The 56500-nt window shown below is 66.4% G+C and carries 49 protein-coding genes (1 of these 49 cut by a window edge); 23 read left to right on the forward strand and 26 right to left on the reverse strand.

Going from position 1 to position 56500, the window contains the following annotated elements:
* Positions 1–22 precede the first annotated feature (22 nt).
* Positions 23–1372 (forward strand): homogentisate 1,2-dioxygenase, encoded by a 1350-nt coding sequence (hmgA, locus tag C7402_RS19495; protein WP_116611739.1) that lies wholly within the window; start codon positions 23–25, stop codon positions 1370–1372.
* Positions 1369–2682 carry a fumarylacetoacetase gene (gene fahA, locus C7402_RS19500; protein ID WP_181565591.1) on the forward strand — a complete coding sequence of 438 codons (1314 nt, stop codon included), beginning with the start codon at positions 1369–1371 and terminating at the stop codon, positions 2680–2682. The genes hmgA and fahA overlap by 4 nt, the downstream gene beginning before the upstream one ends.
* A 76-nt stretch (positions 2683–2758) precedes the next feature.
* On the opposite strand, the gene C7402_RS19505 is transcribed toward fahA, so the two are convergent.
* The 3 genes from C7402_RS19505 to C7402_RS48015 form a co-directional block, all read right to left on the reverse strand.
* Positions 2759–3916, reverse strand: coding sequence for an MFS transporter (locus C7402_RS19505; RefSeq protein ID WP_116611740.1), 1158 nt, complete (start codon positions 3914–3916; stop codon positions 2759–2761).
* 145 nt (positions 3917–4061) lie between these two features.
* Positions 4062–5246, reverse strand: a complete 1185-nt coding sequence (locus C7402_RS19510) for an MFS transporter (RefSeq protein ID WP_116611741.1) — start codon at positions 5244–5246, stop codon at positions 4062–4064.
* Positions 5247–5435: 189 nt separating this feature from the next.
* Positions 5436–5561 (reverse strand): hypothetical protein, encoded by a 126-nt coding sequence (locus C7402_RS48015; protein WP_279635563.1) that lies wholly within the window; start codon positions 5559–5561, stop codon positions 5436–5438.
* Positions 5562–5617: 56 nt separating this feature from the next.
* Between C7402_RS48015 and C7402_RS19515 the strand changes: the two genes are divergently transcribed.
* On the forward strand, positions 5618–5884 hold the full coding sequence (locus C7402_RS19515) for a hypothetical protein (RefSeq protein ID WP_133254507.1): 267 nt from the start codon (positions 5618–5620) through the stop codon (positions 5882–5884).
* Positions 5885–5950: 66 nt separating this feature from the next.
* On the opposite strand, the gene C7402_RS19520 is transcribed toward C7402_RS19515, so the two are convergent.
* Positions 5951–7771, reverse strand: coding sequence for a winged helix-turn-helix domain-containing protein (locus C7402_RS19520; protein ID WP_244314882.1), 1821 nt, complete (start codon positions 7769–7771; stop codon positions 5951–5953).
* Between the two features lie 191 nt (positions 7772–7962).
* Positions 7963–8772 carry a crotonase/enoyl-CoA hydratase family protein gene (locus C7402_RS19525; protein WP_116611743.1) on the reverse strand — a complete coding sequence of 270 codons (810 nt, stop codon included), beginning with the start codon at positions 8770–8772 and terminating at the stop codon, positions 7963–7965.
* A 150-nt stretch (positions 8773–8922) separates the two neighbouring features.
* On the opposite strand from C7402_RS19525, the gene C7402_RS19530 reads away from it, so the two are divergent.
* On the forward strand, positions 8923–9447 hold the full coding sequence (locus C7402_RS19530) for a plasmid fertility inhibition factor family protein (protein WP_165841923.1): 525 nt from the start codon (positions 8923–8925) through the stop codon (positions 9445–9447).
* A gap of 177 nt (positions 9448–9624) precedes the next feature.
* On the opposite strand, the gene C7402_RS19535 is transcribed toward C7402_RS19530, so the two are convergent.
* Positions 9625–10671 carry a LysR family transcriptional regulator gene (locus C7402_RS19535; protein WP_116611744.1) on the reverse strand — a complete coding sequence of 349 codons (1047 nt, stop codon included), beginning with the start codon at positions 10669–10671 and terminating at the stop codon, positions 9625–9627.
* Positions 10672–11284: 613 nt separating this feature from the next.
* Here C7402_RS19535 and aspT (C7402_RS19540) point away from each other — a divergent pair.
* The 3 genes from aspT (C7402_RS19540) (at position 11285) to C7402_RS19550 (ending at position 16545) form a co-directional block, all read left to right on the forward strand.
* Positions 11285–12967, forward strand: a complete 1683-nt coding sequence (gene aspT, locus C7402_RS19540) for an aspartate-alanine antiporter (protein ID WP_116611745.1) — start codon at positions 11285–11287, stop codon at positions 12965–12967.
* 95 nt (positions 12968–13062) lie between these two features.
* On the forward strand, positions 13063–14748 hold the full coding sequence (aspT, locus tag C7402_RS19545) for an aspartate-alanine antiporter (RefSeq protein ID WP_112172473.1): 1686 nt from the start codon (positions 13063–13065) through the stop codon (positions 14746–14748).
* A 135-nt stretch (positions 14749–14883) separates the two neighbouring features.
* The gene (locus C7402_RS19550; protein ID WP_112172666.1) at positions 14884–16545 is read left to right on the forward strand and encodes a bifunctional aspartate transaminase/aspartate 4-decarboxylase; all 1662 of its coding nucleotides are present in this window, start codon (positions 14884–14886) and stop codon (positions 16543–16545) included.
* An 87-nt stretch (positions 16546–16632) separates the two neighbouring features.
* Here C7402_RS19550 and C7402_RS19555 read toward each other — a convergent pair whose 3' ends face one another.
* Positions 16633–17844: an MFS transporter gene (locus tag C7402_RS19555; protein ID WP_112172474.1), complete on the reverse strand. Its 1212-nt coding sequence runs from the start codon at positions 17842–17844 to the stop codon at positions 16633–16635.
* Positions 17845–18319: 475 nt separating this feature from the next.
* Here C7402_RS19555 and xdhA point away from each other — a divergent pair, with 475 nt between their 5' ends.
* The 3 genes from xdhA to xdhC are packed head-to-tail and all read left to right on the forward strand — an operon-like array spanning position 18320 to position 22843.
* Positions 18320–19849: a xanthine dehydrogenase small subunit gene (gene xdhA / locus C7402_RS19560; protein WP_116611746.1), complete on the forward strand. Its 1530-nt coding sequence runs from the start codon at positions 18320–18322 to the stop codon at positions 19847–19849.
* Positions 19850–19889: 40 nt separating this feature from the next.
* Entirely contained in the window at positions 19890–22256 is a 2367-nt protein-coding gene (gene xdhB / locus C7402_RS19565) for a xanthine dehydrogenase molybdopterin binding subunit (protein ID WP_112172476.1), read from the forward strand.
* Positions 22253–22843, forward strand: coding sequence for a xanthine dehydrogenase accessory protein XdhC (gene xdhC / locus C7402_RS19570; protein WP_116611747.1), 591 nt, complete (start codon positions 22253–22255; stop codon positions 22841–22843). The genes xdhB and xdhC overlap by 4 nt, the downstream gene beginning before the upstream one ends.
* A gap of 115 nt (positions 22844–22958) precedes the next feature.
* Here xdhC and C7402_RS19575 read toward each other — a convergent pair whose 3' ends face one another.
* The 3 genes from C7402_RS19575 to C7402_RS19585 form a co-directional block, all read right to left on the reverse strand.
* Positions 22959–23969 (reverse strand): LysR family transcriptional regulator, encoded by a 1011-nt coding sequence (locus C7402_RS19575; protein WP_116611748.1) that lies wholly within the window; start codon positions 23967–23969, stop codon positions 22959–22961.
* A 145-nt stretch (positions 23970–24114) separates the two neighbouring features.
* The gene (locus tag C7402_RS19580; protein WP_112172479.1) at positions 24115–24774 is read right to left on the reverse strand and encodes a 2-hydroxychromene-2-carboxylate isomerase; all 660 of its coding nucleotides are present in this window, start codon (positions 24772–24774) and stop codon (positions 24115–24117) included.
* 90 nt (positions 24775–24864) lie between these two features.
* Positions 24865–26355 (reverse strand): TAXI family TRAP transporter solute-binding subunit, encoded by a 1491-nt coding sequence (locus tag C7402_RS19585; RefSeq protein WP_116611749.1) that lies wholly within the window; start codon positions 26353–26355, stop codon positions 24865–24867.
* 586 nt (positions 26356–26941) lie between these two features.
* Here C7402_RS19585 and C7402_RS19590 point away from each other — a divergent pair.
* Both C7402_RS19590 and C7402_RS19595 read left to right on the forward strand, forming a co-directional pair.
* Positions 26942–27292, forward strand: a complete 351-nt coding sequence (locus C7402_RS19590; RefSeq protein WP_112172481.1) for a BON domain-containing protein — start codon at positions 26942–26944, stop codon at positions 27290–27292.
* Between the two features lie 324 nt (positions 27293–27616).
* On the forward strand, positions 27617–27877 hold the full coding sequence (locus C7402_RS19595) for a hypothetical protein (protein WP_112172667.1): 261 nt from the start codon (positions 27617–27619) through the stop codon (positions 27875–27877).
* Between the two features lie 13 nt (positions 27878–27890).
* Here the strand turns inward: C7402_RS19595 and C7402_RS19600 are convergent, their stop codons facing one another.
* Positions 27891–28679, reverse strand: a complete 789-nt coding sequence (locus C7402_RS19600; RefSeq protein ID WP_112172482.1) for a sulfite exporter TauE/SafE family protein — start codon at positions 28677–28679, stop codon at positions 27891–27893.
* Positions 28680–28961: 282 nt separating this feature from the next.
* Here C7402_RS19600 and rarD point away from each other — a divergent pair, with 282 nt between their 5' ends.
* On the forward strand, positions 28962–29849 hold the full coding sequence (gene rarD, locus C7402_RS19605; protein ID WP_112172483.1) for an EamA family transporter RarD: 888 nt from the start codon (positions 28962–28964) through the stop codon (positions 29847–29849).
* A gap of 236 nt (positions 29850–30085) precedes the next feature.
* Entirely contained in the window at positions 30086–30466 is a 381-nt protein-coding gene (locus C7402_RS19610) for a DUF5594 family protein (protein ID WP_112172484.1), read from the forward strand.
* An 18-nt stretch (positions 30467–30484) separates the two neighbouring features.
* Here C7402_RS19610 and C7402_RS19615 read toward each other — a convergent pair whose 3' ends face one another.
* The 3 genes from C7402_RS19615 to C7402_RS19625 are packed head-to-tail and all read right to left on the reverse strand — an operon-like array spanning position 30485 to position 31687.
* Positions 30485–30907 (reverse strand): DUF6691 family protein, encoded by a 423-nt coding sequence (locus C7402_RS19615; RefSeq protein WP_112172485.1) that lies wholly within the window; start codon positions 30905–30907, stop codon positions 30485–30487.
* Position 30908: 1 nt separating this feature from the next.
* The gene (locus tag C7402_RS19620; RefSeq protein WP_112172486.1) at positions 30909–31343 is read right to left on the reverse strand and encodes a YeeE/YedE family protein; all 435 of its coding nucleotides are present in this window, start codon (positions 31341–31343) and stop codon (positions 30909–30911) included.
* Positions 31340–31687, reverse strand: coding sequence for an ArsR/SmtB family transcription factor (locus C7402_RS19625; RefSeq protein ID WP_116611750.1), 348 nt, complete (start codon positions 31685–31687; stop codon positions 31340–31342). The genes C7402_RS19620 and C7402_RS19625 overlap by 4 nt, the downstream gene beginning before the upstream one ends.
* A gap of 416 nt (positions 31688–32103) precedes the next feature.
* Between C7402_RS19625 and C7402_RS19630 the strand changes: the two genes are divergently transcribed.
* The 3 genes from C7402_RS19630 (at position 32104) to C7402_RS19640 (ending at position 35067) form a co-directional block, all read left to right on the forward strand.
* Positions 32104–33672 carry a hypothetical protein gene (locus C7402_RS19630; RefSeq protein ID WP_133254508.1) on the forward strand — a complete coding sequence of 523 codons (1569 nt, stop codon included), beginning with the start codon at positions 32104–32106 and terminating at the stop codon, positions 33670–33672.
* Between the two features lie 221 nt (positions 33673–33893).
* Positions 33894–34862, forward strand: a complete 969-nt coding sequence (locus C7402_RS19635; RefSeq protein ID WP_116611751.1) for a quinone oxidoreductase family protein — start codon at positions 33894–33896, stop codon at positions 34860–34862.
* A gap of 28 nt (positions 34863–34890) precedes the next feature.
* Positions 34891–35067, forward strand: coding sequence for a DUF1427 family protein (locus C7402_RS19640; protein ID WP_091992918.1), 177 nt, complete (start codon positions 34891–34893; stop codon positions 35065–35067).
* 70 nt (positions 35068–35137) lie between these two features.
* On the opposite strand, the gene C7402_RS19645 is transcribed toward C7402_RS19640, so the two are convergent.
* Entirely contained in the window at positions 35138–35593 is a 456-nt protein-coding gene (locus C7402_RS19645; RefSeq protein ID WP_112172490.1) for a host attachment protein, read from the reverse strand.
* Between the two features lie 314 nt (positions 35594–35907).
* On the opposite strand from C7402_RS19645, the gene C7402_RS19650 reads away from it, so the two are divergent.
* Positions 35908–36558, forward strand: coding sequence for a pyridoxamine 5'-phosphate oxidase family protein (locus C7402_RS19650; protein WP_116611752.1), 651 nt, complete (start codon positions 35908–35910; stop codon positions 36556–36558).
* Between the two features lie 98 nt (positions 36559–36656).
* Here the strand turns inward: C7402_RS19650 and C7402_RS19655 are convergent, their stop codons facing one another.
* Positions 36657–36791, reverse strand: coding sequence for an entericidin A/B family lipoprotein (locus C7402_RS19655; protein WP_112172492.1), 135 nt, complete (start codon positions 36789–36791; stop codon positions 36657–36659).
* 154 nt (positions 36792–36945) lie between these two features.
* Positions 36946–38052: an MraY family glycosyltransferase gene (locus tag C7402_RS19660; RefSeq protein WP_112172493.1), complete on the reverse strand. Its 1107-nt coding sequence runs from the start codon at positions 38050–38052 to the stop codon at positions 36946–36948.
* Between the two features lie 261 nt (positions 38053–38313).
* Here C7402_RS19660 and C7402_RS19665 point away from each other — a divergent pair, with 261 nt between their 5' ends.
* Together C7402_RS19665 and C7402_RS19670 are read left to right on the forward strand one after the other, a co-directional pair.
* Positions 38314–39459, forward strand: coding sequence for an acyltransferase family protein (locus C7402_RS19665; protein ID WP_116611753.1), 1146 nt, complete (start codon positions 38314–38316; stop codon positions 39457–39459).
* A gap of 185 nt (positions 39460–39644) precedes the next feature.
* Positions 39645–40385 (forward strand): class I SAM-dependent methyltransferase, encoded by a 741-nt coding sequence (locus tag C7402_RS19670; protein WP_112172495.1) that lies wholly within the window; start codon positions 39645–39647, stop codon positions 40383–40385.
* Positions 40386–40652: 267 nt separating this feature from the next.
* On the opposite strand, the gene C7402_RS19675 is transcribed toward C7402_RS19670, so the two are convergent.
* The 6 genes from C7402_RS19675 to C7402_RS19700 form a co-directional block, all read right to left on the reverse strand.
* A complete protein-coding gene (locus C7402_RS19675; protein ID WP_116611754.1) occupies positions 40653–42080 on the reverse strand; it encodes a UbiA family prenyltransferase in 1428 nt (475 codons plus the stop codon).
* A gap of 183 nt (positions 42081–42263) precedes the next feature.
* A complete protein-coding gene (locus tag C7402_RS19680; protein WP_181565592.1) occupies positions 42264–42689 on the reverse strand; it encodes a GtrA family protein in 426 nt (141 codons plus the stop codon).
* Positions 42686–43429 carry an SDR family oxidoreductase gene (locus C7402_RS19685; protein WP_112172497.1) on the reverse strand — a complete coding sequence of 248 codons (744 nt, stop codon included), beginning with the start codon at positions 43427–43429 and terminating at the stop codon, positions 42686–42688. Before C7402_RS19685 ends, C7402_RS19680 begins: the two co-directional genes overlap by 4 nt.
* A complete protein-coding gene (locus C7402_RS19690) occupies positions 43429–44748 on the reverse strand; it encodes an FAD-binding oxidoreductase (protein ID WP_116611755.1) in 1320 nt (439 codons plus the stop codon). The genes C7402_RS19685 and C7402_RS19690 overlap by 1 nt, the downstream gene beginning before the upstream one ends.
* Before the next feature lie 114 nt (positions 44749–44862).
* On the reverse strand, positions 44863–46005 hold the full coding sequence (locus C7402_RS19695) for a glycosyltransferase family 4 protein (RefSeq protein ID WP_244314883.1): 1143 nt from the start codon (positions 46003–46005) through the stop codon (positions 44863–44865).
* A gap of 471 nt (positions 46006–46476) precedes the next feature.
* The gene (locus C7402_RS19700) at positions 46477–47643 is read right to left on the reverse strand and encodes a glycosyltransferase family 4 protein (RefSeq protein WP_116611756.1); all 1167 of its coding nucleotides are present in this window, start codon (positions 47641–47643) and stop codon (positions 46477–46479) included.
* A 182-nt stretch (positions 47644–47825) separates the two neighbouring features.
* Here C7402_RS19700 and C7402_RS19705 point away from each other — a divergent pair, with 182 nt between their 5' ends.
* Positions 47826–49073, forward strand: a complete 1248-nt coding sequence (locus tag C7402_RS19705; RefSeq protein ID WP_244314884.1) for a glycosyltransferase family 4 protein — start codon at positions 47826–47828, stop codon at positions 49071–49073.
* Positions 49074–49268: 195 nt separating this feature from the next.
* Entirely contained in the window at positions 49269–50246 is a 978-nt protein-coding gene (locus tag C7402_RS19710) for a glycosyltransferase family 2 protein (protein WP_165841924.1), read from the forward strand.
* Positions 50247–50374: 128 nt separating this feature from the next.
* Here C7402_RS19710 and C7402_RS19715 read toward each other — a convergent pair whose 3' ends face one another.
* The gene (locus C7402_RS19715; protein WP_116611758.1) at positions 50375–51937 is read right to left on the reverse strand and encodes a hypothetical protein; all 1563 of its coding nucleotides are present in this window, start codon (positions 51935–51937) and stop codon (positions 50375–50377) included.
* Positions 51938–52100: 163 nt separating this feature from the next.
* Between C7402_RS19715 and C7402_RS19720 the strand changes: the two genes are divergently transcribed.
* Entirely contained in the window at positions 52101–53351 is a 1251-nt protein-coding gene (locus C7402_RS19720) for a hypothetical protein (RefSeq protein WP_116611759.1), read from the forward strand.
* 51 nt (positions 53352–53402) lie between these two features.
* On the opposite strand, the gene C7402_RS19725 is transcribed toward C7402_RS19720, so the two are convergent.
* Positions 53403–55115: a glycosyltransferase family 39 protein gene (locus C7402_RS19725; protein ID WP_116611760.1), complete on the reverse strand. Its 1713-nt coding sequence runs from the start codon at positions 55113–55115 to the stop codon at positions 53403–53405.
* A 290-nt stretch (positions 55116–55405) separates the two neighbouring features.
* Positions 55406–56500, reverse strand: partial view of an acyltransferase family protein gene (locus tag C7402_RS19730; RefSeq protein WP_165841925.1) — the 3' portion only. 27 nt of this gene lie beyond the right edge of the window; 1095 of the gene's 1122 nt are visible here — the last part of the coding sequence; its start codon lies off the right edge, out of view; its stop codon occupies positions 55406–55408.

Genomic DNA, 56500 nt, shown 5'->3' on the forward strand with positions numbered 1-56500 from the left:
TCGAGAACGTGGAGAGACAGCAATGAATGCACCCCTGCGGCACCCAACCGAAGTCCAGCACGGCTACATGAGCGGCTTCGCCAATGAATTCGCGACCGAGGCGCTGCCGGGCGCGTTGCCCGAGGGCCAGAACTCGCCGCAGCGCTGCGCGTACGGCCTGTACGCCGAGCAGCTTTCGGGCACCGCGTTCACCGCGCCGCGCTCGCACAACCGCCGCACGTGGTTCTACCGGATCCGTCCGGGCGCGGTGCATCAGCCGTTCACGCCGGTCGCCTCGCGCCTGAACGTCAATGGCGCGCCGCGCCTCGTCGCCGATTTCGGCGACGTGCCGCCCACGCCGCCCAACCAGTTGCGCTGGGACGCGCTGCCCATGCCCACGGAGCCGACGGATTTCATCGACGGCTGGGTGACGATGTCGGGCAACGGCTCGGCGGCCTCGATGAGCGGCTGCGCGATCCACCTGTACGCGGCGAACCGCTCGATGGTGGACCGCTTCTTCTACAACACCGACGGCGAGCTGCTGATCGTCCCGCAGCAGGGGCGTCTTGCCATCCGCACGGAAATGGGCCGCCTCGACGTCGAGCCGTTCGAGATCGTCGTGATTCCGCGCGGCGTGCGCTTCACGGTGGACCTGTCCGATGGCGAAGCGCGCGGCTACATTTGCGAGAACTTCGGCGCGCTGCTGCGTCTGCCGGACCTCGGCGTGATCGGCTCGAACGGTCTCGCGAACCCGCGCGACTTCCTCACGCCCGTCGCCGCGTATGAAGACCGCGAAGGCGACTTCGAACTCGTCACCAAGCTCAACGGCCAGCTCTGGCGCGCCGACATCGGCCACTCGCCGCTCGACGTGGTGGCGTGGCACGGCAACTTCGCGCCCTACAAGTACGATCTGCGCCGCTTCAACACGATCGGCTCGATCAGCTACGACCACCCGGACCCCTCGATCTTCCTCGTGCTGCACTCGCCCACGGACACGCCGGGCGTCGACGCGATCGACTTCGTGATCTTCCCGCCGCGCTGGCTCGCGGCCGAGAACACGTTCCGCCCGCCCTGGTATCACCGCAACGTGGCGAGCGAGTTCATGGGCCTCGTGCACGGCGTGTACGACGCCAAGGCCGAAGGCTTCGTGCCGGGCGGCGCGAGCCTGCACAACTGCATGTCGGGCCACGGCCCCGACGCGGAGACCTTCGAGAAGGCCTCGCATTCCGACACGACGAAACCGCATAAGGTCGGCGACACGATGGCCTTCATGTTCGAGACCAAATCGCTGATTCGCCCCACGCGCTACGCGCTCGAAACGAGCCAGTTGCAGGCGCATTACTACGAGTGCTGGCAAGGCCTCACGAAACATTTCAATCCGGAGAAGCAATGAGCAGCACCATGACGGACGAACTCAAGGCGACGCTCGATCCCGCACGCAAGAGCTGGGTCGAGAGCGCGAACGACGCGCAGAGCGATTTCCCGATCCAGAACCTGCCGTTCGGCGTGTTCAGCGACGCAAACAATGCGAAGCCGCGCGTGGGCGTGGCGATCGGCGACCTCGTGGCCGATCTCGCGGCGCTGCACGAAGCCGGGCTGCTGCGCTTGCCCGCGAGCGCGCAACAAAACGTATTTGCGCGCCCCGCGCTGAACGACTTCGTCGCGCTTGGCCGCGACACGTGGCGCAGCGTGCGCGTGCAGCTTTCGTCGCTGCTCGCACGCGAAACCGCGACGCTGCGCGACGACGCGGCGCTGCGTGCGCGCGCCTTCGTGAAGCTTGCCGATGCGACGCTGCATCTGCCCGTGGAGATTCCCGGCTACACCGACTTCTACTCGTCGAAGGAACACGCCACGAACGTGGGCTCAATGTTTCGCGATCCGAAGAATGCGCTGCTGCCGAACTGGTCCGAGATGCCGATCGGCTATAACGGGCGCGCTTCGTCGGTGGTGGTGAGCGGCACGCCGGTGCGCCGCCCGAACGGCCAGTTGAAGCTGCCCGATCAGGAGCGCCCGGTGTTCGGCGCATGCCGCAAGCTCGATATCGAACTGGAAACGGGCTTTATTGTCGGGCGCGGCAATGCGCTCGGCGAGCCGATTGCGTGCGAAAGCGCCGAGGAGCACATCTTCGGCATGGTGCTGCTCAACGACTGGAGCGCCCGCGACATCCAGCAATGGGAATACGTGCCGCTCGGGCCGTTCAACGCCAAGACCTTCGCGTCCACGATCTCGCCGTGGGTCGTCACGCTCGATGCGCTGGAGCCGTTCCGCGTCGCGCAGCCCGCGCAGGAGCCGCAGCCGCTCGACTACCTGCGTCACAAGGGCGACCACGCCTTCGACATTTCGCTCGAAGTGCTGCTGCGTCCCGAAGGCGTTCAAGAGGCGACGACCATCGCGCGCACGAATTTCCGCCACATGTACTGGACGATGGCGCAGCAGCTCGCGCATCACACCGTGGCGGGCTGCAACACGCGCGTGGGCGACCTGATGGGCTCGGGCACGATCTCGGGCCCGACGCCCGACTCGTTCGGCAGCCTGCTCGAACTCACGTGGAACGCGAAGAATCCGCTCGAACTCAAAAGTGGCGGCACGCGCGGCTTCATCGAGGACGGCGACGAACTCACGCTCGCGGGCTGGTGCCAGGGCGAGGGGTATCGCGTGGGCTTCGGCGCGTGCGTGGGCAAGATCCTGCCTGCGCTGAAGTAAAGACGCTGTAATCTGAAAAGCAAAACGGCCGATGCGCTTCGATAGCGCATCGGCTGTTTTTTCATTGGCTCACGCGTTATGCGCGCGCTTGCGCGATTCCCCGCAAGCGCTCCCAGCGCAGCGCGCCGAGAAACACCAGCGCGCCCGCGAACAGCACCCACAGCATCGCATCGCGCCCCGCGTGCTCCATCAGCGCGCCCGTGACGATCGGGCCGCCGAAGCTCGCCGCGCTCCACGCGGCGCTCACGAGCGCGCTCGCGGAAACGAGTGCGACGCCCGTGAAGCGCTCGCCGCACGCGACGATCGCCAGCGTATAGATTGAACCCGCCGCCGCGCCCAGCACGAAGAGGAGCGGCCAGCGCAGCCAGGGCGTATCGACCACGAAGGGTAGCAGCGGCAGCAGCACCGCGACGATCACGCCCATGAGCGCATGCACGCGCTCGCGTCCCAGCCGGTCGGCGAGCCAGCCGATGGGGAACTGCATGATCGTGTCGCCGAGCAGCACGACCGAGGCGAACAGCACGGCCACTTCGCTGTCGATGCCGTGACCCATCGCGAAGAGCGGCAGGAGCGACAGCGCGAGCGTGTCGAACAGCGCGAAAAATCCGGTGGCGATGATGAGCGCGGGCATTTTCGGCATGACGTGACGCCAACTGCCGTGCGGCTCGTGCATGTCGGTTTGCTGCGCATTCGTGCGGATCGCGGCGAGCATCGGCAGCGCGATGAGGAAGATCGCGCCGCACACCGCGAAGCGCCACGCCGTGTAGCCCGCGATCTGGCTCACGAGCACGGGCCCCGACATCTGGAACAGCGTGAAGGTGGTCGCGTAGATGCCGACCACGCGGCCGCGGTTCGAGTCGTCGGCGAGCTCGTTGACCCAGGCCTCGCCAATCGTGAAGAGCAGCATGAGCGCCGCGCCGCAGAGCATGCGCAGGATCGCCCACAGCCACAGGTTGGCGCTCGTCTGCATCAGCGCGGTGGCGATGGCCACGGTCAGCACCGAACCGACGATCACCTGGCGCGAGCCGAAGCGCGTGGAAATCCACGCAGTGAGCGGCACGACGGCCAGGCCGCCCAACGCCTGCGCGGCGGTGAGCAGGCCGACGATGGCGGTGCCGTAGCCGGCGTCGGTGAGGGCGAGGGCGGTGAGCGGGAGGGTCGCGCCGGAGCCGAGGCCGACCACGGCCACGCTCAGGATCAGCGCGAGAAAGTCGCGGGTGAGGACGGTTTTCATCGGGCGCAATGCTACTACGCCCGCGTGAATAACGCGGCGTGGCCGGGCCTCGGATTGCGCAGACGCGATGCGGCTCAGTGTGCTTTAGTGCACTTCAATGCGCCTCAGCGCGACGCCTGCCCGCCCACGCGCGCATCGCGAAGTCTCACGCGCAGGAAGTCGGTCCCGAGACCGCCACGCGGCGGCGCGCGCGCCGGTCGATCTGCGCCGAGACCAGCGTGAGCGCGAGCGCCGCGAACGCGGTGACCACGCCCACCCACGGCAGCGCCGTGAGCGGCGCGCCCGCGCTGATCGCCACGCCCCCGATCCACGCGCCGCCCGCGTTGCCGAGATTGAACGCGCCCTGGTTGAGCGTGGAGGCGAGATTGGGCGCGTCGCTCGCGCGGTTGACGATCAGCATTTGCAGCGGCGGCACGATCGCGAACGCGAGAATGCCCCACACGAAGATCGTCGCCATCGCCGCGATCGGGTCGTGCATGGTCAGCGAGAACACGGCGAGCACCACGGCGATCATGGCGAGGAACGTGAGCAGCGAGCGCATGAGCTTCCAGTCGGCGAGCTTGCCGCCCAGCGTGCTGCCCACCGTCAGGCCGAGGCCGAACAGCAGCAGCACGAAGGTGACTTCGTGCGGCGAGAAGCCGGTCACGTCTTCGAGAATCGGCGTGATGTAGGTGAACACCGCGAAGAGGCTGGCCGAGGCGAGCACGCTCATGCCGAGCACCATCAGCACCTGCGGATTCTTCAGCACGCCGAACTCATGCACGAGGCTCGCCTTCTGCATTTCGATCTTCGCGGGCAGGCACACCTGCAACGCCGCCGCCGCGAGAATGCCGATGACGGTCACGGCCCAGAAGGTCGTGCGCCAGCCCGCGAGCTGGCCGAGCGCGGTGCCGAGCGGCACGCCCAGCACGTTGGCGAGCGTGAGGCCCGTGAACATGAGCGCGATGGCCTGGGCGCGCCGGTTCGGCGCGACGAGCCCCGCCGCGACCACCGAGCCGATGCCGAAGAACGCGCCGTGGCAGAACGCGGTGACGATGCGCGCGGCCATCAGGATCGAGTAGTTCGGCGCGAGCGCGCACAACAGGTTGCCGACGATGAAGATGCCGATCAGCCGCATGAGCGCCTGCTTGCGCGGCACGTTCGCAACGGCGATGGCGACGATGGGCGCGCCGATCGTCACGCCGAGCGCGTAGGCCGAAACGAGCATGCCCGCCGCCGGGATCGAGACGCTCAGGTCGCGCGCGACGTCGGGCAGCAGGCCCATGATGACGAATTCGGTGGTACCGATACCAAAAGCGGCGACGGCAAGGGCGAGAAGGGGCAGGGGCATGGCGTGGAGTCGGCGCGGGTTGGCGGCCGGTGCAAGCCCGAAGCCGTCGTAATTTAAGTCAACGCGGAATTGTACTGAAACCTGACACAACGCATACGGCACGCTTTTCATCGCTGCCGGAAAGCAACAGTTTTGCTCGCGCGGGGCGCGTCTCCACGGTCATTGCGTGTTCACATTTCTTGACGATTTCTACAGATTGCGTGCATGGCGCAACGTGCGGGCGGGCAGCACGATAGCGACACGATCCAGCCCGCGCCACCCCGCACCGTCCGGCCCGCCCGCCGGCACGGCGTCCTCGCCGTCACCCTCTGGCATCGTCCGTCCCGCGCATGGCGGACCCCGAGCATGCGCAACTTTCCTGGAGCGATGACATGAACACGATGAACACAGTCCGCATCGCGGTGGCCGCAGCGGCCGCCTTCTTCGCAGGTAGCGCGCTAGCCCAGGCGCAAAGTGACGACCAGGCCCAGGCCAGCACGCCGCCGGCCGCGCAGGACGTGGGTGGCACACCGATGTCGACGGGCGCCTCGGGCGCGCCGACGGCGCTCTCGCACGCGCAGGTCTATCAGGATCTGGTGCGCGCCGAGCAGTCGGGCCAGATGAAGGCGTTGAACCAGGGGCTTTACCACGGCAACTGAGATACCCGGGCAGACCCAGGTATCAGGACGGCGACGCGACGGGCGCTTGCGATCTGCGCCAATCGTTCAGCGCGTCGCGTCGCCGCCAATGTGTTTTTCGATCAGGCGCATGCGTCCCGTCGGACGCCAGGGCGCGAACCACGGGTTCGTGCGCAACTCGCACAGCCGTGAGCTGCGCTCGGCGAGCGCCGTTTCGAGCCAGTGGAACATCTCGTCGGGCTGCGCGAGGCGCGCATAGGCCTCGGCGATGAGCAACGGCGACGTGTAGCGGCTGTGCCGCCGCGCGAGCAGGTCTTCGAGATACCAGCGCAGCACCGCGTCATATCCCCCCGCCTCCCATTGCACCCGTATGGTCGTCGCGCGCGCGTGCTGGTTGCAGCGCTCGAGCGCCTCCACGGTGGCTTCCACGGCTTGCGCATAGAGCTTCTTCACTTCGAACGCGGTGGCGAGCAGTTGATAGACGAGCGGCGGATGGTCCATATGACCGGGCGCCAGGTACTCGTTCACGACGTCCGCGTGTCTGCCCGACATCACCAGACCGAACGCGCGCGATCCCTGGAACGCCAGCGGGTCGATGCGTTCCGCGCGCTCCATCGCGGCGTCGCCCTCCGCGCGGCGGCCCGCGGCGACCAGCAGGCGCGCGTAGAGGCGGTGCGCCTCCGGGTAGCTCGGATTGCGCCGCAGCGCCTCTTGGAAGCCCGCTTCGGCGTGGCCCCAGTCCCAGTCGTAGAAGTAGCGCACGGCCGCGAGCGCGTGGTGCGCCTCGGGCAGGTCCGGGTCGAGTTCGAGCGCGCTTTCGGCGAGCGCGCGCGCGACCGGCCAGCCGTCGTCGGGCGCGATGAAGCCATGCACGACCGTCGATCCGTAGTAGTTCGAAAGGCCTGTGTAGCCGAGCGCGTAGCTCGGGTCGCGTTCGAGCGCCGCCTCGAAGTAGGTGCGGCTGCGCACGAAGTCCTCGCCGTCGATACCGTGGTGCGCGGAAAAGCCCGCCTCGAAATGCACGCGGCGATACCAGAAAAAGCGTCCGCGCACGTACGCGTCGTGCGCCGCCGGATCAACGGGAAGACGCCGCGCGAGGCGCGTGCGCTGCTGCTCGGAGAGCGTGGAGGCGAGATCTTCGGCGAGCGCCGCGACGGCTTCCTTGAGCATGTCGAGCGCGCCTTGCGTGGCGCTTTCGTGCGCGCGGCTCCAGATCTGCACTTCGTCGGCGCAGCGGATGAGGCGCGTGAGGATGCGCGTTTGCGCGCCGGCGCGCGCGAGCGACCCTTCGAGCACATAGTCGAGCTTCAGTTCGCGCGCGATCTCGCCGATGCTCTTTTGTGTCGCGCGGTAACGCCCCGCCGTGGTGCGCGCAATCGTCAGGAGCCGCTCGGGGTTGAGCGCGCCGAGCGTCACCGAGATTTCATCGGCGAGCGCGCTGCACAGGCTCTCCTGGCTTGCGTCGCCGGTGAGGTTCGCGAACGGCAGCACCAGCATGCGCACGGCGCGCTGCGCTTGCCCGGCCTCGCTTGCGGCGGGCGCGTCGTGCGCGGCGAAAGTGGCGGCGTCGTGCGCCTCCAGCGGCGCGGGCAGGATGCCGTCGAAGCGGTAGCCCTTGCCCTTCACCGTGATGAGGTGGCGCGGCGCGGCCGGGTCGTCCGCGAGTGCGATGCGGATCTTGCGGATTGCGGTGTTCAGCCCGTTGTCGGTGTCGCGAAAGGGGCTGCCGGCCCACAGTCTGTCGACGATATCGGCGCGCGTGAGCAACTCGCCGCGGCGCGAGGCAAGCAGGATCAGCAGATCCATCGGCAACCGCTCCAGCCGCACGTCTACGCCACTGCGACGCAGCTGGTACCGCTCGACGTCGAGCTCGAAATCCGCGAAGCGGATGATTCGATCCGTCGGCATGAGGTCGCTCCCGTGATGCGGCATCAGGGAAGGGGCGCCGGGGCGGTTCGTCTGAGGATTGCCGCGAGACGCGAGTGGGCTCGACGTCATGGCGAATGGCGGCAGGAGCGGCGGGGGCAGCGGCGCGAATCAATTTCAATGTAGTGGGTCGAGCGCGCGCCTTCAAGCGTCAAGCGTGGTGCATCTCTCGTTCAACCGTCGAGCGGCCCGCCGTGACGGCCCGCGCCCGCTGCGAAGCGCGCCGCTAGCGCCAGTCCTTCGTCGAGCACCGCGCGATAGCCGAGCGCACCCTCGCGGCGCAGCGCTTCTTGCAGGTCGGGCAATGCACTGTTTTCGAGCGCCGAGCGGCGGTCCGCGAGCAGCGCCGCTTGAGGCAACGCGGCCAGTTGCGCGGCGAGCCGCTCGGCCGCGGCGCGCGCCTCGCCCTTGCCGACCACGCGATTGGCGAGGCCGAACGCGAGCGCTTCCTGCGCGTCGACCGCGCGCCCCGTGAGGATCAGGTCGAGCGCGCGCGAGAGACCGATGAGGCGCGGCAGGCGCACGGTGCCGCCGTCGATGAGCGGCACGCCCACGCGGCGGCAGAACACGCCGAGCACGGCGTCTTCCTCGATCACGCGCAGGTCGCACATCAACGCCAGTTCCAGCCCGCCCGCCACGGCATGACCCGCCACCGCCGCGATCACGGGCTTGCCGAGCGCCATGCGCGTGGGACCGAGCGGGCCTGGGCCGCTGCCGTCGACGTGGATCTCGTTGCGGCGCGCGTCGTCGCCGAGCGCCGTGAGGTCCGCGCCCGCGCAAAACGTGCCGCCCGCGCCGTACAGGACGCCTGCCAGCCATTGCGCGTTGGACTCGAAGCGCGCGAAGGCGGCGGCGAGCGCGTTCGCCACGGGCCGGTCGATGGCGTTGCGGCGCGCGGGCCGATCGAGCACGAGAGTTGCTACAGGATTCTGAGGGTCTTGCACTTCGATGCGAACGTGCTCGCCGAACGTTTCGATGTTCATGTGCGCCTCCGCGATGCGGGCCGCCGCCGGGGTTCGTCAAGGTTCTTTGCGGCGGTTCACATTCGTCATAAAAATTTCATGGTCCGTCCGTAGCTTAGGTCGGTTTTAATTTCGTGAGCCACGTTTTCACTTCGCATGCAATCGACGTCCATGTCCAGCTTCACATCCGTTTCGGATTCCTCGCCGTCCCCAGCCTGTGGACCCTTGTGGACCGTTCCGTTGCCCGACCACCCCTCGTACGATCACGTGCGCCTCAAGCGCGTTTTCACCACCGACGGCACGCGTCATGAAGTCGTGATTGTCGATCTGCACAAGCTGCTCCTGTGCGCCGACCGCGACGACACCGACTATGTGCTCAAGCCCGTCGACGACTGGCATAGCGGCAAGGTGCGCGGCATTCGCGAGTTTCTCGATCCGCACGGCGAACGCGTGCCGCAAATGCCCTACGTGACGATCTCCCGGCGTCGATCCTCGGGACTCGCGGGCTGGCTCGGCCTCGCGCACGAGGGCGTGGTGGCGTTTCGCAATGGCCAGCATCGCGCGCGCTATCTCGCGTGGGCGGGTGCGCTGTGGCTGCCCGTCGAAGTGCACGAGCGCGAAGTGGCGATACTGCGCGAGCTGTGCGGCGCGTGCGATGCGGAGTTCCCCGGCTTTGGCGACGCCAGCGCGCCTTGAAGCGCACGTGCGCCGGCGCGCCGGCTTCGAGGCGTGAATGAGCCGTGAACCGAGCCGTGAACCGGGCGGTAAAGCGCTGCGCGCGCAGCGAATGTTCGCTAACGCGCTAGACAATCGGGGCCAAACGCCACGCTTGGTAGCGACTTGGTAGCGACTCGATAGCCGCCTGACCGTCGCTCAGCCGCGGCTCATCGCATGCAACGCCGCGCTGCCCGCCGCCACATTGAGCGCCCGCGCGGGCGCGACCGCAGCACCCGCTGCCGCCACACCTGCCCCACCCGCCGCCGCACTCGTTGCGCCCACCGCCGCCGCGCCGCCGCCGTCGCACGCATGCTCGAAGTGCTCGACCGTGTAGTCGACGAAGCGGCGCGTTTTCGCGGGCAGATACTGGCGGCTCGGATAGACGATCGACATGCGGGCGTCCGGGTCGTCGATCTCGTAGTCGGGCAGCAAGCGCCGCAGCGTGCCGGCGGCGATGTCCTCGGCGACCAGCGTTGCGGGCACGATCGCCACGCCCATTCCCGCCAGCGCCGCGAGGCGCACCATCAGCATGTTGTTGACCGCGTAGCCGGGCTTCAACGTGACTTGCTGCGCGCGCTCGCCCGCTCGCGCGAACTGCCAGGTCGCGCTGCGCTCCTCGGGCGGCAGCGCGACCGCCGCGACCTGCGCGAGTTGCCCCGGCGTGTGCGGCTCGCCATGCTCGGCGAGCCACGCGGGGGAGGCGCAGGGCACGAAGGTGGTGGTGCCGAGCGCGCGCTCCACGAACTCGCCGTTGCGCGCGGGTGAGGCGCCGACGATGCCCACGTCGAAGCCGTCCTCCACGAGATCGACGGGACGCTCCGCGAGCGTGAGGCGCACGTTCACGCGCGGGTAGAGGCGCCGGTAGCCGTCGATGAGCGGCGTGAGCGTGGCGAGCGAGAGCGCGCCCGCGGCAACGACGCGCAGCGTGCCGCTAGGCTCGCTTTCGGTATGCGCGACGGTGCTCTCCAGATGATCGAGTTCTTCGAGCACGCAGCGGCAGCCCTCCAGATAACGCAGGCCAGCTTCGGTCAGCGAGAGATTGCGCGTGGTGCGATTGATGAGGCGTGTGTTCAGATGCGCTTCGAGCATCGCGACTGACCGGGTGACGAGCGCATTCGACACGTCGAGTTGCTGGGCCGCGCGACGGAAGCTTTGCGATTCGGCGACCCTGACAAAGACGCGCATGGCGTGTATCTGGTTCATGGTTTAGCCTCATATGCTCAATGCATGGACCGGCCGGAAGAAACTCCAGGGAAACTGCGCAAAAACGGTGACTGCCTTTCTTTATCCACGAGCGGCGGCATTGCGTGGCGCGACGCCTGTTCCAATACCCCTCGTATGAACGATAGCGGTGGTTGAACAAAAATCATATTGACAGTCCGTGGGAATTACAATATCTATCTCAACAAGCAGCAGCGTTTCGCGGTTGTAAAAGATTCAGTACTCATCTGGCATGGGAATTGAATGACGAATGCGTTACGTGCTGTCGCACCTTTCAAATGTGCGTGTGTTACGGATAGCGGTTTTCCCGATTCAATGCAAGCTCGCGAGGGATCGATGTCTGACACGCCTGCCAAGATTTGTAACCGTTTTGTCCATGTTTTCAGTGAGTTGCAAGCGGTCCGTGACCGGAAATTCACTGCAATGGCGAATGCCGGAAATTAGCACGCGTCCTGATTTTATTGCTATGCGAAAGAACTGTTGCGCATAGAAGCAATAAACACGTGCCGGGCGTGCGCATGTTCTTTTATGCGCATTCAGCGCCAATTTCGAAGCTGCTTTCGGGCTAACTAAAACGTAAATTCGCAGACCAGACATGATCGTCGAATTGCTGAAGTCCCAACCCGAGATTGCCCTGTTCATCAGCCTTGCGCTTGGTTATTTGATTGGCTCGATCCGCTTTGGGCCAATATCGCTCGGGGGCGTGTGCGGCACGCTGATCGTCGCGCTCGTGCTCGGGCAAACCGGCGCGCGCATCGCGCCGGACCTGAAGAATATCGCCTTCGCGCTCTTCATCTTCGCGCTCGGCTTCACGGGCGGCCCGCAGTTCTTCGCGAACGTCGGGCGCGGCTGGCGCTATGGAATCCTGTCTATTATCGAAATCGTCTCGGTCATGACGCTCATCATGATCGCCGTCGTCACGATGAAGCTCGACGCGGGCACCGCGGCGGGCCTGCTCGCGGGCGCGGCCACGGAGTCGGCCGTAATCGGCACGGCTTCCGAGGCGATCGCCAAGCTCGGCCTGAGCGAGGCCCAGGTGAGCACGTTGCAGGCGCACGTCGTGACCGCCTATAGCGTGAGTTACCTCTTTGGCCTCATCACCATCGTGCTGTTCACAAGCCAGGTCGCGCCGCTCATCCTGCGCGTGAATCTGCGCGAGGAGGCCGCGCGCCTGTATCGCAAGCTCGGCGGCGACGGCGCGCTCGACGAAGGGCAGCGGCTCGCGCTGCCCCCGCTCGTGGGGCGCGCGTTCCTGGCGGGGCCTGCGGCGGGCACGGCCGTCGCCGCGTTCGAAGCGCGCTTCGGCAACAACATCACGATCGAGCGGGTGCTGCGCGCGGGCCGCCAGATCGAGGCCGACGCGCAGTTCGTGCTGCAACCGGGCGACACCGTGTTCATCGCCGGGCGCCGCGAGCCGATGGTCGAGGCCGCGGGCGCGCTGGGCGAAGAGGTGTCGGGCGAGGGCTTCACCAATCTGCTTGCGCAGCGCGTGGACGTGATGGTTACGCGGCGCGACGTCAACGGCCTCACGCTCGCGCAGATGCGCGAGCGCGCGTCGCCCGAAGCCGGGCGCGGCATTTACGTGGGCGCGATCACGCGGCTCGACACCACGGTTCCGGCGCTCCCCGGCACGGTCGTGCATCGCGGCGACGTGCTCACGCTGCTCGGCGCGCCTTCGGATGTGGCGCGCGGGGCGAAGCGCCTCGGCTACGTGATCCAGCAGACCCAGAAAACCGACTTCGTCTATCTCGGCCTCGGCGTGCTGCTCGGCATGCTGATCGGCCGCTTCAGCCTGAACGTGGGCGGCGTCTCGCTCGTGCTCGGCACGGGCGGCGGGTGCCTGCTCACCGGGCTCCTGTTCGGCTGGGCGCGCTCGCATTTTCCGGTGGTCGGCTCGCTGCCTTCGGCGGCCGCGCAGGTGCTCAAGGACTTCGGCCTCGCGACCTTCATCGCGGCCGTGGGGCTTTCGGCCGGTCCCGACGCCATCAAGCTCGTGCGCGAGTACGGCCTCGCGCTGCCCGCCGCCGGCATTCTGATGGTGCTGATTCCCGGGCTCCTTTCACTCTGGATCGGGCACATGTTTCTCAAGCTCGAAGCGCCGATGCTGCTCGGCGCGATTGCAGGCCAGCAGTGCAGCACGCCGGCGATCAGTGCGCTCGTCGGCGTTACGGGCAACTCGACTCCGGTGATCGGCTACACGATCACCTATGCGTTGTCGAACATCCTCTTGCCGCTCATGGGGCCCGTCGTGGTCGGGCTCGCGGCGAAGTTTGGCTGAGATCGGCCGGCGGTTCGGGCATTGCGCCGCAAGGCGTCGCGCGAGCCGGTCATCCTCATCTGCAACGGGCGGTTCTTTCCCAAAGCGAGGGCATGATGGAATGGCTACATGACATCTTTCACAAATCTCCGGAAATCGCGCTATTTTTATCACTGGCGATCGGCTACTGGATCGGCCAGATCAACTTCGGCAAGTTCCAGTTAGGCGGGGTGGGCGGCTCGCTGCTCGCCGCCGTCGTCGTGAGCCAGGTCGGCGTCACGGTCGACAACGGCGTGAAGGCGGTGATGTTCGCCGTGTTCATCTACGCGGTGGGCTACGACTCGGGCCCGGGCTTCTTCAACTCGCTCAACCGCAAGACGCTGCGCGAGATCGCCATGGCCGTGTTCATGGCGCTCGCGGGCCTCGCCACCGTGCTCGTCTGCGCGAAGCTGTTTCACCTCAACAAGGGCCTCGCCGCCGGTCTCGCCGCGGGCGGCATGACGCAGTCGGCCATCATCGGCACGGCCGGCGACGCGATTGCGCGCCTCGGCCTGCCGCCCGACCAGGTGAAGGCCATGCAGGCCGACGTCGCGATCGGCTACGCCGTGACCTACGTGTTCGGCTCGCTCGGCGCCATCATCGTCTGCGTGAACATCCTGCCGAAGTTCATGGGCCGCAGCCTCAAGGACGCCTCCGCCGACGCCGAGCGCGAAATGTCGGGTGGCAGCGCCGCCTCGGGGCCGGGGCAGATCACCGCGCTGCCCGAACTGTTCGGCCGCGTGTTCCGCGTCGAAGCGGCGGCAGGCAAAACCGTCAAGCAGATCGAACTGGCCGAGCAGGACTTCGTTGCGGTCGAGAAGATCCGCCGCGCGGGCAAGCTGCTCGACGCCACGCCTGACTTCGTGCTGAGCCGAGACGACCTCGTGCTAGTCGTGGGCCGCCGCGAGCAGATGGTCGAAGTGGGCGCGCTGATCGGGCCGGAAGTGCCGGACTCCGGTGGCATGAGCCTCGTCATGCAGACGCGTCAGCTCGTCTTCACGAAGAAGGGCATGAACCACACCACGATTGCCGAAGTGCGCAAGAACGTGGACCGCGATCTGCGCCACGGCGTGTACATCGAGAAGATCGAGCGTGTGGGCCAGCCTGTGCCGCTGCTGGCGGAAACGAAGCTCGAACACGGCGACGTCGTGACGATCTACGGTACCGCCACCGACACCAAGCGCGCGGTGCAGGCGGCCGGCTACGAGCTGGCCTATAGCAACAAGACCGACTTCATCTACATGGGCGTCGGCCTCGTGCTCGGGCTCTTGATCGGTCTCCTGGTCGTGAACGTGGCGGGCATTCCGCTCACGCTCGGCTCGGGCGGCGGCTGCCTGCTCGCGGGTCTCGTGTTCGGCTGGATGCGCGGCAAGCACCCGATGTACGGCGTGATGCCCCCGGCGGCTTCGCAGTTGCTCAAGGACTTCGGGCTCGCGGCGTTCGTCGCGGTGGTGGGCCTGAACTCGGGTCTCCAGGCGGTCGTTACGATCAAGCAGAGCGGGGTCACGATCTTCCTGCTCGGCGTGGTCGTGACGATCGTGCCGCTCATCCTCACGATGCTGTTCGGCCGTTACGTGCTCAAGTACAACAACGCGGCCATTCTGGCGGGCGCGCTGTCCGGCTCGCGCAGTGCGAACCCCGCCTTCGGCGGCATTCTCGACAAGGCGGAAAGCGCGGTGCCCACCGTGCCGTTCGCCATTACCTACGCGATCGCCAACGTGCTGCTTACGCTGCTCGGGCCGCTCGTGGTCGGTCTTGCATGACATGAAGTCGATGCGGGCCGCGCGTGTGCGGGCGGTCCGCTTTCCTGATCTGTCGAAACCGCGGGCCGGTGCGCGCGAGCGCAAACGCGCAGGAAGGGTGCACGGCACGCGTCACGTCTACCAATGGAGAGCACCATGGCAACGAAAGCTAAAGACAGCGGCGCAAAGCAGAAGTCCGGCCTCGACGCACTGAGCCCGTTCGAACTCAAGGACGAGCTGATCAAGGCGGCCGGCGGCGGCGCGGCCGCGCGCCCCGCCAATCTCGCGATGCTCAACGCGGGCCGCGGCAACCCCAACTTCCTTGCCACCATTCCGCGCCACGGCTTCTGGCAACTGGGCCTGTTCGCCATGCGCGAATCGGAGCGCTCGTTCGCCTACATGCCCGAAGGCGTGGGCGGCTTTCCGCAGCGCGAAGGTATCGTCGAGCGCTTCGACCTGTTCGTGCGCGAGAACAAGGGCCAGCCCGGCATCAAGTTCCTTGCGGGCGCGGTGTCGTACGTGCGCGACCAGCTCGGCCTCTCGGCGGGCGACTTCCTCTATGAGATGTGCGAAGGCATCCTCGCCTGCAACTACCCGGTGCCGGACCGCATGCTCAAGCTTTCTGAGATCATCGTCGGCCAGTACCTGCGCCGCGAGATGATCGGCAAGCATCCGTTCGTGGGCGAGTTCGACGTGTTCGCGGTGGAAGGCGGCACGGCGGCCATGACGTACATCTTCAACACGATGCGCGAGAACTTCCTCATCAAGCCGGGCGACACCATCGCGCTCGGCATGCCGATCTTCACGCCCTACATCGAGATTCCCGAGCTCAACGACTATCAGCTCAACGTGGTGCATCTCGACGCCACCGTGGAGAACAACTGGCAGTATTCGAAGAAGGAGCTCGACAAGCTGCGCGACCCGAAGGTCAAGGCCTTCTTCCTCGTGAACCCGAGCAACCCGCCTTCGGTGAAGATCGACGACGCGAGCCTCGAATACATCGCCGATATCGTGAAGGAGCGTCCGGATCTCATCATCCTGACCGACGACGTGTACGGCACCTTCGCCGACAACTTCGTCTCGCTCTTCGCGCTCGCGCCGAAGAACACGATTCTCGTGTACTCCTACTCAAAGTACTTCGGCGCGACGGGCTGGCGTCTGGGCGCGATCGCAACGCACCGCGACAACGTGCTCGACCATACGCTCGCCAAGCTCCCGAAAGACGAGAAGAAGGAACTGCACAAGCGCTACGAGTCGATCACCACCGAGCCGGACAAGCTCAAGTTCATCGACCGTCTCGTGGCCGACAGCCGCACCGTGGCGCTCAATCACACGGCGGGCCTCTCCACGCCGCAGCAGGTGCAGATGGTGCTGTTCTCGCTGTTCTCGCTCATGGACACGCCGGACGCGTACAAGAACGCGCTGAAGCGCCTGATCCGCAACCGCAAGCGCGCGCTCTTCGAGGAAATGGGCGTGCCGTACGCCGAGGGCGATCCGAATCAGGTGGACTACTACACGATTCTCGACATGGAATACATGGGCGAGAAGCGCTTCGGGCGCGACTTCGTCGACTGGCTGCTCAAGCAGGTGAAGCCCAACGAACTGCTGTTCCGCCTTGCGGCCGAGGCGCGCGTGGTGCTGCTGCCGGGCAAGGGCTTCGGCACGCCGCATCCGTCGGGGCGTGTGTCGCTCGCCAACCTCAACGAGTCCGACTACCGCAAGATCGGCCGCGCGGTGCGCAAGCTCACCGAGGAATATGTGGAGCGCTACAACGAGGCAACCGGCAAGAAGCTCGATCCGACTGCCGTGAAGAAGTAGGGAAGGGAAGCGGTGGCGGCTCGTCGGGCCGCCGCCGTGGGTGAGGCTTCGGACCGCATCGGGCGCTGTGCGCCGGATGCGGTTTTTTTATTCGGCCTTCGTTTCCTGGGCGCTGCGCACGCTTTTGCGATGGAGCGAAACCGAAAGTGCCACGGCGGCAGCCGCCGCGATCGCGGCGAACAGAAACACCGAGCCATAGCCGAACAGGTTCGCGACATAGCCCGCGAGCGGGCCGGTGATGCCGAGCGAGAGATCGAGGAACACCGAGTACGCCGAGAGCGCCGCACCGCGGCTCGCGGGCGGCACGAGCCCGACCGCCTCGACGCCGAGCGCCGGGAACACGAGCGCGAAGCCGAAGCCCGTGAGCGCCGCGCCCGCGAGCGCGATCTGCGGCGTGGGCGCGAGCCACAGCAGCAAGAGGCCCGCGCATTCGAACGAGAACGAGGCGATGGCGACGCGAAAGCCGCCGAAGCGCTTGATGGTGTTGGCGAACAACAGGCGCGCGCCGATGAACATCAGGCCGAACACGGTGAGCGTGAAGGCCGCGTTGGGCCAGTGGCGCGCCGCGTAGAACAGCGTGATGAAGGTGGCGATCGAGCCGAAGCCCGCCGAGCCGAGCGCGAGGCCGATGCCGTGCGGCAGCACGCGCGTAAACACGCTGCGGTACGACATGCGCTCGCCGTGCACGATGGGCACCGGCGCGATCGGGCGTGCGAGCCAGAAACCGAGCGCGGCCATGGCGATGACCGAAATGCCGAGCATCCAGAAGCCGAGGTAATGCGCCATCTCCACGCCGAGCGGCGCGCCGATCGCGAGCGCGCCATAGGTGGCGATGCCGTTCCACGAGATCACCTTGGCGTTGTGGGCCGTGCCCACGCGGCCGATGCCCCAGAGAATCGCGCCCGTGCCGCACAGGCTTTCGCCGCAGCCGAGCAGCAGGCGGCTCACCACGATCAGCGTGAGCGAGAGGCCAGGCCAGTGATCGACGAGTGTGCCGAGCAGCAGGAGCACGCCGCTCGCGCCGCAGATCGTCAGGCCGATCGTCACCGTTTTTTTGGGGCCGAGCGTGTCCGCCGAGCGGCCCGCGAGCGCGCGCGAGCAGAGCGTGGCGATGTACTGCACGCTGATCGCCGCACCCGCCACCACGGTGCTGAAACCGAGGTCGTTATGCACGTAGCCCGGCAGCACGGCGAGCGGAATGCCGATCGTCAGATAACAGAGGAAGGTGAAAAAGACGACCGGAATGATCTGCAAGGTCGTCGATGCGGCGTTGCGCCTGGGCGCCAAATCTGCGGACATGGGGAAAACGCGGATGGATAACGGCGGGAAAGGCGTGATTGTCACATGGAACCGGTTTTTATGCAGAAATTGAAAAGCTGTTCCGACCGGCGGAACACGCGTTTTTCGCGGATTTGACGGGCTTTGCTACCCATCCGAGGCGTCCCGGAGTTGCGGCGCTATTGCGCGATGTTGGCGCCATTTCGCGCGAATGGCGCCTTTCGATCCGACCGTTCGTGCGGCGCCTGGCCATTTACGGCAGGTAAATCGTCAGATGGTAATGTCTGTTTTACGATAATCGAGAAGAAATTAACGCAATCCAGTCGCTTCAACATAAGCGTGCGGCCGCCGCAACACGTCGATTTATCGATTCAACGATATATCCCCCATGCTCCTGTAGCTATGGGTTGCCAATATTGGCAGTGATAATTTTCGAACCGTCCACTCGAGCGGCATACGCCTTTTGCGAGCCGCAGCCAACGACGAGCCTGAAATCATGAGCCAGCCGATCCGCTTTTATCACCGCAACGCGATCCGCGAAGTCAGCGACGCGGGCGTCACCCGCACCGTCCTTCAATACCTGCGCGAAGACGCGCGCTGCACCGGCACCAAGGAAGGCTGCGCCGAAGGCGACTGCGGCGCCTGCACCGTCGTGGTGGGCGAGCGCAACGAGGCGGGTGGCGTGAGTTTCAAGGCGGTGAACGCCTGCATCCAGTTCCTGCCGACCCTCGACGGCCGTGCGCTGTTCACCGTCGAAGACCTGCGCCAGCCCGACGGCTCGCTGCACCCCGTGCAGCAGGCCATGGTCGACTGCCACGGCTCGCAGTGCGGCTTTTGCACGCCGGGTTTCGTGATGTCGATGTGGGCGCTCTACGAGAAGCATGGCCATGAGCAGGGTGGCCACGCTTGCGGCGCAAAGGGCGCTTGCAGCGTGCCTTCGCGCGACGAGATCGCCAACGCGCTCACGGGCAATCTGTGCCGCTGCACCGGCTACCGGCCGATTCTCGACGCCGCCGAGCAGATGTTCCAGGCCGACGCGCCGAAGCAGCCCGTCGACGTGAAGGCGCTCGCGCAAACGCTCGCCACGCTCGAACGCCAGGACACCTTCCACTACGCGCACCGCGGCCAGCGCTACGATGCGCCGCGCACCGTCGAGGCGCTGGCCGCCATCAAGGCCGAGCGCCCGAATACGCGCATCCTCGCGGGCAGCACCGACATCGGGCTGTGGGTCACGAAGCAGATGCGCGAGCTTGGCGACATCGTCTACGTGGGCCAGGTCGACGCGATGCGCAACATCGACGTGAGCGACACGTGGATCGAGATCGGCGCGGGCGTTACCGTCGAGCGTGGCTATGCGGAACTCGCGAAGCACTACCCGGAACTCGAAGAGATGTGGCAGCGCTTCGCTTCGCTGCCGATTCGCAACGCGGGCACCATCGGCGGCAACGTCGCGAACGGCTCGCCCATCGGCGACTCGATGCCGGGGTTGATCGCCCTGGGTGCACGCGTGGTGCTGCGCGGCGGCGAGATAGAGCGCGAAATGCCGCTCGAAGACCTTTATCTTGCGTACCAGAAGAAGGACATGGCCGAGCACGAGTTCGTGCTCGCGCTCAAGGTGCCCACGCGCACCGGCGCGCGCGCGAACCTGCGCTTTCGCACGTACAAGGTGTCGAAGCGCTTCGACTCGGACATTTCGGCCGTGTGCGCCGCGTTCGCCTATATCGCCGACGGCGATGTGATCCGCGAGCCGCGCATCGCCTTTGGCGGCATGGCGGCCACGCCGAAGCGCGCGGCTCACGCGGAAGGCGTGCTCGCCGACGCGCAATGGCACGAGGCCACGGCGCAGGCCGCGATGATCGCGCTCGGCAACGACTACGCGCCGCTTTCCGACATGCGCGCGACGAGCGACTACCGCCTCGAAGCCGCGAAAAACACGCTGTACCGCTTCTGGCTCGAAACGCGTGCGCATAACCCGCTCGCGCCGCAGTCGGTCAACGTGCGCAACGTCGCCGCGGAAACGGCTTGAGAGATTCAGGAACCGGAAGAGACATACGGAGAACGAAACAATGAACCAGCAAGCCGAACCGTTCCTGGACGAACTCAAGGCGCGGGAGCCCTTCGCGCAAGTGCACGTCTCGCGTCCGCACGAATCCGCGCATCTGCACGTGAGCGGGCGCGCCACTTACACCGACGACATTCCGGTCGTGGCCGGCACGCTGCACGCCGCGCTCGGCCTTTCGCAGAAGCCGCACGCGCGCATCGTTTCGATGGATCTCGCGAAGGTGCGCGCCACGCCCGGCGTCGTAGCTGTGCTCACGGCCGAGGACATCCCCGGCGTGAACGACTGCGGTCCGATCATCCACGACGATCCGGTGCTTGCCGACGGCGTCGTGCAGTATGTGGGCCAGCCCATGTTCATCGTGGTGGCGACGTCGCACGACACGGCGCGCCAGGCCGCGCGCCGCGCCGAGGTGCAGTACGAAGAACTGCCCGCCGTGCTCACGGCGCAGCAGGCGCGTGCCGCCAACCAGTCCGTGCTGCCGCCGATGAAGCTCGCGCGCGGCGAGGCGTCCACGCGCGCCGCACGCGCCGCGCACCGCCACGAAGGCGAGATGCTGCTGGGCGGGCAGGAGCAGTTCTACCTCGAAGGCCAGATCGCCTACGCGGTGCCGAAAGACGACGACGGCATGCACGTGTGGTGCTCCACGCAGCACCCGAGCGAAATGCAGCACCTCGTCGCGCATGTGCTGGGCGTCGCCTCGCACAACGTGCTCGTGGAATGCCGCCGCATGGGCGGGGGCTTCGGCGGCAAGGAATCGCAATCTGGCCTCTTTGCGTGCTGCGCGGCGCTCGCCGCGTGGAAGCTGCTGTGCCCCGTGAAGCTGCGCCCCGACCGCGACGACGACATGATGGTCACGGGCAAGCGCCACGATTTCCACTACACGTATGAAGTGGGCTACGACGATCAAGGCACGATCGAAGGCGTTTCGGTCGACATGACTTCGCGCTGCGGCTTTTCCGCCGACCTTTCGGGCCCGGTGATGACGCGCGCGGTTTGCCACTTCGACAACGCGTACTGGCTGCCCGATGTATCGATCGCCGGTTTCTGCGGCAAGACCAATACGCAGTCGAACACGGCGTTTCGCGGCTTCGGCGGCCCGCAGGGCGCGTTCGCGATCGAGTACATCATGGACGACGTGGCGCGCTCGCTCGGCCTCGATTCGCTCGACGTGCGCCGCCGCAACCTTTATGGCAAGACGCAGAACAACGAGACGCCCTACGGCCAGGTGATCGAGGACAACGTCATTCACGAGCTGATCGACGAGCTGGCCGAGACGAGCGGCTATCGCGCACGGCGCGCGGCGATCCGCGAATTCAACGCGAACAACGAGGTGCTCAAGAAGGGCATCGCGCTCACGCCGGTGAAGTTCGGCATCGCGTTCAACGTCACGCACTTCAACCAGGCGGGCGCGCTCGTTCACATTTACACCGACGGTTCGGTGCTCGTGAACCATGGTGGCACCGAAATGGGCCAGGGGCTGAACACGAAGGTCGCGCAGGTCGTGGCGCATGAGTTGGGCATCGAGTTTGGCCGCGTGCGTGTGACCGCGACGGACACGAGCAAGGTGGCGAACACCTCCGCCACGGCGGCATCGACCGGTACCGACCTGAACGGCAAGGCGGCGCAGGACGCGGCGCGCCAGTTGCGCGAGCGCCTCGCCGCGCTCGCCGCGACGACCTACGGCAAGGGCGAAGTCAACGCCGCCGACGTGATCTTTGCCAACGAGTCCGTGATCGTGGGCGAGACGATCGTGCCGTTCGAGACGCTGGTTTCGAAGGCCTATCTCGCGCGCGTGCAGCTCTGGTCCGATGGTTTCTACACCACGCCCAAGCTGTACTGGGACCAGGCCACGTTGCGCGGGCGGCCGTTCTACTACTATTCGTATGGCGCGGCGGTTTCGGAAGTCGTGATCGACACGCTCACGGGCGAAATGCGCGTGCTGCGCGCCGATGCGCTGCACGACGTGGGCGCGTCGCTGAACCCCGCGCTCGACGTGGGCCAGGTGGAAGGCGGCTTCATCCAGGGCATGGGCTGGCTCACCACGGAAGAACTGTGGTGGAAGCCGGACGGCAAGCTCATGACGCACGCGCCGTCCACATACAAGATCCCGACCGTGAACGACACGCCCGCCGAATTCAACGTGAAGCTCTTCAAGAACCGCAACGCGGAAGACAGCATCCATCGCTCGAAGGCCGTGGGCGAGCCGCCGTTGCTGTTGCCGTTCTCGGTGTTCTTCGCGATTCGCGACGCCGTGGCGAGCGTGGCCGACTACCGTTTCAATCCGCCGATGAATGCGCCCGCCACCGCCGAGGAAATCCTGAAGGGCGTGCGCGCGGTTCGGACGATGGCGCGCGAGGGGGCAGCAAAATGAATCGGCATCCTGACCATTGCGTGCGCGTGGACGAAACCGGGCGCGTGATCATCGGCCGCCGCAGCACGCCGGTGCCGCACTACGGGCCCATGCATATCGTGCTGTTCGGCGCGGGCCACGTGGGTCACGCGCTGGTGACGCTGCTCGGCATGCTGCCGTGCGTGGTGCAATGGGTGGACGAGCGCGACGAACTGTTCCCCGACGAGGTGCCCGCCAACGTGCAGATCGAAGCCACCGACACGCCGGCCGCGATCGTCGACGAAGCGCCTGCCGGCGCGTACTTCCTCGTGATGACGCACAATCACGCGCTCGATTTCGAGCTGACCGAGCGCATCATGCGGCGGCGCGATTTCGCGTGGTTCGGGCTGATCGGCTCGAAAACGAAGCGCGTGAAGTTCGAGCGGCGGCTCATGGAGCGCGGCGTGGTCGAGGATCGCCTCGACGAGATGACATGCCCGATCGGCGTGACGGGGATCGTCGACAAGGCCCCTTCGTCGATTGCGGTGGCCGTGGCCGCGCAACTCATGCAGATGCGGGTGGCGCAGCGCCCGGCTGCGGTGAGAACGGTCGAGCTGGCGCGCGCCTGATCGTAGCGAGCGCACGAGCAACGCAAAAGCAACGCACCAGCGAAACGGGCGCCGCGAGGCGCCCGTTTTCATGCGTGCCCGCCGGGCGCAAGCTTGCGGCCCGCGCCGCCTGCGTTTATGCCGCTTCGAGAGGCGGCGTGGGCGCTTCGTCGTCAGCCGTGTGCGCCGGCTTCTTCGCGCGCGAGCGCTTCGCTGTGCGCTCGGCCGTCAACGTGCCGGAGACGTCCTCGATCAATCCTCGCAGCCACCCCACGTCGCTGGGTCTATCCGGCTGCGGATGCCACATCTGATAGCAGTGAATGCGCGGAAAGGCGATTGGCGTGTCGATCACGGCAAGCGGCAGCAGCTTCGCGTAGTGCAGGGCGAAGCGGCGCGTCGTCGTGAAGATCAAGTCCGATTGCAGCAGCACCTGCGGCACGAGTCCGAAGTACGGGAGCGTCGCGACGATGCGGCGCTCGGCCTTCGCTCTCGCGAATCCCAGGTCGATCGCGCTCGCGTGCGCGCCCGTGTAGGGCGTGGGCGCGAGATGGGGCGCGGCCAGATAAGCCTCGCGCGTGAGTTCGCGGCGCGTGAGTGGATGGTCCGCGCGCATCATGCAGACCACCTTGTCGGAGAACAGGTCGCTGCGCGCGAAACGCGCATCGGGCTTCGGCCAGTTGCCGATCACGAGGTCGAGCTCGCCCGCGTCCAGCGCGCCATGGTGGTCCAGCGTGGGCGAGAGCGAGAGGATCTCGAGGCGGGCCGCCGGCGCCGTTTCGCGAAAGCGCGCGATGAGCGTCGGCATGAAGAAGTCGTTCAGGTAGTCGGGCGCGGCCAGACGAAAGGTGCGCTTCGAGCGCACCGGGTCGAAGTCGCCGTGCGGCGTGGCCACGAAATCGACGTCGCGCAGCACCCGCTGCGCGTATTGCAGCAGCGATTCGCCGTACTCGGTCGGCACCATGCCGGCCTTGCCGCGCACGAGGATCGGATCGCCCAGGATCTCGCGCAGCCGCCGCAGCGCCGTGCTGATGGCGGGCTGGGTCTGGTTCAGGCGCAGCGCGGCCTGCGTGACGCTGCGCTCGACCAGCAGCGTGCGCAGCACGCGCACCAGCCAGATGTCGAGGGAGAGGGCGGTATCGTCGTCCATGAGGGGCGTGGCGGGGAAAGGCGCGCGCGCAAGGCGCGCACGGACTCAGCCATAACCATAAGCCGCCTCGCGCGCCGCCGCCATAGGGGGCGTGGTATGACGGGGATCAGACGGCGGCGGTCGGGGCCGCCACCGCCGCCCCCCGTTATTCCGTCGCCGTCGTGGCCCTGGCGATGCCCGAAGGCAGCGAGGTGATGCGCTTGACCTCGCGCGAGTCGAGCCAGTTCGGCGAGCGTGCGCAGTACAGCACCATCGGCAGCGCGTCCTCGCCCCAGAACAACTGCTTGTTCATCCAGAACGTCGGCACGCCGAACACGCCCATCGCGAGCGCGTCGTTGGTGTTGCGGCGCAACTGCGCACGCACCGATTCCTCTTCGATCAGCGACTCGCCGTGCGGAATGCCCACGCGCTCGCAAAGCTGCTCGAAGCCTTCCTCGCTCGACGGGTCGCGCCCCTCGCGCCAGATGAAGCGGAAGATCTCGCGCACGCACGCGAAGTCGCCGCCGGCCGCGATGGCGAGCAGCATCGGCTTGATCGAATCGAACGGGTGCGCGGGCGGCATCTTGAACGGAATGCCGAGTTGCTCCGCGCGAAAGAGCGCGTGCCGGTAGGTGAAGATGCGCTTGGCCGGGATCGCGGCGCCGAGCGGCTGGCCCCAGTGGCGGTACAGCTCCGTGAGCAGCACGGGCGTCGGCACGAAGTCGAAGCCGGGCCACTTCTCGTGCTGTTCCAGCAACAGATACGAGAACGGCGACACGAAGTCGTAGAACCAGGCCGGCTGGTTGGCGTCGATGCCGTCGATCATGTTGTTTCTCCGCTTGTGCGCTGCTTGTGCGCTTTGTGCGGGCCGTTCTTCGAGTGGCCCGTTTTCAGGTTCAATGTACTTATCGCAGCACTAGTGCGTGCGCTCGCCTGCTGTGTCGTTGCCGCTTCCATCGCCGCCGCCGCTTTCGTTTGCGTGGCGCGGTTCCCCGTCCGGCTTGCCCGCGCCCTCGGCTGCGTCGTCCTGCGCGGCGGCATCGGCCTCGGCGTCCTCGCGCGCGCGCGCCTCACGCGTCGCCGCAAGCCGCTCGCGCACGAAGCCGATATGTTCGCGCAAGACGTAGAACTGTTCCGCGTAGGCGAGCGGCATTTTCATGCCGTTGACCGACTCTTCGATCGAATCGAGCTGGCGGATCAGCGCCCGCCGCTCGGTGGGCGAATTGTCGGCCATCGCCGCGCGCTCCAGGGCGATCAACGAGCCGTACCAGCGATAGATGCGCGATTTTACCCGCCAGGCGTAGAGCGAAGGCACGATCCGCAAGCCCGGAATCAGCACGACGATGATCGGCACGAGCAGTACGACGAGCCGGTCGGCGAGGCTTGCCACCCAGAAGGGCAGCGCGCGATAGAGGAAGCTCTTGCCCGACTTGTAGTAACGCGCGGCGTCGGCGCTGATCGGGAAGTCCTGGGCGCGCGGCGCGGGGAATTCGCCCGCGCGTTGCAGGAGCGTCGAGCGGCCGTGCACTTCCTTGGCCGCTTCGATCAGCAGATCGGAGAGCGCCGGATGCAGCGAGTCGCGCGCGACCAGCTCGGCCGTGGGCGCGATGAAGTGCAGCGGCGCGGCGGGCAGGTTGCGGCCGAAGTCGAACGCCCCCATCGGGATCGTGATGGCCGTGAGGTACGGGAAACGCCGCGCATAGGCATCGGCCTGCACGAAGTCGAAAAAGCGCACGCCCGGCATGCGCATGAGGCGGCCCATCACGGGCGGCTGCGCGGAGTCGCCCGCGAGGATGGCCACATCGATCTTGCCCGCCACGAGCGCGCGCGCGGCGTCATCGCCGGAGAGCGGCAAGAGCTTCGTCGGGCCGCCCGGCTCGATGCCGTTGGCCTTGAGCAGCGTGAGCGCGAGTTCGCGCGTGCCGCTGCCCTCGGCGCCGATGGCGAGGCGCTGGCCTTCGAACTGCGAGAGCTTCGTGGCGACGGGGCCGTGATAGAACACGACGAGCGGCACATAGGCCACACTGCCGAGCGAGACGACGCCGTCGGGCACCTTGGTCGCGATGCCGTCCTGCACGAACGCGACGTCCACGTTCGACTTCGGGTCGGACACGCGCTGGAGGTTCTGCGCCGAGCCCTCCGATTCGAGCACGTTGAGCGTGATCTTGTTGCGCGCGAGGATCGCCTTGTACTTCTGGGCGTCGTTCCAGTAGGTGCTGCCCTTGGGCCCGGCGCTCATGGTGAGCGTGTTGGGCGGGGCGGGCTGGATGAGGCGCACCGCGAGCCAGATGGCGGCCACGCTGATGAGCAGGATGGGACCGAACGAGACGGCCAGATCGCGCCACGATATCGCCACGAAGCGCGCGACGAGACGGGGGGGAGGTTTGCGGCCGGTGCGGGACTTCATCGGGGTGGGGCGGGCCTCTGGAGGTTCCTGGGGGGTCACGGGTTGGCGCTGACGCATGACCGCCGGGCTGTTGCCAGGAAATCGGCGCGTCGCGCGGGCTCTGAGCGCCGATGGTACATGAGATTCGGCGTCCCAGCGGCACGCGCTGTGCCTCGCCAGCCTTGCTTGTGCGCATGCAACAGGCCACTGCGCTAAACTCTTTGCGCTTGCGGCGCAGCCAGGCTAAATTGTGGTTCGCCAGCCGTGCCTGGCAAGCGGCGTCGACGCTCGCAGCGCGTTCCCAGCGCAAGGCGCGCGGGCATCGGGCCATCGAGTATCAAGCCATAACAATCAGCACAATCAGCAAGCGGGCGCAGACCCGCGCGGGCGGGCCTTGCACGTCCTCCATCCTTGCCTCTCGCTTGGCGTCCAGACCCTGGTGGCGCCCGGCTACGCGCGCATTGCGCGTGGCGCGCCACCAACGGTAGTGGTAACGAAGCCGTCAGACCGTGGCTGACGGGCGGCCTGCGAGCCGTCCGTCGGCAGGACCGACGGTCCTATTCCAGGCAATAACGCAGGCAACAACGTGAAGACACAAGGAGAAAACATGAAATCGGTCGCTATTCTGAAGACGCTGGGCGCGGCACTGTGCCTGACGGTGGCTTGCAGCGTGTCCTATGCACAGGACACGGCGAGCGCTCCCGCCGCCACCACCTCGGCCGCTCCGGCCACCACGGCCAAGAAGGCCGACCGCAAGCTGGGCTACACGGTGCGCAAGGCGCTCTCGAAGACCCAGGGCGTGGACGTTTCGAACATCAGCGTGCGTTCGCACGGCGGTGCGATCACGCTGACCGGCTCGGTGCCGGATCAGGGCCAGATCGACAAGGCCGGCGAAGTCGCGCAAGGCGTGGCGGGCGTGAAGTCGGTGTCGAACAAGCTGACGGTCATGCAGCAATAAGTGCCGTCACGAGTGCGCCAACAAGCGCACTAACAGGCGCTGGCGGCGAGCCGCCAGCGGCAACAGCAGGCAACGAGCCCCGGCATGATCCGGGGCTTTTTCATGCGCGCGTGGGCGGTAATGTGCGGGTATGTCCGGGGTTGGGGCGCGCCGCCCGCCGTTTTGGCGCGCAAGCCGCGCCCGTCATGCGATTTTGTGATGTTGCAGTGCGTTGTACAGGTGCGGAGTGACACACAGTTTTCCCACCATTCGGGGTATACCGTGGTTATCGCGCGTCTTTCCGGGGTCGAGCGCGGCCTCATCGCTGGAAAGCAGGAAATCGCCATGACCATCCATACCTATACCGACTTGCCGCTCGTCGACCGGGCGGCCTTCGAGCTGGCCTGTGCGCGGCACGGCTTCGCGCCGATTCACTTCGACATTCGCGGCGAGACCGATCCGAACGATCCCGAGCACGGTGAGCTGGTGATCGTGCGGCGCGGCGCGTGGGCGCAGGCCTATCGCGTCGATGCGCGCGGCCAGTGGCTGCGCCAGTTCGAGGTCGATCTCAACGGCAACTTCTTCCGCCAGGCGCCGCACGCCTGAGCACTCGCGGCGCTCAGGCGAAGACGAGCCGCGCGCCCACCAGCGTGAGCGTGGCGGCGAGCAGCACGCGCAGCAGCTTTTCGGGCGCTTTCGAAGAAAGCAGGCTGCCGATCGCGATGCCGGGCAGCGACCCGCACAGCAGCGAGAGCAGCATGTGCCAGTCGATCGAGCCGAGCAGCCAGTGGCCCGCGCCTGCGAGCAGCGTGAGCGGCACCGCGTGCGCGACGTCGGAGCCGACGATGCGCACCGTGGGCAGCGCCGGGTAGAGCAGCAGCAGCACGGTCACGCCGATCGCGCCCGCGCCCACCGATGTGAGCGAGACGAGCGCGCCGAGCACCGCGCCGGTGAGGATCGTGAAGAGGAGCGTGCGCGCCTCGCCCGGCCCATGACGGTGGCGCGAGGCGAACGCGGCGAGCTGCGGGCGGAAGATCAGCGCCACGGCCGTGATGAGGAGCGCCGCGCCCAGCACGCCCTGGATCAGATGCCCCGCGCGCGGCGTGTCCATGCCATAGCGGTGCAGCAGGATCAGTGTGATCGTCGCCGCGGGCACGCTGCCGGCCGCGAGGCGCAGCGTCACGCGCCAGTCCACCGAACCCTTCAGACCGTGCACCAGCGTGCCCGCCGACTTCGTCGCGGCCGCGTAGAGCAGGTCCGTGCCCACGGCCGTGGCCGGGTGCACGCCGAACACCAGCACGAGGATCGGCGTCATCAGCGAGCCGCCGCCCACGCCGGTCAGGCCGACCAGAAAGCCGACGAAGAGGCCGGACAGCGAATACAGCAGATCGATATGGGGTAAGGACATCGCGCGCGAGGAGGCCGGTCAGGGGGTTAGGTGTGGCTGGGGCTGGCTTCGGGGGCTTCGCCGCCGCTCAGGGTGTTCGACAGCGCGCGCCGTAAGCGGCGCGTCAGGCTGGACAACGGCCAAGGCTGGCGGTGAAAATCCGCTATTGTCGCAAAACCGGCGGCTTGGCGCAGGGTTGCGCGAAATCCCGTGCGCGCCGCCCGCCTTGCCATTGCCTTCGGCGGCCGTGCGCGGCGCTGTACGGGCTCGGCACCAAGCGCCGCAAAAAACCACACATTCCGTATGAATCCCGGCATCCTCTACGCCTTCGCGGCGTTCGTCCTCTGGGGGCTTTTCCCCGTCTACTTCAAGACGCTGCATCAGATTCCCGCGCCCGAGATGCTCGCGCACCGCATGGCGTGGTCGCTCGTTTTCGTGGTGGCCGTGCTCGTCGTGCGCCGCCACTGGCGCTGGCTCGGCCCCACGCTGCGCGAGCGTCGCCTGCTCATGCGTTTCGTGGCGAGCGCCGTGCTGCTCTCGGCCAACTGGGGCATCTATATCTGGGCCGTCAATGCCGGACATATCGTCGAGGCGAGCCTCGGCTACTTCATCAATCCGCTCATCAACGTGCTGTTCGGCTACGCGTTCCTGCGCGAGCGGCTGCGCCCGCTGCAATGGGCGGCGGTGGCGGTGGCGACCGGTGGTGTCGTGTGGCTCACCTGGCAAAACGGCGCGCCGCCCTGGATCAGCCTCGCGCTCGCCGTGACCTTCGGCGGCTATGGTCTGCTGCGCAAGACCGCCCAACTCGGCGCGCTCGAAGGCCTGACGCTCGAAACCGTGCTGCTGTTCCCGGTGGCGATCGTCTACCTGACGATCGTGGGCCTCGCGGGCGACAGCCACTTCGCGCACGCATCGCGCGCGCTGCAACTGCTGCTCGCGGCGTCCGGCCCGATCACGGCGATTCCGCTGCTGCTGTTCGGCGCGGCGGCGCGGCGCATTCCGCTTTCCATGCTCGGGCTCATTCAGTACGTCACGCCCACGCTGCAACTGCTCACCGGCGTGCTGATCTACGGCGAGCCGTTCGGCGCGGTGCGCGCGGTGGGCTACGCTGCGATCTGGATGGCGCTCGTGCTTTACTCGCTCGAAGGCGTGCGCAGCCTCGTGGCCGCGCGCGAGCGCAGCCGGGCCTGACGAGGCGGGGCGTAACGCGACCGGTTTGACACGACCCGGTCTGGCGCGACCCGGTCTGACGCGACCCGGTCTGGAAAGCGTGGCGGCGATGCGCAGGAAGGGCTGCCACGCATTGGCTCAAGCGCGGGCGGCGCGGTAGGATGCCAGGACGCTTCGCGATGTTTGATTCTGGTCAAACTGCGGACCGCAGCACCGTTCCGTTACCCGCAGCCAATCCTCCGTGGAGTGCCCCGCGCATGAGCATCGAAGCCGTTCAACGGTTCGAGGAAGAATTCGCACCGCGTATCGCGGCAAAGCTGGCGAGCCAGTTCGGCCCGACCGTGCAGGTGGATGTCGTGCCGTACGCCGGCCACGGCCACCCCACGCGCGTGCGCCTGCGCGGCCTCGCGAACGAGCACCGGCATCCTTATTCCTGGCCGCTCAACGTTTCGCTCACCTGGGACACCGATGAAATCGAGCGCCTGATGGAGCCCGGCGGCGCGGCGCGCTTCGAGCACTACCTCGAAGCCACCGTGCGCAAGATGGCCTCGTGGGAGTCGGCGCGTCCCGTCGATTTCACCACGCGCAGCCAGGGCGAGCCGGAGGTGCTGATCGGCGGGCTCGATTTCGAGGGCTGAGCCAGCGGATTCCACTTTCTACGGCGAACGGCGGCGGCGCTCCAGCGCGGCATAGATCGCCATGCCCGTGAGCATCGCGGCGACGAATAGCCATGCGCGCGGCTCGCCGGCGCCCGCGGCGACGATCGCGGGGCCGGGGCAAAAGCCCGCAAGGCCCCAGCCCGCGCCGAACAGCAGCGCGCCGCCCACGAGCCGCGCATCGATGCGCCGGTTGGCGGGCAACTGCATGGGCGCGCCGGCAAGGCTCGACTGACGCGAGCGCGCGAGCCAGAAGGCGGGCGCGGCGACCGCGATGGCGCCCGCCATCACGAAGGCGAGCGATGGATCCCAGTGTCCGGCCAGATCGAGAAACCCCAGCACCTTGACCGGATTGGCCATGCCCGAGACGAGCAGGCCGACGCCGAACAGCAGACCGCATGCGAACGCACTGAGCTTGCGCATCTCAACCCCCGAGGATGTGACGAACCGCGAACACGGTCGCGAAGCCCGCGGCCATGAACGCGCCCGTGGCGACGAAGGAGCGCCGCGAGCCGCGCGCGATGCCGCATACGCCGTGACCGCTCGTGCAGCCCGACCCATAGCGGGTGCCAAGCCCCACCAGCAGGCCCGCGCCGAGCAGGGTGAGCGTCGGCGCGTCGATCTGCATGGCGGGCAGCGTGGCGCGCAGCCGCCACAGCAGCGGCGCGGCAACGAGCCCCGCGATGAAGGCCGCATTCACGCCGCGCTCGCCGCCGGCGCCTGGCAGCAGCCCCCCGAGCAAGCCGCTGATGCCCGCGATGCGGCCGTTCACGAGTACGAACAGCGCGGCGGCCGCGCCGATCATGAGGCCGCCCGCGAACGAGGCGAGCGGCGTGAAGTGGACGAGATCGAGGCTCATGCGCGTGGCTCCTTCTTTTGCCCCTTCAGGTGACCGCAATAGAGGTTCGAAAGCGTTTCCATGATCTGGATGACCTCGCTGCTCGCGAGACGGTAATAGATGTACTTGCCCTCGCGGCGCGTTTCAACGAGGCCTTCGTCGCGCAGCTTGCCGAGATGCTGCGAGAGGCTGGGCTGATGCACGCCGGCGAGTGCTTCGAGTTCGCCCACGTTGCGCTCGCCTTCGGTGAGGTGGCACAGCAGCAGGAGGCGGTCTTCGTGCGCGAGCGCCTTGAGCAGCGCGCAGCATTTTTCGGCCGATTCGCGCAGTGCGGCGAGCGCGTCGGGCGTGAGCGGGGAGTTCATGTGTCGCGGCGTTTGTTGAGAGTCAACGGCTGTACGGTATCTCTCACTTTATCGAAAGACATTATATGAATCAATATATTGTGTTTCACTGGAAACGGCCCCAAGGTGAGCGCCCGCATGCGAGCCCGCCTGGCTTGTGCGCCATCGTGGCAGCGTGCATGAGGCTTTCGGCCTTCGCCCGAGACACGCGGGTATGTTCGTTCGCGTACTTAATGAACCAGGGCATTGCCCTAGTATTTCGCGTGCAACCGGGGCCGAACAGCGAGCTTCGGTCGCGGGTCGACGCATGCCGGCTTTTGCGGATCGGCCCTTGCCGGAGCGCGTGATCGGTGCCACGGCTCATCGAGAATGAAACGATGTCTTGACCGCGGCGCCAGCGCGTCATGCCGGTATGCCAGGGAATCGAGAGGGATTCGATGAACACAGCTTTATTGCCGCGCCAACTTCCCTTGATCGGCTTCGCTCGCCGCGTCTTGACGCTGCGGGTCCTGTTCGTCGCGACGGTACTCTATGGCGGCTTGCTGTTCTGGATCGCGCCCAGGCCGCCGCTGGTCGATCTTCCGCAGCATGCCGCGCAGGTTGCGATGTTGCACGATCTGGTGCTCGGGCGGTCGCCCTGGCATCAAATGATGCGGATCAACCTGTTTACGCCTTATCTGTTTGGCTATCTTTTCGCGTTGCCCTTCACGCTCGTGATGTCGGTTGGCGCGGCGCTCAAGCTGACTCTGACGCTCAGCTATTACACATTCGTATTCGCCTGCGTGCTGCTGCGCCGGCGTTTCGATGGCGATGCGCGGCTCGACTGGCTGTTCGTGCCGGGGTTCTTCGGCCTTGCCTGGCAATGGGGCTTCTATACCTTCGTGGTGGCGACGCCGCTTGGCCTGCTTTATCTGCTGTTGGCGCTGCGCCATGCCGACCGGCCCACGCGGTCAACCTCGTTCTGGCTGTGTCTGGCCGGAACGGCGCTGTTCTTTGCGCACGGACTGGTTTTTCTGGTTGCCAATGCAATCGGCGGCCTGTTCGTCCTCGTGCGCGCCCGCGGCCGCAAGCTGCCAACAACCCTGCTGGCGCTCGTGCCGTACGCAGCGCTCATTCTGCTGTGCGCAGCCTATGTCGTTGCCAATCACAATGCGCAATCGGCCTACGCAGCGGACGTGCCCACTTTCTTGCAACTGCAAATCGTGCACCGGGTCGCCTCGATTCTCATGTTCACCTGGGGCGCGGGCTTCGACTACCGATGGCCGATGATCGTCGCGACGCTGCTTGTGCTCGCGGCTGCGCACCGGCTCGGCCTGCGTCTGAACCGGCGGGAGCCGGCCGCGTTCGTGCCGCTGGGCGTGCTGCTCGCCATGTGGGCATTCGTGCCGAGCAGCGGCATGAGCACGCATCTTCTCTACGAGCGCTTTGCGCTGTATGTGCTGCCGTTCTATGCATTGGTGTTCGTTCGCCGCGAGCAAGCCGATGATGTGCCCGGCGCACGGCAGCGCCGCGATTTCGCCTGCCAGGGCGTGCTCGCCCTGGTCTGCATCGTGTTTTTTGGCATCCAGACTCGAAGCCTGCTGAATTTCGCCAAGGAAAGCGCCTCGTTCGAAACGGTGCTCGCCGCGGCGGAGCCCGCGCAACGCGCGCTCATTCTGACCATGGACCCGGTAAGCCCCGCCGCCGGGAATCCGCTTGCCTACATGCACTATGCCGCGTGGTATCAGGCCGACAAGCAAGGTCTGGTTGACTACAATTTCGCGGATTCGCTGGCGCAGGCCGTGCGGTATCGCGAACGGCGCACGCTGTCGATGTCGGCGGACCGGCTCGCCTGGTTGCCGGACACATTCGACTGGAAAAACGACCACGGCGACCAGTACCGGTACTTCTTCGTGCGCACGTCGGGTGCGTTGCCGCATGCGTTGTTGACCAATCCCGTTTGCCCGCTGACCGTGGCGCAAAAAAGCGGCGACTGGATACTCTATGAGAACCGGCAGTGCCACTGAGCCGGTGGACTGCGCCTGATCGCAAGGCGCGCCACACGAACAGGCAGAAGGCCCGCCCCACGTGGCGGGCTTTTTTTGCCCTGGCGCGTTGCCCCGCTTGTCCGAAATTCGAAAGTATCTGTCCACTCACCCGGATGACGGCAAACTAGACTTCGTTTCAATGCGACGCCGCCGATCTCTCTCCGGGCGGCGGGACGCGCACGAACCCACGGAGTCCCGTCATGAAAGCCATCCAGTTCAAGGCCTTCGGCAAGCCCGAAGTGCTCGAATACCTCGACCTGCCCACGCCCGTTCCTGCGGCGGACAGCGCGCTCGTGCAGGTGAAAAGCGCCTCGGTCAATCCGAGCGATGTGAAGAACGTGTCCGGCCATTTCGATCACACCGTGCCGCCGCGCGTGCCGGGGCGCGACTTCAGCGGCGTGGTGGTGGCGGGCCCCGAGGCCTGGCTGGGCGTCGAGGTCTGGGGCACGGGCGGCGACATCGGCTTTACGCGCGACGGCACGCACGCCGAGTTCATCGAAGTGCCCGTGGCCGCGCTGGCGCGCAAGCCCGCCGCGCTCTCGCACGCGCAGGCGGCGTCGATCGGCGTGAACTTCGTGGTGGCGTGGCTGGGCACCGTCGATTACGCGCGCCTTGCCGAGGGCGAGACGATCGCCGTGATCGGCGTGTCGGGCGGCGTGGGCGGGGCGGTCACGCAAATCGCCAAGGCACGCGGCGCGCGCGTGATCGGCGTGGGCCGCGAGGCGCCGCTCGCCGGTTCGCCGGCCGCACGCCTCATCGACGCGTTCGTGCCGATGGACGAGCACACCGTCGAACGCGTGCGCGAGCTGACCGGCGGCGCGGGTGCGGACGTCGTCTACGACGCCGTGGGCGGCGTGGCGTTCGAACTGGCGCTGTCGCTGGCGAAGCGGCGCGGCCGGGTGGTCGAGATCAGCGCGACGGGCAAGCGGCGCGTGGAGTTCGACCTGATCGACTTCTATCACAACGAGACGCAGCTCCTTGGCGCCGACAGCGCGAAGCTCGGCGTGGTCGAATCGGCGCCGCTCATGCAGGCGATTGCCGAAGCGTTCGACGCAGGCCGCTTCGAGCCGCCCGTGGTGGCTGAGCGCTACCCGCTCGAACGCGCGCGCGAAGCCTACGAGGCGGTCGCGGCGGGCACGCGCGGGCGCGTCGTGATCGAGATGGCGTAAGCGCGCCACGAACGCACGGGAGACGAGGATGAAGGGCTATCTGGTGTCGTTCGCGGTCGGCGCGCTCGCGGGGCTGCTCTATAACGTGTTGCAGGTGAAGTCGCCCGCGCCGCCCACCATCGCGCTCGTCGGACTGCTCGGCATGCTGGCGGGCGAGAACGCGATCGGCATCGTGCGCGCGTGCGTCGCCCATCTCGCGGGATGAGTGCGCGATGGGTGTGAAACAGGCGTGAAGCAGGCGCGGTGAGCGTGGTGAGCGCCGCGCTTCGCCCGCCTCAGGCCTCGGCCCGCACGAGCCGCTCGGGCAGGCGGGCGCGCAGCGCCTTCGCATCGAGCAGCGCGAGATCCTTGTCCAGCTCCAGCGTGACGAGGCTGCGCGTTTGCGCGTCGATGGCCTTGCGCAGCGCGCCGAGAAACGCGGGCGGCGCGGCCAGCACGAGCGTGCCGTAGCGCGCGTCGTTGCGCGCTTTCGTGAGCGTCGCGGCGATCTCGGTGGCGAACACCGTGGCTTCGTGATCGTGCTGGCTCGTGTCGGGATCGGTCGCGCTGCGCCCGGGCCCCATGCGCTCCGTGGTGCGTCCCGGCTTGTCGGTCACGAGGTTCTGCTCCGAAACGCGTCCTTGCGGATGGAGCAGCGTCTCGATCTCCTCGATCGCGCCCAGCGGGCTTTCGGTGGCGAAGATGCGCGCGGTCACACGGTTGGCGACGATAATCCAGATCGTTTTCGACATGTTCGACTCCCTGCCATGGCGCCCGGCGCATGCGGCCGCCAGGCGATTGAGTGGACTCGCGCCACGCGGCGTGAATCACAAGGGTAGCGCGCTTCGCGGCGCGCGGCGCGCGAAGATGCCGCGTCAGCCGAGTCAACGCGTGCGTGCGCGGCGCGAAAGTGGCGGGATAGCGATCGGCGTGCCTGGCCCGGTTTTTGTGTTCCCGAAATTCGGGAGGATGGTTCTCGTTGGTGGTGGATTATCTTTTCCACCGGTAAGACCTAGTCTAGGGACTCCGAGCATGAACAGCGCAACGCGCTGCAAAGGAGTCCGACATGAACCCCGGCGCTGAACGTAACGACCGTACCCACGGCGAGCACCGCTACCCGAGCGACGTGGCGTTTTCGCCCACGGTCAAGACGATGCAGGAGCGCCTGGGTTCGCGCGAACTCTACGCGCGTGTGGAGCGCGAGCGCGGCTGGGGCGTGGCGCTCACGCCCGACATCGTGGCGTTCGTCGAGGCGCAAACCAGCGTGTTCCTCGCCACTGCGAACGCCGATGGCCAGCCGTACATCCAGCACCGCGGCGGCCCTGCGGGATTCCTGCGCGTGCTGGACGACCGCACCATCGCGTTCGCGGATTTCATCGGCAACCAGCAATACATCACGCTCGGCAATCTCACCGACAACCCGAAGGCGCATCTGTTCCTGATGGACTATGCGCGGCGGCGGCGCGTGAAGCTCTGGGGCCGCGCGCGCGTGGTCGACGACCCGGAGCAAATCGCGAAGCTCATGCCCGCGGGCTACAAGGCGCGCGCCGATCGGGCGATCGTGTTCACGGTGCATGCGTGGGATCTGAATTGTCCGCAGCATATTCCGCAGCGCTTCGAGGCCGCAGACGTCAAGTCGGCGCTGGGTGCGCGGGACGAGCGCATACGCGAACTGGAGGCGGAAGTGGCGCGGCTACGCGAGCGTAGCGTCGCGTGAGCGTGTGACGAGGTAAGTCGCGGGAGAGGGAGAGGGAGAGAGGGGGAGCGCCGCGTGTGTTGGCGCTCGCCCCGTGTGTTGCTGCGGGACCGGCCGTGTTACTTGACCTTGTCCGCCGTGTTGGTGATGGCTTGACCGCCCTTCGAAATGTCCTGGCCCGCGCCGGCGATGGTGTTGCAGGCGGCGAGCGTTACGGCGAAGAGGGCAAGCGCGAGTGCGAGATAACGGCTCATCTGGGTTCTCCCTGAAGCAAACTAAGCAAACGAAGCGAATGAACGGGCGCTGGGCACGGGGTGTGCGCGGCGCGATCCTTCCGATTTTACGCGCAAAGCGGGGCCACATGCGCGTAAGCCCACGGCGGCCGTCCGGTGGCTGCGCAGCCGCCGCTCAGTTGCGCCGCTGCGTCTTGCGCACGACGAGCCACTTGGGCGAGCGAAAGCGCACGATGCTCACGTAGAGCCACACATACGTGAGCGCGAATACCACGACGAAGCAGAACAGGTGCACGGTGTGCCGCCAGAACAGCGTGGCCGGAATCACGGCAACGAGGCACAGCAGCCACAGGTAGGGCGAGGTGAGCGAGTTGCGCCGCGTGAGCTCGCGCGCGGTGCGCGCGCCCACGGCCCAGCGCATGAGCCGCTTGTAGACGAGCATGTGCAGGTGCACGCCGTCGGGAATGCCGGGCGACATGCCGCGCACGAACTTCTTCCGGTAGATCGAGAAACAGGTCTCGAAGATCGGGTACATGAACAGCAGCACGGGGTACCAGGCCGACACGTCGCGATTGCGCATGACGAGCAGGATCGACAGCTCGGCGAGCATGAAGCCGATGAAATACGCGCCGCCGTCGCCGAGAAAGATCAGGCCGGCCGGGAAATTCCACATGAAGAAGCCGAGTATCGCGCCCATCATGATGAACGAGGCCGAGAGCACGACGGGGTCGTGCACCTGGAAGGCCACGTAGGCGAGCGAGGCGAACATCATGAACGCGACCATCGAGGCGAGGCCGTTGAAGCCGTCGATGATGTTGATCGCGTTGGCGAGCGCCGCGACCGCGAGCACGGTGATGAAGAACGAAATCGCCGCGTAAGACAGCAGGAAATCGAGCGGCGGCACGCTGATGCGCGTGACCGCGATGCCGAGGAACCAGAACGCGAGCGCGGCGGCGGCCATTGTGCAGATCAGGCGCACGAGCGGCGAGACGCGCTTGGTGAGGTCTTCGATGAGCCCCGAGGCGAACGCGGGCAGCCCGCACGCGACGATGCCGAGAATGCCGCCCGACACCGCCGGATACGCGCCGTGCAACTGCACGGCCGCCACGACGAGGCCCGCGAGAATGCCCGTTCCGCCGATGCGTGGCACGGGGCGCGCATGGAATTTCTGCACGCCCGCGAGATCCGAGTCGACGGAGAACCTTTCATGCAGATGCGCGTAGCGCACGATCAACAGCGTGACCAGCAATGAGACGAGAAAGCCGAGTGCAAAACTGAGCATGAAAGCGGGGCGAGAGGAGACGATGCGCGATTATACAAAGTCGGCGAGGCCCTCTCGCGCGTGCGGCGGCCCGCGCCCTGTGTATGCCCGCGCACAGATGGGCGGGCGCCGCCCTGCTTAAATCTGGACAGCCGGGCCCGCGCCCGGCGAAAACGCCGGCCGGTCCGTGAATGGTAGGCGGATCGTGCGCGGAATGTGCGCGGATGGCGCGCGCCATGCGCCGGCCAGGCGGTTCGCCAAACTCACTCAAAGAGCGAAAGGATGAATAGCGGGGAGAGCGACGGCGCTCGCAATGTCGAGGCCATGCGCGGCGTCGCCGCGATGGTCGTCGCGTATTTCCACTGCCGTGTCATCGCGTGGGTCGGCATCCGGCACTACCTGGCAGGTGAGCATGCGCCGTTCTCGCTCGATACGGTGCTCGCCTACCTGACGATTCCGCTGGTCTGGGGCGCGATCGGTGTACCGATTTTCTTCGTGATCAGCGGCTATTGCATTCATCGCAGCCACGCGGCGCGTCTCGCGCGCAATCCGCTGTATCGCCCGGACGCCGGCGATTTTCTGTTGCGCCGCTTCATCCGTATCTATCCCGTACTGTTCTTCGCACTGCTGCTCACTTTCGCGCTGGATAGCTTCAGCGCCAATTTCTGGCCGCACAACGAGCGCCTGGGCGATCTCGGTCTGCGCACCTTCGCCGGCAATCTGCTCGCGCTACAAGGCATTACGGTGCCGACCTATGGCTCGAACGGCGCGTTATGGACACTTTCGCTGGAAATCCAGTTCTATGCGCTCTATCCGCTGCTGTTCGCCGTGCGTCGGCGAATCGGGGCGAACGGGACGCTCTGCGCGCTGATGCTGCTCGCTGCCGCCTCGTATGCGCTGTTCGAGCAGCGCGGCATCATCGTGTTCACGTCATACTGGGCGGCCTGGTATCTCGGCGCGTGGGTAGCCGAGCGCGATGTCCGCGGTGCGCGGCCGGCCGGCCGCCGCGTTGGCGTGGCCGCCTTCGTGCTGCTGGCGCTCGGCTGCGCGGCGCCGGTGCAATACTTCCAGTTCCAGATCTGGGCGCTCGCGTTTGCGCCGCTCCTCTCGATCATGGTGCGCGCGCGCGCGAGCCGCACGCTGGTCATGCGCGCGCTGGAGAAAGTCGGCGAATTCAGCTACTCGCTGTATATCGTGCACATTCCGATTTATGTCGCGCTGGTGTCGTGGCAATTCCGCTCGATCAAGCCGGACACCATTCTCTGGTCGCTGGAATATTTCCTCATTGCGCTCGCGTGCGCGTACGTGTTCCACCTTCTGGTCGAACGCCCGGCCATCAGCGTGCTGCGCAGGCTGTCCAGAAGGCGGACCGCGCCACGTTCGCCGCTTTCCGCTCCGAGCCCCTTGCCACTGGACGAACGTGGCTAGTCCGGGATTGCCGTGTGTTTCCCGAGTGTGACGAGATCCTTGATCGATATGTGCGGTAGCCCCCTCCCATTCTCGCCGTTTGGTGTCTAAATGCATTGGCGAAGAAAGTAGCGGCACCGTCTACCTGTTTTTGCGCGTGATCCCGCGGCTGGATTGCTTGTTTCGACGAAAATGAGGCGAACGTTATGGACATTTCCATCAAGGAACGGATAGAAGTCGATTTCTGGACGAACTCGGAAGACGAAGGCCCGCAATCGAACGCGATTGAAAACATCCTCGAAAAGATGGCCGAAGCGCGCATCTTCCTGGAAAAACTCAAGGCATATCGTTCATTTTTCGAAAAAGCGGAATCCGTGCTCGAACTCGGCGGCGGCCAATGCTGGGCGAGCTGTCTGGTGAAACACATGTACCCGCACATTCACGTGACGGCGACCGATATCGCGCCCGATGCCATCGCGTCAATCGGCAAATGGGAGCGCATCTACGAATGCAAGGTGGACAAGACGGAAGCTTGCCGAAGCTACGACACGCCGTTTGCGGATCAATCGTTCGATCTGATTTTCGCCTATTCGGCGGCGCACCACTTCGTCCGCCATCGCAGCACCTTGCTCGAACTCCACCGCATCCTGCGAGCGGGCGGCCGCGCTCTCTACCTTCACGAGCCGAGCTGCAACGCCATGATGCATTCGCTCGCGCGTGCGCGTGTGAACCGCAATCGCCCGGAAGTGCCCGAAGACGTGCTCGTGTCCAGCAAGATCGAGCAGCTCGCGCGCATGGCGAAGCTGGAGCCGGCGACATTCAACAGCCCGACGCTCACGAACCGTCTGGCGGGCCCGATGATTTACTACTACGCATTGCGGCGCGCCCCGGTTTTGCAGCGCATCCTGCCGGTCACGGCCGATTTTGTGTTCTCCAGAGCAACCTGAGAGGGATGTGCCGGTAGTGCGGCGCTGGTAGTGCGGCCCTTGAAGTGCAGCCCGGCAACCGGCGCATTTCACACAGGGCCGCGTCCCTTCACCTCAGGCGATACCCCATCGCTTTTCGCATCGACGAACCGGCTCGCACGGCGGCGTATTCGCGCCGTTCTCCCGCATCGTTGCTGGTGTATTTCGCGGCCTGGAGCGCTTCGATTGCCGGCGGCGGCGCGACGCGCGCCGCACGTGGACGCGCGCCGCTCAGGCAGGGGGGTGACGTCAGATCGCCATCACCACGGTGACGCCGCACAGGGCGATGACGGCGAGACTGGTGGGGTCCTTGAAGGCGAACACGATCGGGTCATCGTGCATGGTGCCGCGAAACGCGCACATCCAGATCCTGCTCACCCAGAAGAGCGTCAAGGCGAAGGTGCCCCACAGCGCCTGTGGATGCAGATACAGCCGAGCCATCTCGGGCGTGTTCATGTAAAGCGCGAGCACGAGCACGGCGAGGTAGGCCGACGCGGTGCCGAACGAGCGCAGGATCGACATGTCCTGCGTGATGTAGCCGCGGCCCGCCGCTTCTGTCTTGCCTGCGCGCAGGATCGCGTCGAGTTCGACATAGCGCTTGACCATGGCGAGCGAAAGGAAGATCGGCACGCAGAAGAGGATCAGCCAGTACGACAACTGCACGCCGGTCGCGGTGCCCCCGGCGATCACGCGCACGGTGTAGAGGCACGCGAGCGCGAACACGTCCACGAGCGTCATGCGCTTGAGTACGAAGGAGTACGCCACAGTAGTCGCGAAATAGGCGGCCAGCACGACGCCGAACTTCCAGGGCAGCAGCACTGCAAGCCCGCCGCCAGCGATCAGCAGCGCGATGGTGAGCACGATGCCGAACTTTAGCGTGAGCCGCCCCGAAGCGAACGGCCGGGTACGCTTGCGCGCATGACGCCGGTCGGCGTCGAGGTCGAGCATGTCGTTGAGCAGGTACACCGAGGAAGCCAGCAGGCTGAACGACGCGAAGGCGATGCACGCGGCCGTGATCGTAGGCAGATCGAAGCGGTGCGCGGTGAGCAGCGGCACAAAGATCAGCACGTTCTTCACCCACTGGTGAACGCGCATTTCCTTGAGCACGAGCGGAATCAACTGGCGCTTCTGCTCGAAGCAAATGGTCGCGGCGTTCGCCTTGCGGGCCATGGCGGCCGTGTGCTTGTCGCCCACCACGATCGCATTGCGCGCCTGGCGCCAGACGGGCACGTCGGCTTTCGCGTCGCCCGCGTAGTCGAAGCCGCGGTCGCCGAACTGCTCGACGAGCGCGCGCGCCTTGTTCTTGCCGAGCAGGTTGTTGCTGGCGGTGCTCGCGAACACGCCGGTGAAGAGGCCGATATGCGCGGCGATCTGCGAAGCGAGACGCTGGTTGGTGGCCGTGCACAGATACAGGTCGCGCCCGCTCTTGCGTTCGTCGCGCAGCCACGCGAGCAGTTCGGTGTTGTAGGGCAGCACGCCCACGTCGATATTCACGCGCTGCGCGATCTGCTCTTTCAGATAGGCGCGTCCGCGCAGCGCCCAGGCGATGCACAGGAAGATCGACATCGGACTCTGCTTGAGGAGTACGAAGAATGCTTCAAACAGCAGGTCCGTGCGCGTGAGCGTTCCATCCAGGTCCACGCACAGCGGGACGGGGTTGGCTGCGGGAGTGGCCATAATCGTTCTCCGTGCCGGGACGAAAACGGGTGAGTCGCCGGCTGCTGCTGCGTTGTCCGGAGCGCGGCGCGCACAACGCGCGCACACCCCCCGGTGCGAGAACTCATCGTAGCGGCGGTGCCTCGCCGTCTCTGTGCGGCACCGCACCGGCGCTCACGCTCAGTCGCATACTCACGCGGGCGCTCACGCAAACACGAAGCGCTTGTCGAGGTGGTATTTGGTGACATAGCCGATCACCAGACCGAGCGCGCCGCCGGCGAGCCGCGCGGTTTCGCCGTGAAAGAGCGCATCCGCGCCGAACTCCACGATCCAGAACACGACCGTCGTACCGAGCCCCATGGCGACATAGAGCGTGAACGTGCGCACGCCGTGCGCGACGCTGCGGTGCTCGTAGCGAAAGATCCAGGCCTTGTCGAGCAGATACTTGACGACGAGACCCACGCCCGTGCCCACGCATACCGAAAGCGGCACCGCATACGCGCCCTGGTACAGATGAAACGTGAGGCTCTGGCTGCCCAGGTTCGCGCCGATCGAAATGGCGGCGAACACCGCATACCAGAACACGAGGCGAGAGCGGCTCAGCGTCATGCCGGTGGCCGGACTGCTCATAGCGAAATCCTTTTGAACACGAAGCCGGGCAGCGAGCGGATCACGAGCATGATTTCGGCCCAGAACCACGGCGTGTAGATCAAATCCTTGCCGCGCTCCACGGCGCGCACGATGTCGTTGGCCACGCGCTCGGGGCTGGCGACGAGCGGGCCAGGCAGCGCGAGTCCGGCCGTCATCGGCGTGTTCACGAAGCCGGGTTTGATCGTCAGCACCTTCACGTTCGATTTGAACAGGCGCGCGCGCAGCCCTTCGCAGAAGGTCGTCACCGCCGCCTTGGCGGTGCCGTACACGTAGTTCGAGGGCCGCCCGCGATCGCCCGCGACCGACGAGATCACGGCGATCGAGCCGCTCTTTTGCGCTTCGAACACGCCTGCGAGCAGCGTGAGCAGGGCGATCGTGGACAGCGCGTTCACGGTGATTTCGCGCACCGCGGCCTGCGGGTCGCGTTCGCACTCCGATTGATCGGAAAGCGTGCCGTGCGCGAGCAGCACGATGTCGATGCGGCCCAGCTCGGCGAGCGTCGCGTCGAGCATGGCGCGGTGCTGGTCGAAGTCGTTGACGTCGAGCACGAAGGTGCCGACCCGGCCCGCGCCGCGCACGCGCAGGTCCTGCGCGACGGCTTCGAGCCGCGCCGGGTGCCGGCCGGCCAGCATGAGGTTCGCGCCGCGCTTGACCCACTCGCGCGCACAGGCCACCGCAATGGCCGATGAGCCGCCGACGATCAGAATGTTCTTGTCCATTACCGGGTTGTCCGTTGCCAGAAGCGCGACATCAAGGCCGGATCGCGCAGTTGTTCGAGCGCCTGCCACGCAGGGTAGGCGGCGCGAAAATCCGCACCGCTCATGTGGGCGTCCTTGGCCGGGTACTGGCGGCCGCCCGCTTCGCGCACGATCGCGTCGAGCCGCGCGAAGAGCGTGGCATTGCGGCTGTCGTGCTGGGGAAAGTCGAGTGCGAGCGAGATTCCCTGCATCGGGAACGAGAGCAGCCCCGGCGAAACGAGCGGGCCGCAGCGCTTGAGCACGGCGAGAAATGAGCCTGCGTTCGACGAGGCGATCGCGTTGAGGAACGCATGCAGGGCGTCGCGCGCGCAGGCGTCCGGCACGACGAGCTGATACTGCTGAAAGCCGCGCCGCCCATACAGGCGATTCCAGTTCTGGATGCTGTCGAGCGGGTAGAAGTAGCTCGCGTAGTCGACCACGGCGGGGCCCGCCTTGGCGGCCTCGCGACGGTAGTACCACGCATTGAACAGCTTGAGCGTGTAGCGGTTCACGGGCGACCACGGTGGCGCGAACGGCACGCCGCGCATGCGGCTGCGGGGCATGTCGAAGCAGCGGTCGGCGGTGTGGTCGGCGCAGACATAGATGCCGCGCCCGAGCGACGCGCCGCGCCCGAGGCAGTCGATCCACGCCACGCCGTATTCGTGCTGCGCATCGCATTCGTGCGAGAGCGCGAGGAATTCGTCGAGGTTGCCGAACGGAATGGTTTGGGTGGCGAGACGGCTCGACGCCACGGGCACGAGTTGCAGCTCGACCCATTCGACGATGCCCGTGAGCCCGAGCCCGCCGATCGTCGCGCGATAGAACTCCGTGTGCTCGCCGGGCGCGCATTCGAGCGGTTCGCGCTCGGAGCGCAGCAGTGAAAAGCGCCGCACGTGCCGCCCGAATGTGCCGCGCACGTGGTGGTTCTTGCCGTGCACGTCGTTGGCCACGGCGCCGCCCAGCGTGACGAACTGCGTGCCGGGCGTGACGGGCAGCATCCAGCCGCGCGGCACCGAAAGCGCGAGCACTTCCCCGAGCGTCACGCCGGCTTCGGCGCGCACGACGCCGGTTTTCCAGTCGGCGGCGATGAAGCGGTCGAGGCCGCGCAGCGCCACCACGTGATCGGTGGCGGCGAGGCAACTGTCACCGTAACTGCGCCCGTTGCCGAACGGCAGTGTGGTGCCCGAGCCGCCACCCGCCTCGCGCAGCGCGGCCTGCACGCTTTCGCGCCAGCCGGGCGTGCGTCCGGTTTGCGGTGCGTACGGGTAGTGGCCCCATGAACTGAGCTTCGATACGCTCATGATTTGCAGTCGGTACGAAGTGACGTAAACATGTTCCCATCTTAGGTACGCCACTATCCGCCAACCGTTAGCCGAGGCACACAACGGCATGTGTTTGCACGTTCACCCGGCAGTTCACCCGGAAGTGCCTGCAATCACCCGTTTCATCTGATCGAGGTAAGCGCCGACTGAAAAGCGCTGCGCGACATCGTCCAGGGCCTGCGCCGCGAGGCGATTCGCCATCTCGGGCGCGGCGCGCAGGACTTCAATCGCGTCGGCGAGCGCCGTCACGTCGCGTGGCGGAACCAGCCAGCCATTTGTCCGATGCCGGAGGATTTCGGTCACGCCTCCGGCCGCCGCCGCGATCACGGGCCGCCCCGCCGCCATGCCCTCGATGATCACGCGGCCAAACGGCTCGGGCTCCGTCGAGGTGTGCAGGATCACGTCGACCGCCTTCATCCACGCAGGCATGTCGTCGCGAAACCCGGCGAAGATCAGGCGGTCCTGCACGCCGAGCCGCGCGGCCTGGGCATGCAGCGATTTCACATACTCCTGTTCACCGAAGAGGGCCGAGCCGACCAGCACGAGATGCAGGTCCGGCACGCGCGCCAGCGCTTCGAGCGCGATGTGCTGACCCTTCCACGGCGCGAGCCGCCCGAACAGCCCCGCGAGATAGACGTTCTCCGGCAGTCCGAACTGACCGCGCAGCCCGGCCATGTCCGGCGCACTTTCGCAGCGGAACTCGTCGAGATCGACACCGTTGTGGACGACCGGCACGTTTTCCGGCGCGCAACGCGCGAGCGCCACGAGCGAATCGGCCGATGCGCGCGAGTTCGCGATCACGTGATCGACGGCATGGCGCGTGAGCCAGCGCACCACGAACCGTTGCAGCGGCCCGAAATGCTCGCTCGACATGATGTCGTGCAAATGCCAGACGATGGGCTTGCGGTGCAGCGGCTTGCCGAGCGCGCCGAGCACGAGCGCCTTCTGCGTGTTGAGAAAGAGGATGTCGAAGTGCTCGGCGTGGCGAGCGATCGCGCGCACCTGGCGCACGATGCCCGGCAACGCGCCGAGCCAATGCAGGCGCAGCGTGTCCTTGCGAATGCCCGAAACGCTCGCCTCGCACGCGAGGCTCACCGGCACGCCGAGCGATTCGAGCCGTTCGCGAAACGGCCCATCGGAGAGCAACAGCACTTCGCGGCGTGCGTCCCATGTGGCCGCGAGCGGCATCAGCGAGAATTCCGCACCGCCCAGTTGTCCGCTCTGGTCAACGAACAAGACGCTCGCGGTCTCCTGCCGCGTCCGCGTTTCGACACAGGTCTCCGCTGTCGCGAGGATGCCTGGCGCCAGGATAGGCGGATTTGCCGATGTGGTTTCCTTGAACATGACCTTTTTGCCCGCGAGAAGTAAGTTTTTCTGCTGGCTATTATTCGTGGTCAATCATTTAGCATGCGTGGCCCTCCGCACTTACCCCAACTGACGATGGCATTACATTTGCCTGCGATTTTTTTCGTTACGGTTAGCTAACTGTATGGTATTCGACTTCGTGCGATAGGAAGCAATAGGAAGCGATAGGAAGCGGCACGGGAACGCACAACGCACACGCGTGCCTCGATTCCATTCGAGGCGCGCCGTGCCTGGGCCAGGGGATTGAGGTTCGCCTGAATGCAGGGGAGACCAGCGCGTGCCGCACGCAGGGTGGGCACGCGTCGAGGGATACACGTTGCAAGACGTGCGTCGAAGCGTGCGCTACCGCACAATCAGGCGCATTTCTTCTTCGGTGTGCGAAATATCACGAATCATGCTTTGAGCCGCAATGGTCCGCATCACTTCGACCATGAACGCGCGACGGAACACGGCGGGCGAGAATCGCTCGGCGTTCTTGCGGCAGGACTGCGGGGTGAAGCTGTGGATGCTGCGCTCGAATGCCATGACTGCGGCGCTCAGCGACTGCACCGTCTGCTCGGGAAAGTAAATGCCGGTCGGTTCGGGCTCGCCCAGCGGTATGACCGTTTCCAGCACGCCGCCCTTGCCGTAGCAGACCACCGGCGTGCCGCACGCCTGGGCTTCGAGAATGGCAATGCCGAAGTCTTCCTCGGCGGCAAACACGAAGGCTTTCGCGCGTTGCATGTGATCCCTGAGCACCTCGAAGGGCTGATAGCCGAGAATGCTCACATTGGGCGCGGCTTTCTCGCGCACCGCAGCCATCTGCGGCCCGTCGCCGATCACCACGAGGCGACGCTCGGGCATGGCGGCGAAGGCTTCCACGATCAGATCGATGCGCTTGTACGGCACCATGCGCGAGGCGCACAGATAGAAGTCTTCCTTTTCGGGGTGCAGCTCGAACCCTTGCACATCGACGGGCGGTGCCACGACGCACGCTTCGCGGCGATACGTTTTCATGATGCGCCGCGCGACGAAATGCGAATTGCACAGCAACTGGTCGACGCTGTTGGCCGAGCGCGAGTCCCAGTTGCGCAGATAGTGCAGCAGCGCGCGCGCGGCCCACGAGCGCATGCCGCGCGTCAGGTGCGATTCGCGCAGGTACTGGTGCTGGAGGTCCCAGGCGTAGCGGATCGGCGAATGCACGTAACTCACGTGGGTCTGGTCGGGGCCGACCAGCACGCCTTTGGCGACCGCGTACGAACTGGTGATGATGAGGTCATAGCTCGCAAGATCGAACTGCTCGACGGCGAGCGGCATTAGCGGCAGGTAGCCACGATAGCGGCGACGCGCGAACGGCAAATGCTGAATGAACGAAGTCTGCACGGACTTGCCGCGTACGATCGAGCGGTCTTCGAGAAAGTCCACGAGGCTGAACAGGTCAGCGTCGGGGAAGCATTCAATGATCTGCTGAAGCACTTTCTCGGCACCGCCGGAGACGACGAGCCAGTCGTGCACGATGGCCACTTTCATGACAGCGTCTCTCCTCCTGGTGGCGCACGAGCCCATAAACAGGCTCACATGCACAGAGTAGGGCCGAGACTAGCGCTCGTAAGTGCGGGCGGCCACACTGCTTCACGCGTGGGGAGCAAATAATCTCGTCTAACCAGATGTCTCGCTTCGAGACTCCGATCAACCGGAGTGGACCTGCCGCCATGCCTACGCTCGCATCGTCGCCCGTTGCCGTTTCGTCCGACCAGACGTCGTCTGCTGTGCGCACGAACTCGCCTAGCGTGTTGTTCGTCGATCAAAGCGGGCAATTAGGTGGCGCCGAGTTCTCGTTGATGCCGCTCGCGGCGACATGGGGCGCGCCCCATGAAGTGCTGCTCCTCTCCGACGGGCCGTTTCGCGCCCGGCTCGAATCGCTCGGCGTGCCGGTCAGCCTCGTGTGCGAGGCGAGCGTTTCACAGATCCGCAAAGATACGGTACGTCTGAACTGGCTTCGCGCGCTGCCCGGCATCCTGCGCCAGGTCCGCGCGATCGCGCGGCGTGCGCGCGCTTTCGACATCCTGTTCCTGAACACGCAAAAGGCGCTCGTGCTGGGCGCGCTCGGCAAGCCCCTGCATCGCAAGAAGATCGTCTGGTATTTGCATGACGTGATGTCGAGCGAGCATTTCGGCCTGCTCCAGCGGTTCGTGGTGCGCTGGCTCGTGCGGTACGCCGTCGATCACGTGGTCGCGAATTCGCGCGCCTCCGCGCAGTCGCTCGTGGCGCTCGCGCATTGCGCGCCCGACGCGGTGCCGGTCGTCCACAATGGAATCGATCTCGGCGCGTTCAGTGGCCGGCAAGTGTCCGACGTCGGTGCGTTGCGCCGTCGGCTCGGGCTGCCGGAGGGCGTCTACCTCGCGGGCCTGTTCGGGCGGCTCGCGCCGTGGAAGGGCCAGCACATCGCGCTCGAAGCGCTTGCGCGGCTGCCGCATCTGCATCTCGTGCTGGTGGGCTCGGCGCTGTTCGGCGAAGAGGCGTATGTGGAGGCGCTGCACGAGCAGGCCGCGCGGCTCGGCGTGCAGGACCGCGTGATCTTCGCCGGGTTTCACGACGACATGCCCGCGTGGATGATGGCCATGGACGTGATCCTGCACACGTCGACCGAGCCGGAACCGTTCGGGCGCGTGATCGTCGAGGGCATGGCCGCCGGCCGGCCGGTGATTGCTTCGGCGGCGGGGGGCGTAGTCGAAATCGTCGAGCACGCGCGCAATGGCTGGCTCGTGCCGCCGGGCGATCCGGCAGCGCTCGCCGAGGCGATTGAAACCTTGCGCGGTGCGCCCGCCCTGGCGAGCGCGCTCGTGCTCGAGGCCCGCGCCGAGGTGGCGAAGCGCTTTTCCGTCGAGGTCTATCTCGACCGGATGCGGACCTTGCTGGCGCGCGCGGATGACGGGAGCCAGACCGCGAAATCCCGATGAGCCGACGCGCGCCGCGCGCGCGTGCGCGAGAGGGTGTGCGCGCGTACAGACTCCCCCTGCGCGTACTTCTACGATCGGAGCGAGCGGTGCGCGGACATGACGCCCGGTTTGCCCGCTTGCCGCGCATGCACTGGCCTCGGCCATGCTGGAGCGCACCGCGAATTCACGATCCCCCGCGCGCGAGGAGCGCAGAGAATGACGACACATACCAACATATCCGCAGTGCCGCCACTTGAGATGCCGGTTTCGCAAGGCGAGAGCGCTGCGTCGCAGCCGGCGTTCGCCGTCTGCATCACGACGATGAACCGCGTCGAACGCCTCGAAGCCTGCCTCGCGAATCTCGAACGCTGCACGCTGCGGCCCGCGATGGTGTTCGTGAGCGACGATTCGCCGGACCCGGCGGTGCGTGCGGCGAATCAGGCGGCAGTCGCGGCCCATCCGGGCGTGGTGTATCTCACCGGTCCGAGGCGCGGCGTTTGCGCGAACCGTAACAACGCGGTGCGGCATTGCCTGGAGCAGGCGCCATACTGTAGCCACGTTTCGTTCGTTGACGACGATATCCTCGTCGATCCTGATTTTTTTGAGCAGGCGTCGGCGCATCTGCTCGATCTTCCCGAAGCGCGGCGGGCCACGACGATCCTGACCGGCGGCGCATCGAGCGGTCCGTATCTCCATCAGTGCTGGCCGCTGCGGCTATCGTTCGCGTGCTATTTCACGCGAGGCGACGTGCCGCAATGCGTGAACATGCATTGCTCGATGTTTCCGCTCGCGCTCTTTACGCGCGACCTCTGGGACGAGAACATCTTCTTCGGCACCGAAGACGCCGAGCTGTGCCTGCGCGCATTGCGGCACGGCTACGCCATCGAGCTGGAACCCCGTATGCGCTCGCTCGACACGATGCCGGGCGGTGGCGTTCTCAACGGCACGAAGATGGCGACGGGCCTGACCCGCTACCAGGTGTGCTGCGAAGCCGCGCGGCTTTATATCGGCGTGAAGCGGTACGGCGTGATCGAGCGCGCTCCGCTGCGCTTCGCCGCATTTCTCGTCGTTTATTTCGGTCACCTGACGTTATACCTCGCGAAGCGCGGTGCGCTCTCGCAGATTCTGCCGATCATCCGCACGTCAAAGGCGTGGCGCGCCTGCCTGCCGGGCGCCGGCACCGCCGCTCATTGAGCGACCGGGCGCGCGCCCGCGCGCCCCGGAACGCCGCATAACGGTCGTGGGTCGTGGGTCGTGATTCGCTTGCGCCTGTGGCAAGCGCGAAGTTCGCGCGGGTTGCGCCCGGCGCGCTCCGGTGACGTTCAATCCACACCGTCGCTCATGGCGGCGCGCGCAGGTGCACCGAGCGTGTGCGGGCGCCGGCCCGGCGCGGGCACCTCGGGTACTTCGGGCACGATACGCCGCAGCGCGGCGGCCATGCCTGCGAGCAGCATGGCGATGATGAACCAGCCGGCGGCGGTCCCGAGCGGCGCACGCTCGATCAGCCGCGCGGTCCAGAAGTCGGGAAAGCGGCGGCCGTCGTCATGCAGTGCGAACGCCGGGTCCGAGAGCGCAAAAACCGCGGGCTGGCCGTTCAGGCCGTACTCGAGCATGGTCCAACTGCCTTCGAGCGCGTACGGATGCAGGCTTTCCTGCAACGATGCGCCGGGATATTCGGCGAGGGGCACATGCCAGTTCGTTGTCGCGGGCGCGAGGTTCCAGGCGAGCGCCGCGATGACAATCACACTGGCTGCCGGGCGCGAGCGTCGCGCGATATGGACGAGGCACGGGCCGGCGACGAGAAAGAACACGGGCAGGAAGGGCAGCAAATAGCGCGGGCCCCAGCCGAACGCGCCCCAGTGGGCCATTCGCGAGATCATGAGCGTGTAAAGCAGACTGCCGAGCAACATGCCCTTGATGAGCCGCTTTTGCGGCGCGCTCAGTTCGCGCCAGGCCGAGGGCAGGATCAGCGCGACCAGCAGGATCGGGCAGTAGATGAAAAGGCCCCGGTTGGGCCCGAACAGCAGCCCCGCGAACCCGACCAGCGGGTTGCCGTCCATCGCGTTCAGTCCGTGCAGATAATAGTCGGACGCCGTGGCAGGAACGACGAACGAACCCGTACGCACGACGTTGTAGAGGAACGTGGGAATGAGCAGCACGAAGAACGCCGCGAGCGCGCTCGCGCAGCCCCGCCAGGGCGCGCGGCTCTTCCACGCCACGAAGGCGAGTGCGGCGAGCAGCGCCGGGCCGATCGAATAGCGGAACGTGCAGGCGACGGCCAGCCACGCGCCCGTGGCCACGAACACGCGCAGGGCGGTTTCGCGGCGCGCGATGCGCTGGGCGTAGTAAAGGAATGCGCAAACCGCCGACGCGCACGGCAGCACGTCCCACGCACTCTTTGCATAGGGCAGGAAGAAGCTGCCCGCCGCGAACGCAAAGGAAATCAGGAACGCCTCGCGCACGCTATAGAATCCGGCGAACAACAGAAACAGAAAATAGCAGCCGATCGCAGAGGACAGCGAATAGGTCAGCGCCACGCCCACCCGGGCGGCGAGCGGCGGATTGCGCGCGGCCTCGTCGCCGTGGACGTGAGCGGTCTTCAAAGCGATCCATGTGGCCGGATACATCAGCAGCACCGCGCCAAGATCGTGCGGTTCGTAGTAGAGGCCGTCGGGGCCCGGCACCCACGTGACGGCATTGGGCGGACGCGCCGTGCCCAGATGGCCGGTTTCGATGGCGAGCACGGTGGCGCCAAGCTGCTGGCCCGCATCGAAGCTGCCCAGTCTGCCGCTCGACATGAACAGGAAAAAGCACATGAAGAACGTCAGCACCGCACCTTTGACGCCAAAGGGCGGAAATTGGCGGCCTCGATCTGCGCGTTGCATGAAAACCTCGCTGAATGTCCGCTTCGAACAGGGCTGCGCGGGTCGGTGAGGACGCCTCGCGCGCATCTGAAAGGGCTCGCACCTGTGTCGAGCATGTGAAGCCTGAACGTCGGCGCACCGTACGTCTGTGCGGCATCGCGCAGTCGCTTCGCCCGCGCGGCCAATGTTGTCCATCGAACGCTGCCGCAAGGGCGGCGCTGGTATCGTCGAACACTATCCCGTCGCGCGCGCGGGGATCGACGTGCTTACGGAGTCGGTGATGACGAGTTCTGATGGATCCGGTTCGACCACGCGGGCGCTCGCTTGCCGCGCCCTGCTGGTGAGCCTGTACGTGCTGGTGGCGGCCGCGTCGTTCTGCGGCTTCTTCGCGAAGTACGCATTGCGCGACGACTCGGCGCACGACGCGCTGCCCCTCATGCTCGACGCCACGGCGGATCGTCCGTATGTGTATCGCCAGCTTGTGCCCTATGCCGCGAACCTGGCCGAAAAAGCGCTACCCGCGCAAGTCGCGGACCGTCTGATCGCGCATCTCCAGCAGGACTACCCCAAGCACAACTGGCTGGCCAACACATTCGCGCGCGCCACCGACGCGAGCAATCCCCGCTACGCGCTGCGCTACCACCTTGTCTACTTCATGGACTTCGCCGCGCTGCTGGCAGGCATGCTGATGCTGCGCGCCGTGTGCCTGGAGCTGACCGGCAAGCCGGCGGCGGCGGCGCTCGCACCGCTTGCCTTCGCGCTGGCCATGCCGGCCGGCAACTTATGGGACTTTCCCGAGCTCTTTTTCATGGCGCTCGCGGTCTGGTTCGCTGCGCGCGGCAAGGGCATCTGGCTCATCCTGCTCACGCCGCTGGCGACCTTGAACAAGGAATCGTTCCTGTTTTTTGCGGTGTGCCTCTATCCGTTCCTGCGCGAGCGCGTGTCGCTGCGTCACGCCCTCGCGGTGGTGGGCGCCTGCGTGCTGGCCGCGGGCGTTGTCAACGTGATCATGAAACTGCGCTACGCCGGCAATCCGGGCGATCTCGCGCAATTCAACCTGATGACCAACCTGCGTTTTCTCGCCAATCCGCGCAACTATCTGCTCAGCGACTGGACGTATGGGATTCTGCTGCCGAAGGGCTTCAATATCGTCATCCTGTTCGTACTCTTTACGATCGTCCGCACAGGCTGGAAGCGGCTGCCAGGCGCGGCGCGCCAGCACGCTTTGATCGCCCTCGCGATCAATGTGCCGCTTTATCTGCTGTTTGGCTGGGGGGATGAGGTGCGCGCACTCAGCATGCTCTACGTGACGGCGGCACTGCTGCTGTGCGAGGGCATCGCGGTGTACATGGAGCGTGCGCCGCGGGGTGCGCCGGCACTTGCGATGCCCGCCCGTCACGAATCGCAGGCGAGCCCGTCGATGTCGCCGCGCTAATCGGCGCGCGCGATATAGTCACCGCGCAGTCACCGCGCGGTCAGTGCGCAGTCAGCGCGGATCGCGCCGCAGCGCCAGAAGCTGTGTGCGGAAGTTGGGCAGCCAGCCGTCCACGTCGACGCTCGCGACCGTGTGATAGCCGTCCTGGCCGCCGAACTGCACGAGATACTCGTCGTCGATGACCCACCAGAAGCTCTTTGTCGGCGACTCGACGTAGTTCGGGTCGTACAGATACGTCCCGTTGAACTCCTCTCCGCCGTCGATCTGCGCCGGTTTCACGCCCCGGTTGAGCAGCGTGTCGAGCAGGCTCCAGCGTGCGCGGTTCCAGCTCATGTAGTCATGGGTCCCGGCCACACCATAGGCACCTGTGAGAACGAGGGCGAACATGGCCGCCGCGCCGTACGTACGCATGCCCTTACGCGCTTTTTCCGTGGGCTCGGCGCTCGCGGCCCCCTGCCACTCGATCGTGAAGAGGGCGAGCAGCGCGAAGGTCGGCACGAGCAGATAGCGGTCGAAGTAGCCGGCCACGAAAAGCGGCGCGAGGTAGATGACGGCGTTGAACAGCAGGAACGCGCGCAAGGTCGCCGCGCCATCAAACTGGCGCTTGCGTAGTGCATTGAGGAGCGAGCGCACCACCAGCCCCAATTCGAGCAGCATGAGCGTCGCGCCGCCAACCGCGATGAACGTCATGAGCAGCCAGAATGCCTTGGGCAGCGGCGCGGGTCCCGGCAGCGTGCCCGGCGCGCTGTGAAGCCGCACGGGGCCGAGACCGCCGTCGTTGATCGTGACCCAGTCGAGCGGCAGCGGCCGGACCGCGGCCATCAGGCCGAACCAGACCAGACCGAACACAGCGGCGCCAATGAGGATCCGGCGGCCGTGGCGTTGCTGTTTGTATTGCGCGATCATCTGGGGCGCGCGCCAGAGCAGCACGGGGCAGAGGAACCAGCCCATATGCACGAGGATGCCGCGCGCAAACTGCTCGAGCTTCATGGCGAAGGTGTGCAGTGAAGCGAGTGAGCGGCCAAACGAGTCGGTGGGCGCGCTCGCCATGGCCGGCACGGCGTCGCGCGCGTGCAGCCAGAACACGAAGCCGACGAGGAACGCAACGCTGGCCGCGACCCCGGAGGCGCTGAGCGCGATCGCGCGCTTGTCCTTGCGCGATTCGAGCAGGAGCGCGGCGCACATCGCCATCGCCAGATTCAGGCCGAGCTGGCGCACGGAAACCGCGGCGAGCGCGAAGACGATGGCGGCGAGCAGCACGCCGGTCTTGCGGGTGCGCAGGAAGCGGCAGAAAAACATCGTGGCGACGATCGAGTACGCGGCGAACTGGATATCGGTCATGAACGATACCGACAGCACGAGCCAGATCGGATTGAAGCCCAGCACCAGCGTCGCCGCAATGGTCTTGCGGCGATCGCAACCCGCGTCCTGGAGCAGCAGCGCAAACGCACCCAGCCCGATGGCGCCGGCAACGATCGTCGAGATGCGCAGCGCCGTATACGAGAAGCCGAACGGCAGGCAAAAGAGCGCTCCCCAGAGGGTCTGCCCGATCAGCGTCATCGAGGTATAGCCGCCCGGCGTGAACTGGCCGGTTTCGAGCAGCGTGCGCACCGTGAGCGCGTACGACCAGTCGTCGTTCAGCGGGATGTTGCCGCGCGGATCGGCGGCGATGACGGCGACGAGCCAGATTGCCACCGGCAGGAGGATGGCGGCGTAATCGCGGCGCTCGCTCGCGAGCGGTTTGGTGGTGAAAAGCGTGTCCATGTGCGCGAAGCCCGAATGAAGGTCCGGATGCCGGAGCGCGCCGTCCCGTGGCGACGGCGAGGGGACGACGGACGCGGGCTTTGCGTGCGCGGGGCCTGCACGTGCGGCGGCCCTCGCCGGTCGCGTGTGGCAGCAGCGCCGTGCCGGGAGCATGCGGCATTGTCAGCCGTGATGCTACGAGTGGTCGCGTTCGTGCTCTGTACGGCAACGCACCATCGCTCGCAGCGGGGCGCGCGAACGCCGCCGTGCTGTGCCGTGCTGTGCTGCGGCGGTATCGGCAGGGGCCTGGGCTATTCGAGGTCGCGTACCCCCGCCTTCGAGCCGCGCACGCGGGCCCACATCGGGCGCTTCATGCTGGCAAACTGGTTGAGGAACTGGCGGTAACGCACGGCGAGGCGCGGTTCGATATACACGGCGATCACCACGGAGAGCAGGACCATGAACACCATCACATAGGGCCGCAGGTCGAGGCTGAGATGCAGCCGCTTCTCGGCGAAGCTGATGATCATGTAGCCGAGATTCTGGTGGACCAGATAGATCGGGTAGGCCGTGCGGCCCAGGACCGAGTAGAGCCGCTGGAGCCACGCGTAGTTCGCCTTGCGCGTAAAGCAGATAAAGATGCCGAGCGCGGCCAGCGCCATGAAGGGCCCGCTGATGGGGGCCGGGCTCGCTTTCGTGAGCAGCTCGGAAATGCGTGCGGCCTCCATCCACGAGCGAATGGCGATCAGGACGAACGTGGTCGCGAGCGCCAGGAGAACGACGGCCGAGTAGCGCCTTTTGATGATGATGAGGTAAAGCAGGATGCCGGCCGCGAAGAACGGCGCGTATCGTTCGAACGGGTAAGGGGTCGTCGGGCCGGCGGTGAACGCAAAGCCGGGCACGAGCGTCGCGGCGCTGTAAAGCGCGAGCAGCAGCGCGAGCGTCAAGGCGTGTTTGCTCATGTCGCCGAAGTGCATGGCGGCGAACACGATCAGGTAGAAGGTGACGAGAGTGCCGAGAGACCAGTACGACCAGTCGACGCCGTAAATGAGCGGAAGCGGCAGCACGAGCACGGAGCTGAGCAGGCCGAGGGACGAAGGCGAGTACCCCGCGGCGAAGTTCGCCGCAAAGGTGATCGGGGCGCAAACGAGCAGGCACGGCCCGAGCCTCACGAGCCGGTTCGTGAGGAATTGCCCAGGGCTGCGCGAGTGCGCCGAACCGATGATGATAAATCCGCTGAGGACGAAAAAAATGTCGACGCCGAACGAACAGTAGCGCAGCGCCGGGAAATTCACGGGATCGGCGCTGATCGTACCGAGTAGGGGTCCGAAATAATAGTAGTGCCAGGCCATGGTGAGGCACGCGAGGAGGAAGCGCAGCGCTTCGAGATAATCGATCTTGCCGTT

This window comes from Paraburkholderia unamae (assembly GCF_003096875.1).
In the GTDB taxonomy this organism is placed as follows: Bacteria; Pseudomonadota; Gammaproteobacteria; order Burkholderiales; family Burkholderiaceae; genus Paraburkholderia; species Paraburkholderia unamae.

What these genes read in the sequence shown, in the direction of transcription:
- C7402_RS19690 (WP_116611755.1), bottom strand. Translation starts at nt 44,748, where the DNA reads ATGAGCGTATCGAAGCTCAGTTCATGGGGCCACTACCCGTACGCACCG.
- xdhA (WP_116611746.1), top strand. Translation starts at nt 18,320, where the DNA reads ATGAGCCAGCCGATCCGCTTTTATCACCGCAACGCGATCCGCGAAGTC.
- fahA (WP_181565591.1), top strand. Translation starts at nt 1,369, where the DNA reads ATGAGCAGCACCATGACGGACGAACTCAAGGCGACGCTCGATCCCGCA.
- C7402_RS19675 (WP_116611754.1), bottom strand. Translation starts at nt 42,080, where the DNA reads ATGGCCACTCCCGCAGCCAACCCCGTCCCGCTGTGCGTGGACCTGGAT.
- C7402_RS19720 (WP_116611759.1), top strand. Translation starts at nt 52,101, where the DNA reads ATGTTGTCCATCGAACGCTGCCGCAAGGGCGGCGCTGGTATCGTCGAA.
- C7402_RS19620 (WP_112172486.1), bottom strand. Translation starts at nt 31,343, where the DNA reads ATGAGCCTCGATCTCGTCCACTTCACGCCGCTCGCCTCGTTCGCGGGC.
- C7402_RS19550 (WP_112172666.1), top strand. Translation starts at nt 14,884, where the DNA reads ATGGCAACGAAAGCTAAAGACAGCGGCGCAAAGCAGAAGTCCGGCCTC.
- C7402_RS19580 (WP_112172479.1), bottom strand. Translation starts at nt 24,774, where the DNA reads ATGATCGACGGCATCGACGCCAACCAGCCGGCCTGGTTCTACGACTTC.
- C7402_RS19645 (WP_112172490.1), bottom strand. Translation starts at nt 35,593, where the DNA reads ATGTCGAAAACGATCTGGATTATCGTCGCCAACCGTGTGACCGCGCGC.
- xdhB (WP_112172476.1), top strand. Translation starts at nt 19,890, where the DNA reads ATGAACCAGCAAGCCGAACCGTTCCTGGACGAACTCAAGGCGCGGGAG.
- C7402_RS19655 (WP_112172492.1), bottom strand. Translation starts at nt 36,791, where the DNA reads ATGAGCCGTTATCTCGCACTCGCGCTTGCCCTCTTCGCCGTAACGCTC.
- C7402_RS19725 (WP_116611760.1), bottom strand. Translation starts at nt 55,115, where the DNA reads ATGGACACGCTTTTCACCACCAAACCGCTCGCGAGCGAGCGCCGCGAT.
- C7402_RS19625 (WP_116611750.1), bottom strand. Translation starts at nt 31,687, where the DNA reads ATGAACTCCCCGCTCACGCCCGACGCGCTCGCCGCACTGCGCGAATCG.
- C7402_RS19630 (WP_133254508.1), top strand. Translation starts at nt 32,104, where the DNA reads ATGAACACAGCTTTATTGCCGCGCCAACTTCCCTTGATCGGCTTCGCT.
- C7402_RS19600 (WP_112172482.1), bottom strand. Translation starts at nt 28,679, where the DNA reads ATGTCCTTACCCCATATCGATCTGCTGTATTCGCTGTCCGGCCTCTTC.
- C7402_RS19510 (WP_116611741.1), bottom strand. Translation starts at nt 5,246, where the DNA reads ATGCCCCTGCCCCTTCTCGCCCTTGCCGTCGCCGCTTTTGGTATCGGT.
- aspT (WP_112172473.1), top strand. Translation starts at nt 13,063, where the DNA reads ATGGAATGGCTACATGACATCTTTCACAAATCTCCGGAAATCGCGCTA.
- C7402_RS19660 (WP_112172493.1), bottom strand. Translation starts at nt 38,052, where the DNA reads ATGCTCAGTTTTGCACTCGGCTTTCTCGTCTCATTGCTGGTCACGCTG.
- C7402_RS19535 (WP_116611744.1), bottom strand. Translation starts at nt 10,671, where the DNA reads ATGAACCAGATACACGCCATGCGCGTCTTTGTCAGGGTCGCCGAATCG.
- C7402_RS19590 (WP_112172481.1), top strand. Translation starts at nt 26,942, where the DNA reads ATGAAATCGGTCGCTATTCTGAAGACGCTGGGCGCGGCACTGTGCCTG.
- C7402_RS19525 (WP_116611743.1), bottom strand. Translation starts at nt 8,772, where the DNA reads ATGAACATCGAAACGTTCGGCGAGCACGTTCGCATCGAAGTGCAAGAC.
- C7402_RS19665 (WP_116611753.1), top strand. Translation starts at nt 38,314, where the DNA reads ATGAATAGCGGGGAGAGCGACGGCGCTCGCAATGTCGAGGCCATGCGC.
- C7402_RS19530 (WP_165841923.1), top strand. Translation starts at nt 8,923, where the DNA reads ATGTCCAGCTTCACATCCGTTTCGGATTCCTCGCCGTCCCCAGCCTGT.
- aspT (WP_116611745.1), top strand. Translation starts at nt 11,285, where the DNA reads ATGATCGTCGAATTGCTGAAGTCCCAACCCGAGATTGCCCTGTTCATC.
- rarD (WP_112172483.1), top strand. Translation starts at nt 28,962, where the DNA reads ATGAATCCCGGCATCCTCTACGCCTTCGCGGCGTTCGTCCTCTGGGGG.
- C7402_RS19670 (WP_112172495.1), top strand. Translation starts at nt 39,645, where the DNA reads ATGGACATTTCCATCAAGGAACGGATAGAAGTCGATTTCTGGACGAAC.
- C7402_RS19610 (WP_112172484.1), top strand. Translation starts at nt 30,086, where the DNA reads ATGAGCATCGAAGCCGTTCAACGGTTCGAGGAAGAATTCGCACCGCGT.
- hmgA (WP_116611739.1), top strand. Translation starts at nt 23, where the DNA reads ATGAATGCACCCCTGCGGCACCCAACCGAAGTCCAGCACGGCTACATG.
- C7402_RS19715 (WP_116611758.1), bottom strand. Translation starts at nt 51,937, where the DNA reads ATGCAACGCGCAGATCGAGGCCGCCAATTTCCGCCCTTTGGCGTCAAA.
- C7402_RS19615 (WP_112172485.1), bottom strand. Translation starts at nt 30,907, where the DNA reads ATGCGCAAGCTCAGTGCGTTCGCATGCGGTCTGCTGTTCGGCGTCGGC.
- C7402_RS19555 (WP_112172474.1), bottom strand. Translation starts at nt 17,844, where the DNA reads ATGTCCGCAGATTTGGCGCCCAGGCGCAACGCCGCATCGACGACCTTG.
- xdhC (WP_116611747.1), top strand. Translation starts at nt 22,253, where the DNA reads ATGAATCGGCATCCTGACCATTGCGTGCGCGTGGACGAAACCGGGCGC.
- C7402_RS19635 (WP_116611751.1), top strand. Translation starts at nt 33,894, where the DNA reads ATGAAAGCCATCCAGTTCAAGGCCTTCGGCAAGCCCGAAGTGCTCGAA.
- C7402_RS19505 (WP_116611740.1), bottom strand. Translation starts at nt 3,916, where the DNA reads ATGAAAACCGTCCTCACCCGCGACTTTCTCGCGCTGATCCTGAGCGTG.
- C7402_RS19575 (WP_116611748.1), bottom strand. Translation starts at nt 23,969, where the DNA reads ATGGACGACGATACCGCCCTCTCCCTCGACATCTGGCTGGTGCGCGTG.
- C7402_RS19700 (WP_116611756.1), bottom strand. Translation starts at nt 47,643, where the DNA reads ATGAAAGTGGCCATCGTGCACGACTGGCTCGTCGTCTCCGGCGGTGCC.
- C7402_RS19520 (WP_244314882.1), bottom strand. Translation starts at nt 7,771, where the DNA reads ATGCCGACGGATCGAATCATCCGCTTCGCGGATTTCGAGCTCGACGTC.
- C7402_RS19680 (WP_181565592.1), bottom strand. Translation starts at nt 42,689, where the DNA reads ATGAGCAGTCCGGCCACCGGCATGACGCTGAGCCGCTCTCGCCTCGTG.
- C7402_RS19685 (WP_112172497.1), bottom strand. Translation starts at nt 43,429, where the DNA reads ATGGACAAGAACATTCTGATCGTCGGCGGCTCATCGGCCATTGCGGTG.
- C7402_RS19585 (WP_116611749.1), bottom strand. Translation starts at nt 26,355, where the DNA reads ATGAAGTCCCGCACCGGCCGCAAACCTCCCCCCCGTCTCGTCGCGCGC.
- C7402_RS19595 (WP_112172667.1), top strand. Translation starts at nt 27,617, where the DNA reads ATGACCATCCATACCTATACCGACTTGCCGCTCGTCGACCGGGCGGCC.
- C7402_RS19515 (WP_133254507.1), top strand. Translation starts at nt 5,618, where the DNA reads ATGAACACGATGAACACAGTCCGCATCGCGGTGGCCGCAGCGGCCGCC.
- C7402_RS19640 (WP_091992918.1), top strand. Translation starts at nt 34,891, where the DNA reads ATGAAGGGCTATCTGGTGTCGTTCGCGGTCGGCGCGCTCGCGGGGCTG.
- C7402_RS48015 (WP_279635563.1), bottom strand. Translation starts at nt 5,561, where the DNA reads ATGCCAGAGGGTGACGGCGAGGACGCCGTGCCGGCGGGCGGGCCGGAC.
- C7402_RS19710 (WP_165841924.1), top strand. Translation starts at nt 49,269, where the DNA reads ATGACGACACATACCAACATATCCGCAGTGCCGCCACTTGAGATGCCG.
- C7402_RS19705 (WP_244314884.1), top strand. Translation starts at nt 47,826, where the DNA reads ATGCCTACGCTCGCATCGTCGCCCGTTGCCGTTTCGTCCGACCAGACG.
- C7402_RS19650 (WP_116611752.1), top strand. Translation starts at nt 35,908, where the DNA reads ATGAACCCCGGCGCTGAACGTAACGACCGTACCCACGGCGAGCACCGC.